Origin of the sequence: Delftia sp. HK171 (assembly GCF_001886655.1) — a bacterium.
In the GTDB taxonomy this organism is placed as follows: Bacteria; Pseudomonadota; Gammaproteobacteria; order Burkholderiales; family Burkholderiaceae_C; genus Comamonas; species Comamonas acidovorans.
Genome location: NZ_CP018101.1, coordinates 1,140,248 through 1,194,695, shown reverse-complemented (window position 1 = coordinate 1,194,695; position 54,448 = coordinate 1,140,248). Strand labels below are relative to the sequence as shown.

Sequence of the window (54,448 nt, the reverse complement as noted above, 5' to 3'; positions counted from 1 at the left end):
CCACATCGTCGGGAATGCTCATCACGCCGCGCAGCGCCAGGCGCGGCAGCTGCACGATGGCAGCGGCCAGCTCCAGCGCCTGCTGCGGCGCCACGCCGGCCTTGGTCTCGCCGCCATCCACGTTCAGCTGGATGCAGACCTGCAGCGGCGCCAGGCCCTCGGGGCGCTGGGCCGACAGGCGCTCGGCGATCTTCAGGCGGTCCACGGTCTGGGCCCAGTCGAAATGCTCGGCCACCAGGCGCGTCTTGTTGCTCTGGATGGGGCCTATGCAATGCCATTGCAGGGCCTCGCCACCCGGCAGGCCCATGGCGCGCACGGCGGCGATCTTGTCCACGCCCTCCTGGATGTAGTTCTCGCCGAAGCTGCGCTCGCCGGCCAGCACGGCCTCGCGCACGGCGTCGGCGCCGAAGGTCTTGGAGACGGACAGCAATTGCACCGAGCCGGAGGCCCTGCCCGCCTGCGCGCAGGCCGAGGCAATCCGTTCGTGAATCTGTTGAAGCTTGTTTTCAATCGTCGTCATAATTGCCGCCAGCGTACCAAACGAGGGAGCGAACTCCGTGGACATCACCCAATTGCTGGCATTCAGCGTCAAGAACAAGGCCTCCGACCTGCACCTGTCCGCGGGGCTGCCGCCGATGATCCGTGTGCACGGCGATGTGCGCCGCATCAATGTCGATCCGCTGGACCACAAGACGGTCCACGCCATGGTCTACGACATCATGAGCGACTCCCAGCGCAAGGCCTACGAGGAGTTCCTGGAGGTGGACTTCTCGTTCGAGATCGAGGGGCTGGCGCGCTTCCGTGTCAACGCCTTCAACCAGTACCGGGGCGCGGCCGCCGTCTTCCGGACCATTCCCAGCAAGATCCTGACGCTGGAGCAGCTCAACGCGCCGCGCATCTTCGGCGACCTGGCCCTGAAGCCGCGCGGCCTGGTGCTGGTGACCGGCCCCACGGGCTCGGGCAAGTCCACCACGCTGGCCGGCATGGTCAACCACCTCAACGAGACCGAGTACGGGCACATCCTGACGGTGGAGGACCCCATCGAATTCGTGCACGACTCCAAGAAGTGCCTGATCAACCAGCGTGAAGTCGGGCCGATGACGCAGTCGTTCTCGGCCGCCCTGCGCTCGGCGCTGCGCGAGGACCCGGACGCCATCCTGGTGGGCGAAATGCGTGACCTGGAAACCATCCGCCTGGCCATGACCGCGGCCGAGACGGGCCACCTGGTCTTCGGCACCCTGCACACCTCCAGCGCCGCCAAGACCATCGACCGCATCATCGACGTCTTCCCCGCCGAGGAAAAGGAGATGGTGCGCGCCATGCTCTCCGAATCGCTGCAGGCCGTGATCTCGCAGACGCTGTGCAAGACCAAGGACGGCCAGGGCCGCATCGCGGCCCACGAAATCATGCTGGGCACCAGCGCCATCCGCAACCTGATCCGCGAGGCCAAGGTGGCCCAGATGTACTCCACCATCCAGACGAGTCAGAATGTGGGCATGCAGACGCTGGACCAGAACCTGACCGATCTGGTGCGGCGCAACCTGATCAGCCCTGCGGAAGCCCGCGCCAAGGCCAAGATACCGGACAACTTCCCGGGCTGACCGCCACCCGCCCAGCCTCTCGCCACGCGCCATGAAAAGCATTTTCCGCAAGCTGCGAAGCGGCCAGGAGCCTTCGGCCCCGGCCTCCGAGTCGGCCTTCTTCACGACCACGCTGGCGGCGCATGGCTTCATGGACCCGCACACTCCTCCCGTTCCCTGGGAGGCGCGCGCCATCGAGGTCGGGGCCACGCGGCTGCCGCGCGGCGGCGGGGGCCAGCTGGAGCAGCTGTGGTCGCGCGACCGCTACCTGGGCCAGCTGGATGCGGCCAGCCTGCAGCGGCTGAGCGAATATTTCATCTACGCGGCCGTGGCACCGCAACGCGACGTGATCCGCCAGGAGGAGAACGGCAGCTTCATGGCCGTGGTGCTGTCCGGCCAGATCGCCGTGGAGCGCCAGCAGCCCTGGGGCGAGCGCATGCGCTTGGCGCAGACGCGGCCCGGCGACATCCTGGGCGAGATGTCGCTGCTGGACGGCGGGCCGCGCTTTTCCAGCTGCACCACGCTGACCGACTGCGAGATCGGCGTGCTCAGCGCCGAGGCGCTGGACGAGATGATGGCCAAGGACGCCGCGCTGGCCGCCAAGCTGATGGCGCTGCTGGCGCGCAAGCTCTCGTTCCGGCTGCGCGCCATCAGCGTGCGCCTGGGCGAAGAGCAGCACACATAGACAGTGAGTGAGTGAGTTGAATATGAGGACGCCTGGCCCCTGCGGGCCGGACCGGCCTACCTGCAAATAACAAAACAACCTGCGCGCCACAACGGCGCGCAATGCCCGGGGGAATACGGCAATGGAAAGAGATCAGGCCACCAAGTTCATCAACGACCTGCTCAAGCTCATGGTCAGCCGCAACGGCAGCGACTTGTTCATCACGGCGGAATTCCCGCCGGCGATCAAGATCGACGGGCGCATCACCAAGGTGTCGCCGCAGCCGCTGTCGCCCGTGCACACGCTGACGCTGGCGCGCTCGGTCATGAGCGACAAGCAGATCGCCGATTTCGAGCGCACCAAGGAGTGCAACTTCGCCATCTCGCCGCCGGGCATAGGGCGCTTTCGCGTCAACGCCTTCATCCAGCAGGGCCGCGTGGGCATGGTGATGCGGACGATTCCGCTGGCCCTGCCCACCATCGACAGCCTGGGCGTGCCCCAGGTGCTCAAGGAGGTGGCCATGACCAAGCGCGGCCTGTGCATCCTGGTCGGCGCCACGGGCTCGGGCAAATCCACCACGCTGGCCGCCATGGTGGACTGGCGCAACGAGAGCTCCTACGGCCACATCGTGACCATCGAGGACCCCATCGAATTCGTGCACCCGCACAAGAACTGCGTGGTCACGCAGCGCGAAGTGGGCCTGGACACGGACAGCTGGGACGCGGCTCTCAAGAACTCCCTGCGCCAGGCGCCCGACGTGATCCTGATGGGCGAAATCCGCGACCGCGAGACCATGGAGCACGCCATCGCCTTCTCGGAAACCGGCCACCTGTGCCTGGCCACGCTGCACGCCAACAGCGCCAACCAGGCGCTGGACCGCATCGTCAACTTCTTCCCCGAAGACCGCCGCCCACAGCTGTTGATGGACCTGTCGCTGAACCTGCGCGCCATGGTCTCCCAGCGCCTGCTGCCCAAGCAGGACAGCAAGGGCCGCGTGGCCGCCATCGAGGTGATGCTCAACTCGCCGCTGATCTCCGACCTGATCTTCAAGGGCGAGGTCACCGAGATCAAGGAGATCATGAAAAAGAGCCGCAACCTGGGCATGCAGACCTTCGACCAGGCGCTGTTCGACCTGTTCGAGTCCAACCTGGTCACCTACGAGGATGCACTGCGCAATGCCGACTCGGTCAACGACCTGCGGCTGCAGATCAAGCTGGGCAGCCAGCGCGCCAAGTCGCTGGACCTGGCGGCGGGCACCGAGCATTTCGCCATCGTCTGAGGGGCGTGCCATGCACGCCCTGACCGCGCCTTCAGTGCGCTGAGCCGGCATGCCGGCTCCTTCCAGGGCCGCGCCGGACGCGGCCCTGCGCCACCCGCCTCCCACCACCTCTCAGGATTGCTTCCATGTCCGACTCCTCCATCGCCGCCCGCAGCTATGCGGACACCGCCCCTCTTTCCGTGGCCTTCCTCGGGCTGGGCGTCATGGGCTACCCCATGGCCGGCCACCTGGCCACGGCGGGCCACCGCGTCACGGTCTACAACCGCACGCCGGCCAAGGCCCGCGCCTGGTGCGAGGAGTTCAACGGCGGCCATGCGGCCACGCCGCGCGAGGCCGTGGCCGGCGCCGACATCGTGTTCAGCTGCGTGGGCAATGACGATGACCTGCGCTCGGTCGTGCTGGGGCCGGACGGCGCCTTCGCGGGCATGCGCCGCGGCGCCATCTTCGCCGACCACACGACGGCATCGGCCGAAGTCGCGCGCGAGCTGCATGCGGCCGGGCTGGAGCTGGGCCTGCAGTTCATCGACGCACCCGTCTCGGGCGGCCAGGCCGGCGCCCAGAACGGCCAGCTCACCGTGATGTGCGGCGGCGACCAGGCCGCCTTCGCCACCATGCAGCCCGTGGCCATGGCCTTCTCGCGCGCCTGCACGCTGATGGGCGACAGCGGTGCCGGCCAGCTCACCAAGATGGTCAACCAGATCTGCATCGCGGGCCTGGTCCAGGGCCTGTCCGAGGCCATCGCCTTCGGCCAGCGCGCGGGACTGGACATTCCCAGCGTGCTCGATGTCATCGGCAAGGGCGCCGCCCAGAGCTGGCAGATGGACAACCGTGGCCGCACCATGGCCGAAGGCAAGTTCGACTTCGGCTTTGCCGTGGACTGGATGCGCAAGGACCTGGGCCTGGTGCTGGCCGAAGCCCAGCGCAACGGCGCGCGCCTGCCCGTCACGGCCCTGGTGGACCAGTTCTATGCCGATGTGCAGCAGATGGGCGGCAGGCGCTGGGATACCTCCAGCCTCATCAAGAGGCTCACCCCCTGAGCGGCTTACGCCGCTTCCCCCTCTCTACTTGCTTCGCAAGGGAGGGGGACGACACCATCGCTGCGGGGCGGCCCTTGCTTGGTGTCCCTGGCTTTAGGCCCTGCCAGATTCAAGTGCTATGCCCTGAGGAACGAGATCTTCCTATGTCCAAAACAAAAAGCCGGAACATGTTCCGGCTTTTGCTTTCAGGCGGCGGTGATCACTTCACCGGGGTGGCGGTGGCGCCTGCGGGGGTGGACAGGCTGCTTTCCGAGAGGCTGGTGGGAGCGCTGGCTGCGGCGGCCTTGCCGGAGTCGTCGGTGACCACGGGGGCAGACTGGGGCTGCATGCGGGCCAGTTCGTCCTCGGAGATGACTTCCACCACGCGCACGACCTTGGTCACGTCGTTGATGCCGCGTGCAATCTCGGCACCGCGCTTGGCTTCGCGCGGGGTGACGATGCCCATCAGGAAGACGACCTTGTTCTCGGTCACGACCTTGAAGGCCGAGGCCTGGATGTCCTTGGCGTCCAGCAGGCTGGCCTTGACCTGGGTGGTGATCAGCGTGTCCTTCGAGCGCTGGCTCAGCGTGGAGGTGAAGGGAGCCACCACCACTTCGTTGAAGACATTGCGCACCGTGGGCTGCTCGCGCACGAGCTTCTCGATGGTCTGGCGGTCGGCCTCGTTGCCGGCCTCGCCGGTCAGCAGCACCTGGCGGTTGTAGCTGGTGACGTTGACATGGGCCTTGTCGCCCAGCACTTCGGCGATGCGGTTGTTGGCGCGCAGCTCGATGCCCTGGTCTTCCACCTGGGTGCCGGTGGTGCGGCGGTCCGCCACCGACATGCCGGCCATCACGGCGCTGCCGCCCACCAGGGCGACGCAGCCCGACAGGGCGGCGCCCAGGGACGCGACGGCGAGCACACCGCAGGCGGCGCGGGACCAACGGAACTTCATAGAGGCATCTCCTGTTCACCAAGTAACTGGGCATCCACGCCGTCGCACAGGCAGTGCAGCACCAGCGTATGGGTTTCGCGCACGCGCGCCGCACGGTCGTGCGGCACGCAGATCAGAACATCGGTCTCGCGCACGCGGCCGGCCAGGGAGCCGCCCGTGCGGCCGGTCAGCACCACGGCCATCATGTCGCGCTCATGGGCGGCATCCAGGGCCTCCAGCACGGCCACGTCGTTGCCCGTGGCGGACAGCACCAGCAGCAGGTCGCCGGGCTGGCCCAGGGCGCGTATCTGGCGCGCCAGGTACTGGGTGGCGTTGCCGCCCGAGCCCGTGGCGCCCACGGTGCCCAGCAGGCCGCCGTCGGAGACCAGGGCCACGGCCGCCAGCTCGGGCCGGTCGCGTTCGAAGCCGGCCACGCACAGGGCGGCGAAGAGTTGGGCATCGCTGGCAGAGGCGCCCGCGCCGCAGGCCAGAACCTTGCCGCCACTGGTCACGCAGGCCAGCATGGCCTGCACTGCCGCCGCAATGGGCTGGCTCAGCGCCTGGGCGGCCTGGTATTTCAGGTCGGCGCTGTCGATGAAATGCTGTTGGATACGTTGCTCAAGCATGGAGGCCCGATGATAACTGCCGCCCTTGAAGTCTTTCGTAGCCAGGCGTTATTTGTGCTGCAGCGGTAACGGATCAGGCGCCTTCGGCGTCAAAGGCGGCCTGCAGCCACTGCACGGAGGGCCCGGCGCCGGGCTCGACCAGCACCACGTCGAAGCGGCATGGCGGCGGCGCGGACCAGCGCATCAGGTAGTGGCGCGCCGCAAATACGATGCGCCGCTGCTTGGTGGCACCGATGCTGGCGCCGGCACCGCCGAAGGCGCGCGTGCCGCGGCTGCGCACCTCGACGAAGACCACGGTGCCGTCGCGCGCCTGCACGATGAGGTCGATCTCGCCGCCGCCGCGGCCCGGCGTCCGATAATTGCGCTCGACCAGACGCAGGCCGGCCGCCTGCAGATGGGCCAGCGCCGCATCCTCGGCCTGCTGGCCCCGATGCCGGGTCGTGAGGGCAGACGGCCCCGCGCCTGCCGGCTTTTTCGCAAGGAAACCCATTGACTACCTCTTTCGCCACCGCGCTGGGCGCAGCCAAGGATGCTGCGGCATCCCAGCATTATCCGCAGGGCGCCCTCTACGTGGTGGCCACTCCCATCGGCAACCTGGCCGACATCAGCCTGCGCGCCCTGCATGTGCTGCAGCTGGTGGACTGCGTGGCCTGCGAGGACACGCGCCACACGCAGGGCCTGCTGCGCTCCTATGGACTGGACCGGCCCGGCAGCCAGCTGCTGGCCGTGCACCAGCACAACGAGGCCGAGGCGGCCCAGCAGATCGTGGCGCGGCTGCAGCAGGGCCAGCGCATCGCCTATGTCAGCGATGCGGGCACGCCCGGCGTCAGCGACCCCGGCGCACGCCTGTGCGCAGCCGTGCAGGCCGCGGGCCTGCGCTGCATTCCGCTGCCCGGCGCCAGCAGCATCACGGCCGCCATCAGCGTGGCCGGCGCGGTCACGCCTTCGCAGGGCGAGGGAGGTTTCGTCTTCGCAGGCTTTCTGCCCACCAAGTCGGCCGAGCGCCTGGCCGCCGTGCAGCAACTGGCCCTGCAGCCGCGCTGCACCGTGCTGCTGGAGGCGCCCCACCGCATTGCCGACCTGGCCGCCGCCCTGGCCACGCTGGGCGAGCGCCCGGTGACGCTGGCACGCGAGATCACCAAGCAGTTCGAGGACATTGCCACCATGCCCGCCAGCGCGCTGCCGGCCTGGCTGCAGGCCGTGCCCCAGCGCAGCAAGGGCGAATTCGCCGTGGTGCTGCACCCGGTGGCCCTGGGTGGCGATGAGGCCGACGGCGAAGCGCTGCGCGTGCTGCGCCTGCTGCTGGCCGAGCTGCCCACCAAGACCGCCGTGCGCCTGGCCGCCGAGATCACGGGCGCACCGCGCAACCGCCTCTATGACGCCGCGCTGGCTATCAAGCAGGCCGCCGAGGAGGACGGCGACGCGGATTGATCAGGCATACGCGAGGCCGGTGGCCACGCCACCGAACAGGTCGCCTTCGACCTGCGGCACGCCGGGGAAGGCCTCGCGCAGCGCATCGCGCAGCGTGCGCAGGGCCGATGAGCCGCCCGTGAGGTAGATGGCGTCCAGCGCCTGGGGCGCCACGCCGGCCAGGCGCAGGCAGTCCTGGGCGCAGGCCACGACCTGTTGCAGCGGGCCTTGCAGCTGCTCGTGCAGCACCTCGGGCGAGATGGCGGCGGACAGGCCCGATTCCAGCCAGCCCAGCTCGATGGCCGCTTCGGCATGGCGCGTGGAGGCCTCGATCTTGGCCTGCTCCACCACGGCGGCCAGGCGGTGGCCTTCGCGCAGTTCCAGCACTTCCATCAGGCGCTTGTGCAGGCGCTGGTCGCTGTAGTCGGTGCGCAGGTTGCGCGCCTCGGCCAGGGCCTTGGGCGAGTACAGCCACTGGATCAGGTGCCAGGTCGAGAGGTCGAAGAACACGCGGCTGGGCATTTCGCGGCCGCTGGGGCCGATGTGCCGGTAGCCCAGCAGCGGCATGAGCTGGGCCAGGTTGAGCCGGTGGTCGAAGTCCGTGCCGCCGATGTGCACGCCGCTGGTGGCCAGGATGTCGTCGCGGCGGTCGCTGCGGCCGGCCTGCTCGGGGCCCAGGCGCACGACGGTGAAGTCGGAGGTACCGCCGCCGATGTCCACCACCAGCACCACGGATTCCTGCGTGAGGCGCTGCTCGTAGTCCAGCGCGGCGGCAATGGGCTCCATCTGGAAATCCACTTCGCCCAGGCCTGCGGCGCGCGCGGCATCGGCCAGGGCCTGCTGCGCCTGGCGGTCGCGCTCGGGATGGTCGTCCACGAAATGCACGGGCCGGCCCAGCACCACGCGCTCGGGCAGGCGGCCGTCCAGCGAGGCACGCGCCCGGTCGGCCACGCGGCGCAGGAACAGGCCGATGATGTCCTGGTAGCTCACGAACTGGTCGTGCACCGCCGTCTTTTCCTGCAGCAGCGCACTGCCCAGCAGGCTTTTGAGGGAGCGCATGAGCCGGCCCGGCTCGCCGTCCAGGTACTGGGCCATGGCGTCGCGCCCGAAATGGGTGCTGTGCTCGTCCGTATGGAAGAACAGCGCCGTGGGCATGCCGCAGGCATCGCCCTCCAGCGGCAGCAGGCGTGCGGTCTGGCCGGGGGCGCGCCAGGCCATGGCGGAGTTGGAGGTACCGAAATCTATGCCCAGCGTGGCAGGAGTGGAAGCAGTCGTCATGGCAAGCAGCGCCGCGCCGCGGCGCCCCTCAAGGGAGGCCGCGGCTGCAACGAAAACGCCCACCGGGGTGGGCATGGGTGTCAGCGGGGCGCCATTCTAGCGCCCACGCATTTCGCCTAGGCGGCGGCGGTTTCCCTGGCCGGGGAAACCTGGGCCAGCACGATGCGCGCGCCATGCGTGGCGGTCTCGTCCAGCGCCAGCGCAGACGCGGGCTGGCGTACCTGCAGCTCGATGGCATAAGGGCCTTCACCGCGCGTGGCCAGACGGTGGCCCAGGGTGCCCGTGGCAACGCCCTGGGCGGGCGCAGCCAGCACCAGCGCAGTGGCGCCCAGCCTCAGCGATGCGCGGTAGGCGCTGCCGTCGTCCGACAGCCGGGCCTCGCCAATATCGGCGCCCTCGCCCAGCAGCGCGCGCCAGCGTGCCAGGCTGGCGCGCAGGTCATGCACGGCCACGTACAGCCGGGCCACGCCGGTGGCGCCGTTGGGGTGCACGCGCGCCTCCCCTTCGGGCACGCGCAGGGCGCGCGGCGTGAGGTCGCCGCAGAGAAAGGGCAGGTCCTGGCTGCGGGCGCGTGCATTGCGCCAGCGCAGCTGCGCGCCGTCGGGGCGCAGGCGGCCGCCTTCGTAGGGCGCCTCGTAGTCCAGGCCGCGCGCCTGGGCGGCGGCAACCACGGCGCTGGTCTCGGTGGGCAGCAGCGCGAAATCGACAATGCCCTCGCCATGGCGCTGCAGCTGCTGCCACCAGCGTTCCTCGGGCGCGGGTGCGCGCCAGGCGATGAGTTCGAAATAGGCGCCGTCGGCAAACACCACCAGGGCGTTATGCGTGGAGCGGCCCGGGTGCTCGCCGCCGCGCAGCACGTTGAAGCCCAGCGCGGTGTAGTCGGCAATGGTGCGTTCCAGGTCCTGGACCGCGATGACGATGTGGTCGAGTGGCAGGGTCATGGCAGGGGTGCTTTCCGCACGGTGTTCAGGCTGCCAGGCGCGCGGCGGCGCTGGAGTCGGTGTGGCGCACTTCGGCGCGGATGTTCTGCGGATTGCGCAGCAGGTTGAGGATGGGGCAGGTGCGCTCCACGGCCTCGAACAGCGCATCGATCTCGGCGCGGCTGGCGGGCGAGTCGATGTGCACGGTGTAGCCGATCTCATGCGGCCAGATGGGCGTGGCCTCGTGGCCGGGCTTGCCGCCGCGCGGGTCGATGATGCCCGTGACCTCGACCTCCAGGCTCTCCACGGGCACCTGGCGCTCGGCCGCCTGGATCAGAAAGATGTGGGTCACGCAGGTGCCCAGCACGCCCAGCTGCAGCTCGGGCGAGCTGGGGCCGAGGTTGTAGCCCGCGAAGTCGGGCGGGCTGTCGCTGATGACCTGGTGCTCGCGGATGCGCAGGCGGCGCACGCCGCTGCGGCCCTCGGCGCGCACATGGGCCTTGAGGTGGGCGGGCTGGGCCGTGCCGGCCGCGACGGCGGCGCTGCGGGCGAGCACGGCGGCGCGCTTTTCGGCAAGGTATTCGTTGAGATGGCTCATGGACGGGCTTTCGGTGAAGGAAGTACCAGCCCATTGTTGGGACCGCCGCATGCGCGGCAAACAAACGAATCCGTCTGCGCTTATGCACTGGGCAGATATGCGGGCGCCCCATCCCTTAGTCGTTTTCCAAATAACGATGCAACTCGATATATGAGCGCAAATATTTGGCATCGATAGCATGAAAAACATGGAGCCGGTCCTGTGGCCGGCAGTCTTGTTTTTCAGCGCCCCAGCGGCGGCGAGGTACGAACGTGTTTTCCCAATCGAAGGCGGGTCAGGTGGCATGGAAGGCCGCGATAGCGGTATTGGCGGGCAGCAGCCTGCTGCTGGCGGCGTGCTCCAGGCAGGCCGATACGGCCCAGGCGGGCGCGGCTGCTGGCCCCGTGGAAGGCGGCACCCTGGTCTACCTGGAGCAGCAGGCCCATACCAACCTCTATCCGCCGGCCGGGGGCTTCTATCCCAACGGCGGCGTGCTCAACCAGATCACCGACAAGCTGACCTACCAGGACCCGAAGACGCTGGAGATCCAGCCCTGGATCGCCGAGTCCTGGACCGTGAATGCCGACGCCACCGAGTACAGCTTCAAGCTGCGGCCCGGCGTCACCTTCTCCGACGGCACGCCGCTGGACGCGGCGGCCGTGGCGCGCAACTTCGACACCTATGGCCTGGGCAACAAGGCGCTCAAGCAGCCGGTGTCCGAGGTGATCAACAACTACGAGCGCAGCGAGGTGGTCGACCCACTGACGGTGAAGTTCTTCTTCAGGAAGCCTTCGCCGGGCTTTCTGCAGGGCACTTCGGTGATCGGCTCGGGCCTGGTCTCGCCGGCCACGCTGGACCGCCCCTTCGAGGAGCTGGGCGACGCCACGCGCATCATCGGCTCCGGCCCCTTCGTGGTGGCCAGCGAGACGCTGGGCAAGGAGCTGGTGCTCAAGGTGCGCAAGGACTATGCCTGGGGCCCCGCCAAGCTGGCCCACCAGGGCCGCGCGCGGCTGGACGAGGTGAAGTTCATCGTCACGCCCGAGGACAGCGTGCGCATCGGCGCGCTGCTGGCCGGCCAGGCCGGGCTGATCCGCCAGATCCAGGCCTACGACGAAAAGCGCGTCGAGGACCAGAAGTTCAGCATCTACGCCCCGCCCACGCGCGGCGTGAACAACAGCGTGGCCATCCGCCCGGACAACGCCCTGGTGGCCGATCTCAAGGTGCGCAAGGCCCTGCTGCACGGCACCAATGCCAAGGAGATCGTGGAGACGCTGTTTTCGCCGCGCTATCCGCAGGCGCGCTCGGTGATTGCCTCCACGGCGGCCGGCTTCGTGGACCTGTCGGCCAAGCTGGCCTATGACGAGGCCAAGGCGAAACAGCTGCTGGACGAGGCCGGCTGGACGCCGGGCGCCAACGGCCTGCGCCAGAAGGACGGCCGCGATTTCGTGCTGTCCACCTACGAGTCCCTGCCCCAGCCGCAGAACAAGGAGACGCTGCAGCTCGTGGCCCAGCAGTGGGCGCGCATCGGCGTCAAGCTCAACGTGCTGTCGGGCGACGCGGGCAGCCGCGCCGTGGACACGCTGGACCCCGACAAGACCGGCGTGCTGCCCGGCATGGTGGGCCGCGCCGATCCCGACGTGATCAAGAGCAACTACTACCCGACCAACCGCAACGTGCTGCTGCAAAAGGGCGGCGTGAGCCAGAAGGTGAAATCCTTCGAGGACACCAAGCTCAACGGCCTGTTCGACGCCATCGCGGCCGAGACCGATGCCGCCAGGCGCCTGGCGCTGGCCGGCGAGGTGCAGAACTACCTGATCGACCAAGCCTATGTGATCCCCATCTTCGAGGAACCCCAGGCCTTTGCGGGCGCGGGCTGGGTGCGCGACGTGGGCTTCGAGGCCGTGGGCCGGCCCAGCTTCTACAGCACCTGGCTGGCCAGGCGCTGACCGGAACGCTCCCAGAGGAACCGCTCCCATGCCGCGCCGCTATCTGCTCAGCCGCATCGCACAGGCCGCCCTGGTGCTGTGGGCGGCCTTCACGGTCTCGTTCATCCTGCTGCAGCTGCTGCCGGGCGATGCCGTGCTGATCAAGTTCCTGAACCCCGAGCTGGGCCTGGGCCCACAGGAGATCGCCGACATCCGCGCCGCCTACGGCTCGGACCAGCCCGTGTGGCAGCAGTACCTGCACACGCTGGGCCAGTTCCTCACGGGCCATTTCGGCTATTCGCTGCAGGCCGGCGTGCCGGTGAGCCAGGGCCTGGCCACCAGCCTGCCGCCCACGATCAAGCTCGCGGCCCTGGGCTTTGCCGCAGCCGCGCTGCTGGCCGTGGCGCTGGCGGCGGCTGCCAGCCTGGCGCCCTTTGCCTGGCTGCGCAACGCGCTGTATTCGCTGCCTTCGGTCTTTGTCTCGGTGCCCGTGTTCTGGCTGGGGATCATGCTGATCCAGGTGGTGTCGTTCCGCCTGGGCTGGATCGCCGTGATCAATCCCGGCCCCTGGGAAGGACTGGTGCTGCCCACGCTGACCCTGGCCGTACCGATCTCGGCGCCGCTGGCCCAGGTGCTGCTGCGCAATATCGACGCCGTGCTGGCCCAGCCCTTCGTGGCCGTGGCACGGGCCAAGGGCGCCTCGCGCCGCTGGGTGCTGCTGCGCCATGTGGCACGCAATGCCCTGCTGCCCACGCTGACCATTGCCGGCGTGCTGTTCGGCGAGCTGCTGGCCGGCGCCGTGGTGACGGAGGCCGTGTTCGGCCTCAATGGCCTGGGCACGCTGACCCAGCAGGCCGTGGGCAACCAGGACACGGCCGTGCTCCAGGCCGTGGTGGTCGTCTCGGCCGCCGCCTTCGTACTCATCAACCTCGCCGTGGATCTGCTGTACCCGCTGCTTGATCCGCGCCTGCGCCATTCCGTGGAGAACCGGCCATGAACACTGCCGTCTCAAGCGCTCTTTCCCCGGCCCTGGATGCCCAGGCCGCGCCCGCCACTCCTACTCCCATTCCCACGGCGCTGCCAGCGTCGTCCCTGGCCCCTGCGCCAGCCGCCCCGCGCCGCAGCTTCGCCTTGCCGGCCCGCCTGCAATCCCTGAAATGCCTGCCGCCCACGCTGGCCCTGGCCTGGCTGGTGATCGCCGTGGCCGCGCTGTGGGCGCTGGCGCCCGGCTGGTTTGCCCACCAGAACCCGATCGCGGGCCAGGCCGGCCAGCAGTTGCTGGCGCCCAGCGCCGCGCACTGGCTGGGCACGGACGCGCTGGGACGCGACCTGTGGGCGCGCGTGGTGCATGGCGCCGTGCATTCGCTGTCGGGCGCCTTCGTGGCCGTGGGCGTGGGCCTGGCCGTGGGCACGCTGATCGGCCTGCTGGCCGGGGCCACGGGCGGGCGCACGGAAGATGCGCTGATGCGCCTGGTCGATGTGCTGCTGGCCGTGCCTTCGCTGCTGCTGTCGCTGACCATCATCATCGTGCTGGGCTTTGGCACCATCAACGCGGCCATTGCCGTGGGCGTGGTCTCGGTGGCCAGCTTCGCGCGCCTGGTGCGCTCGGAGGTGGTGCGCGTGCGCCGCTCCGACTATGTGGAGGCCGCCTTTGGCAGCGGCGGGCGCTTTGCCGCCGTGCTGTGGCGCCATGTGCTGCCCAATTCGCTGACCTCGGTCATCGCCATGGCGGCGCTGCAGTTCGGCTCGGCGATCCTTGCGATTTCCACGCTGGGTTTTCTGGGCTACGGCGCGCCGCCGCCCACGCCCGAATGGGGGCTGCTGATCGCCGAGGGCCGCAACTACATCGCCACCGCCTGGTGGCTGACCACGGCGCCGGGCCTGATCGTGGTGGCCGTGGTGCTGGCAGCCAACCGCATCGCCACGGCCTTCGCACGGAGGCCTGCATGAGCGCCGCCATCGAGGAACGCATCCACGCCGCACCAGCGGTGGCAACGACCGCCCCCGTGCTCGAAGTGCAGGACCTGGCAGTGGCCTACCGCGATGCCGCAGGCCAGGCGCAGCGCGTGGTGCACGGCGTGTCGTTTTCCGTGGCGCCGGGCGAGGTGGTGGCCCTGGTCGGCGAATCGGGCTCGGGCAAGACCACCACGGCCCAGGCCGTGATCGGCCTTTTGGCCGACAACGGCCACCGCGAGCACGGCAGCATCCGCCTGCAGGGCACCGAGGTCTCGGGCTGGCCGGCCGCACGCTGGAACGCCATCCGCGGCCGCGTGGTCAGCCTGGTGCCGCAGGACCCCACCATGTCGCTGAACCCCGTGCGCACGGTGGGCGACCAGGTGGGCGAGATCCTGCGCATCCACGGCCTGCGCGACCGCACGGCCGTGCAGGCGCGCGTGCTGGAGCTGCTGGCCCGCGTGGGGCTGTCCCAGCCCGCGCTGCGCGCACGCCAGTATCCGCACGAACTGTCGGGCGGCATGCGCCAGCGCGTGCTGATCGCCATCGCCATCGCGCTGCGGCCCGCCCTCATCATTGCCGACGAGCCCACCAGCGCGCTGGACGTGACCGTGCAGCGGCGCATCCTGGACCTGATCGACGCGCTGCGCCGCGAGACCGGCACGGCCGTGCTGCTGGTCACGCATGACCTGGGCGTGGCGGCCGACCGCTCGCACCGCCTGGTCGTCATGCAGGGCGGCCGCATCCAGGAGCAGGGCCCCACGCTGGAGCTGCTGCGCAATCCGCAAAGCGCCTATACGCGGCGGCTGCTGGCCGATGCGCCTTCGCTGGCGCCCGCGCCGCGCCGCACGCCCAGGCCCGCCACGGCCGATGACTGGGCCATCGAGGTCGAGGACCTGGTGCACGAGTTCGCGGCCCCCGGCCATGCCTCCGCCCACGGGCGCGGCATCTTCCGCGCCGTGGACGGCGTGTCGCTGCGCGTGCGCCGGGGCAGCACGCATGCCATCGTGGGCGAGTCGGGCTCGGGCAAGACCACCACCATCCGCGCCATCGTGGGCCTGGGCCGGCCCACGGCGGGCCGCATCCGCATCGAAGGCACCGAGGTCACGGGCCTGCGCGGCGAGGCCCTGCGCCAGCTGCGCCGCCGCGTGCAGCTGGTCTACCAGAACCCGTTCAGTTCTCTGGATCCGCGCCAGAGCGTGTTCGACATCATCGAGGAACCCCTGCTGAACTTCGACCCGCTGCCGGCCGATGAGCGCCGCCGGCGCGTGCACGACATGCTGGAGCGCGTGGGCCTGCCGGCCGCCGTGCTGCAGCGGCGCCCGCATGCGCTGTCGGGCGGCCAGCGCCAGCGAGTGGCGATTGCGCGCGCCCTGGTGCTGCAGCCGCAGGTGCTGGTGCTGGACGAGGCCGTATCGGCCCTGGACGTGACGGTGCAGGCCCAGATCCTCGCCCTGCTCGCCCAGCTGCAGCAGGACCTGGGGCTGACCTATCTCTTCATCTCGCACGACCTTGCCGTGGTGCGCCAGATTGCCGACACGGTGTCGGTGCTGCGCGCGGGCCGGGTGGTGGACGCGGGCAGCGTGGAGGAGGTGTTCCAGCGCCCCACCAGCGACTACACGCGTGAACTCATGGACGCCATTCCCGGCAAAAGGAGCATTGATTTTGTCCCTCATACCGCCTGACACACACGCTGGCGCCGTCCCCCGCAGCGGCCCGCGCCTGGGCTTCTTCAGCCGCCTGCTCGACGACGCGCCGGCCGGCGAGCGCTACCGCCTGGTGGCCGAGCAGATCGCCCATGCCGAGGCCCACGGCTTCGACTCGGCCTGGGTGGCCCAGCACCATTTCCATGAAAGCGAGGGCGGCCTGCCCTCGCCCTTCGTCTTCCTGGCCCATGTGGCGGCGCGCACGCGGCGCATCCGCATCGGCACGGGCGTGATCACGCTGCCGCTGGAAAACGCGCTGCGCGTGGCCGAGGACGCGGCCGTGCTGGACCTGCTGACCGGCGGCCGCCTGGAAGTGGGCCTGGGCACGGGCGGCACGGCCGAATCCTTCGAGGCCTTTGGCGTGCAGGGCGCCGAGCGCGGCGCCGTCTTCGCGCGCAACTTCGGCGTGCTGCAGGATGCCTGGGCCGGGCGCGCGCTGGCCGGTGGCGTGCACCTGTACCCGGCCGCGCCGCAGCTGCTGGAGCGCGTCTGGCAGGCCACGTTCTCGGCCGAGGGCGGCGCGCGGGCCGGTGCCAATGGCGACGGCCTGATGCTGTCGCGCACCCAGCCACGGCCCGAAGGCGCGCCGCAGGCCACGCTGTCCGAGATCCAGAACCCCATCATCGACGCCTACCTCGCCCGCCTGCCCGCAGGGCGGGCGCCGCGCATCCTGGGCTCGCGCACGCTGTTCGTGGCCGACCGCCGAGACGATGCGCTGCGCTGGGCCGAGGCCGGCCTGCGCCGCGTGGCCCTGCGCCATGCGGCCCAGCCCTCGCAATGGGCGGCCCGCGTCGATCCGCAGGCGCCGCTGGCCGATCTCATCGCCGCCTACGACGTGCATGTGGGCACGCCCGACGAGGTCATCGCCTCGCTGCGCGCCGACACGGCGCTGGCGCGCGTGAGCGACATCGTCTTCCAGGTGCATTCCATCGATCCGCCGCATGCAGCCATCCTGCGCTCCATCGAACTGACGGCCGCCCATGTGGCACCGGCCCTGGGCTGGCGCCGTGCCGATGAGTCCACATCCACGTCCACCCCAGCGCCCTCTTCCCTCCCCGCAGTCCGGGCCGGACTGCTGCAAGCCGCATGACCATGAACACCACCGCAACGCCCCGCTTTCCCGGCGACGTGATCGACCACCTCGCCGACATCACCCCCGGCAGCGCCCTGGACCGCGTGCGCCGCCACCGCACCGAGGCACGCACGCAGGCCCAGCAAAGCTTTGCCTCCCTGTTCACGCCCGCCGAGCCCGTGCCCGGCACGGTCTCGCTGCGCGAGCGGCGGGCCCTGGCCGCCTTCACGGCCGGGCTGCATGGCGAGCCGCGCAGCGCCGTCTTCTATACACGCGCGCTGGCCGCCGAGGATGCGGAACTGGCCGCCGTGGTGGCGTCCGAAGTGGTGCGTGGCCGCGCCCAGAGCCTGCAGGCCGGCAGCGGCCCGCACGGCCCCTACGGCAGCTCCCCGGCAGGCCCGCTGAGCCGCGAGGACCAGCCGGGCCCCGCCTATGCCGTGGACCCGGCCCACGCCGCACTGCTGGGCCCGCGCCTGGCCGCGGCGCTGGCCCATGCCCACCTGCTGGCCTACCACCCGCGCGACGCCAGCGCCGGGGCCCTGCAGGCGCTGCAACAGGCGGGCTGGAGCGAGACGGACATCGTCATCCTGTCCCAGCTGGCGTCCTTCCTGTCCTTCCAGATCCGCGTGGTGGCGGGGTTGCGCGTGCTGGCTGCACGCCCCGCGCCCCAGGCAACCCATCAACCCACCACCCTGCAAGCCCAGCCATGACCTCAACGAACTCCGCCGCTCCCCAGGTCTTCACCCAGGAACAGCTCGACTGGCTGCCATGGATTGAGCCGCTGGAAGAAAGCGAGCTGACCGAACGCCACCATGCAGGCCTGGTCGATGCCTCACGCGCGCAGTCGCCCTACTTCCGCCTGCTGGCGCGCGACCCCGACACGCTGGGCGCGCGCACGCGCACCGACAAGGACATCTTCTACAACCCCGACGCCGGCCTGCCGCGTGCCGAGCGCGAGCTGGCCGCTGCGGCCACCTCGCGCGCCAATGGCTGCATCTACTGCGCCTCGGTCCATGCGCGCTTTGCCACGCACTTCTCGCGCAGGGGTGGCGACGTGCAGCGCCTGCTCGACGAAGGCCCGGGCACGGACCTGGGGCCGCGCTGGAATGCCATCGTCACGGCGGCCGTGGCGCTGACCCAGACGCCGCCTGCGCTGGAGCCCGCCCACATCGATGCGCTGCGCACCGCAGGCCTGGACGATGCCGCCATCTCCGATGTGCTGCACGGCACGGCCTTCTTCAACTGGGCCAACCGGCTCATGCTGTCGCTGGGCGAGCCACGGACCACGGCTTGAGGGCGCCCGCCCTCACCACAGGCCCAGCAGCTTCCACCAGACACTGCCGACCACGGCAAAGATCAGCAGCTCGATCAGGCACATGGCAGCCCCCACGCGCCACCAGTTGCCCAGCGTGACATAGCCGCTGCCGAAGATGATGGGCGAAGTGCCGGTGGCGTAGTGGGTCAGCGTCATCATGATGGCCGAGCCGGCCGTCATCATCAGCATGAAGGGCACGACATAGTCGGCCGGAATCAGCTGCGCACCCACGGTCAGGAAGGCCAGCATCATCGCGCTGATGTGGGCCGTGGTGCTGGCGAACAGGTAGTGCGAGAACACGAACACGCCCACCAGGATGGCCGCCACCGGCAGCCAGTCCAGGCCGCTGGCGACGATGGCGTTCTTCATGCCCACGGCAAACCAGGACACCACGCCGAGCTTGTTGAGCTGCTCGGCCAGCATGACCAGGGCGCCGAACCACACCAGGGTGTCCCAGGCGCTTTTCTCGGACAGCACGTCATCCCAGTCGATGGTGCCCGTGATGATCAGCACGAACAGGCCCAGGAAGGCGACCACGGTGGGGTCCAGCACGAAGGCCGGGCCGAACAGCATCTGCGGCACGTTGGCCCACAGCAGCAGCATCAGGCCGAAGGTGCCCAGCATCACGCGCTCCTTGCCCGACAGCGGCCCCATGCGCGCCATCTCGCTGCGCGCGTACTCCACGGCATTGGGCGTGGCCTTGAGCTCGGGCGGCGACAGCAGGTAGATCACCAGCGGCATCAGCAGCAGGCACAGCAGGCCCGGCAGCAGCATGTACAGCGCCCAGGTGGTCCAGCTCAGGTGCAGGGCCTGGCCCGTGGCCTTGGCCACGAAATCCACCACCAGCGGGTTGGGCGCGGTGGCGGTCAGGAACATGGCCGAGGTGATGGGATTGGCGTGGTAGTTGACCAGGGCCAGGTAGGTGCCCACCTTGCCCTGCGTGCCCTTGGCCGGGTCCGACTCGAAGGCATTGGCGATGGACTTCATGATCGGGTGCACGATGCCGCCGCCGCGCGCCGTGTTGCTGGGCGTGAACGGAGCCAGCACCAGCTCGCAGATCGCCAGGCCGTAGCCGATGCCGATGGTGCGCTTGCCCAGCAGGGCGATGAACATCAGGCCGATGCGGCTGCCCAGCCCCGTCTTCTTGAGGCCGCGCGAGATCAGGATGGCCACCACGATCAGCCAGATCAGCGGGCTGGAAAAGCTGCTCAGCGCATCGGTGATGGCACCCTTGGACGAGCCGGACGTGACCTGGGACAGCGAGACGATGACGATGGCCATCAAGGCCATCACGCCAATGGGCATGACCTTGAGGATGATGGCCACGATGGTGGTCAGGAAAATGGCGACCAGCTGCCAGCCCTTGGGCGTCAGCCCCTCGGGCACGGGCATCAGCAGCAGGCCGAACAGCACGGCGGTGGCAATCAGTGCCGGCACCAGCCGGAACGGCACGGCCGCCTTGAAATAGCGGAACAGCGAGGCGATCTTCTCGAGCATGTGGATCCTTTGCGTTGCCGGAGCGGCGCCGAGAGAGCATGGCCTGCCGGGAGCAAAAGCCCACCAGCCTGCACGGGCACTGGCGGCCGCGCCGCATGACTGACATCATGATGCAGTGCAGCATGAGCCCGGCTTCCAGCGGGCGCCTGCGCCACCGAAGTTTGACAGGCATCAAGGCCGGGCCAGTAAACCTGGCGACCCAGGCCACCGAGCCCCGCTCACATGACAGCATCCCCAGACCGGGTGCCTTTCGCCCCGGTGTACCCATGCAGTGAAAAAAGGAGAAAAGCCGACATGCCAGCCAACCGATTCTTGCCCGAGGAATGGGAATGCCGGCTCCAGGAAATCGACCTGGAGATCGCCCGCCACGCCGTCATATGCAAGATCCCGCTGCTGCAGGCCGGTGTGGTGGAGCGCGTGCTGGCCAATGACGCCAGCGTCTGCGGCGCCGAGCACGAGGCCGCATTCAAGACCCTGCGCGGCCTTCTGTACATGCACTACACCGAGCTGCTGCACATCAGCGAAGTGCTCAGCCCCGAGGTCGCCCAGGAAATCGCCCACCGCGTGCGCCTGCGGCTAGGCCAGCGCATCGGCAACCAGCTGGGCGGCTGATGCCGGGCTGTCTGCCTGGCCTTTGCCCTGGCGCGAGGGCATGAAAAAAGGGCTACGACAGTTGTCGTAGCCCTTTTCAATTTGGTTGCGCGAGAAGGATTTGAACCTCCGACCTTTGGGTTATGAGCCCAACGAGCTACCAGACTGCTCCATCGCGCGGTATTCCAAAATTATAGCAGATTATTCAGCTGCCTTGGCTTCGGCGGCGCCTTCTTCAGCGCGCTCGACCAGTTCCACGAAGGCCATGGGGGCGTTGTCGCCCACGCGGAAGCCCATCTTCAGGATACGGGTGTAGCCACCAGGACGCTTTGCGAAGCGGGGGCCCAGCTCGTTGAAGAGCTTGGTCACGCTGTCGCGGTCGCGCAGGCGGTCGAATGCCAGACGGCGGTTGGCAACGGTGTCGACCTTGGCCAGGGTGATCATGGGCTCGATCACGCGGCGCAGTTCCTTGGCCTTGGGAACGGTGGTCTTGATGGCTTCGTGCTCGATGAGCGAATTCATCATGTTCTTCAGCATCGCCAGGCGGTGCGAAGAGGTGCGATTGAGTTTGCGGAGGCCGTGACCGTGACGCATGGTGCTTTATTCCTAAAATATGTAATTAGGGCTTGCGCAAACAAGGATGCAAGCCTGGACCCGTTACCGGATCTGCAGCTTGCCTCAACCGAATTTGCGCAAGTTGTTGATTAATTCGTGCAGCCGTATCAGGTACTGCCCGAGGCACTGAGGCTCTCCAAAAAGGAGAGCCTGCAATTATAGTGCTTAGCGCTTTTCCAGGCCAGCAGGCGGCCAGTTCTCGAGCTTCATGCCCAGCGTCAGACCGCGGGAAGCCAGGACTTCCTTGATCTCGTTGAGCGACTTGCGACCCAGGTTGGGGGTCTTGAGCAGCTCGTTTTCGGTACGCTGGATCAGGTCGCCGATGTAGTAGATGTTCTCTGCCTTGAGGCAGTTGGCCGAACGCACGGTGAGTTCCAGCTCGTCCACGGGACGCAGCAAGATGGGATCAAAGGCGGTTGCGGCACCACGGCCACCGGCCGGAGCATCGAAGACGCTGGCGATATCGCCGCCGTCCAGCTGAGCGAACACGGCGAGCTGTTCCACCAGAATCTTGGCGGAGGCGCGCACGGCGTCCTCGGCAGTGATCGCACCATTGGTTTCGATCTCCACCACCAGCTTGTCGAGGTCGGTGCGTTGTTCAACGCGGGCCGATTCGACGGCGTAGCTCACGCGCTTGACTGGCGAGAACGAAGCGTCCAGCACAATGCGGCCGATCGACTTCGTGGACTCGTCGCCATAGCGGCGCACGTTGCCGGGCACATAGCCGCGGCCCTTCTCCACCTTGATCTGCATGTCCAGCTTGCCGCCTTGCGACAGGTTGGCGATGACATGATCAGGGTTGATGATTTCCACGTCGTGGGGCGTCTGGATGTCGCGCGCCGTCACGACGCCTTCGCCATCCTTGCGCAGCGAGAGCGTGACCTCATCGCGGTTGTGCAGCTTGAACACCACACCCTTGAGGTTCAGCAGGATGTTGACCACATCTTCCTGGACACCGTCGATGGACGAGTACTCGTGCAACACACCAGCAATCGTCACTTCCGTCGCTGCGTAACCCACCATGGAGGAGAGCAGGACACGGCGCAGGGCGTTGCCCAGCGTATGGCCGTAGCCACGCTCAAACGGCTCCAGAACAACTTTGGCGCGATTGTGGCCAAGCTGCTCGACATTGATCGTCTTGGGCTTCAGCAAATTGGTTTGCATGCAGACTTCCTCTCAATACCCCCGGCTCGTTACACCGGTAAGGCTGGTGAAGCACCCCAGCGCGATGCCTCGCGGCTGGGGGACGGTTTTACAGAAATGTCGCTGCGCGGAATTAACGCGAGTACAACTCAACGATCAGGGATTCGTTGATGTCTGCACCGAACTCGTCGCGGTCAGGCGACTTCTTGAACGTGCCTTCAGCCTTGTCGGCAGACACTTCCACCCATGCGGGGAAACCGACTTGACCAGCCAGTTGCAGGGCTTCGACGATACGAGCCTGCTTCTTGGACTTTTCACGCACGGCGACCACGTCACCCACCTTCACCATGTAGGAAGGGATGTTGACGGATTGGCCGTTGACCGTGATGGCCTTGTGCGAAACCAGCTGACGCGCTTCCGAGCGGGTCGAGCCGAAGCCCATGCGGTACACCACGTTGTCCAGACGCGACTCCAGCAGCGACAGCAGATTGGCACCGGTGTTGCCCTTCTTCTTGTCGGCGGCTTCGAAGTAGCGGCGGAATTGCTTTTCCAGCACGCCGTACATGCGCTTGACCTTCTGCTTTTCACGCAGCTGCAGGCCGAAGTCGGAAGTACGCTGACCGGAAGTGCGGCCGTGCTGGCCGGGCTTGGTGTCGAACTTGGACTTGTCGGCGATCGAGCGACGTGCGCTCTTCAGGAACAGGTCAGTGCCTTCACGGCGGGAGAGTTTGGCCTTGGGGCCGATATAGCGTGCCACTTGATTTCCTTTGTGTCATCTGCCGTGCACAAGCACGGGAGCCGCCCGCGATGTTACACATCTGGGCGGCGGTGGGCTTGGTGAAAAAGCTTAGATACGACGGCGCTTTTGAGGGCGGCAGCCGTTGTGGGGAACCGGCGTCACGTCCGCGATGGAAGTGATGCGGATGCCCAGGGCGCCCAGGGCGCGAACCGAGGATTCACGGCCAGGACCGGGACCCTTGATTTCGACGTCCAGGTTCTTGATGCCCTGTTCGATGGCAGCACGACCAGCCACTTCCGAAGCCACCTGGGCAGCGAAGGGAGTCGACTTGCGCGAACCCTTGAAGCCCTGGCCACCCGACGAGGCCCACGACAGAGCGTTGCCTTGGCGGTCGGTGATGGTGATGATCGTGTTGTTGAACGAAGCGTGCACGTGGGCAATGCCGTCCGAAATGTTCTTACGGACTTTCTTGCGAACGCGCTGTGCAGCGTTGTTTGCGGGAGACTTAGCCATAGTGATCTTTCAATCTCTTTATTTCTTCAAAGCCGCGGCACCCTTGCGCGGACCCTTGCGGGTACGTGCATTCGTGCGGGTACGTTGACCACGCATGGGCAGGCCACGACGATGACGGAAACCGCGATAGCAACCGATGTCCATCAAACGCTTGATGTTCATCGTTGTTTCGCGACGCAGATCACCTTCCAGAGTCAGGGAAGTCAGCTGATCACGGATCTTTTCCAGATCACCGTCAGTCAGTTCCTTGATTTTCTTGGAATATGCGATGCCAGCGGCTTCGCAGATCTTGCGTGCAGTGGTGCGACCGATCCCATAGATAGCGGTCAGGCCGATTTCAGCGTGCTGATGCGGCGGGATGTTAATGCCAGCGATACGTGCCATTATTCGTCCTCAAACTTTCCTATCAACCCTGGCGCTGCTTGTGGCGCTGGTCCGTGCAGATCACTCGCACCACACCTTTGCGGCGGATGATCTTGCAGTTACGGCAGATTTTTTTGACCGAAGCCGAAACTCTCATTTCATTCTCCTAAAACTCTACATCCGTTACGGCCTATCGACCGGGAAACATGCCCGCGATGGATAGATCGAGTGGGCGTCTACTAACTCTTACTGGACCCGCCGGCACCGCCGGCCAGGCCCATCACTTAGTTCAATTGCCAAGTGTCGCTTTGAAGTTCGCCTTTTTGAGGAGCGATTCGTACTGTTGCGACATCATGTAGTTCTGCACCTGGGCCATGAAGTCCATGGTCACCACCACAATAATCAGCAGTGATGTGCCACCGAAGTAGAACGGAACGTTGTACTTCAGGATCAGGAACTCGGGCAACAAGCACACGAATGTGATGTACACCGCGCCAGCCAGGGTCAGGCGAACCAGGATCTTGTCAATGTAGCGGGCCGTCTGGTCACCGGGACGGATCCCGGGGATGAAGGCACCACTCTTCTTCAGGTTGTCGGCGGTTTCCCGGCTGTTGAACACCAGGGCCGTGTAGAAGAAGCAGAAGAAGATGATGGCAGTGGCGTAGAGCATCACATAGATCGGCTGACCGGGGGTCAGCGTGCTAGCAATGTCCTTCAGCCAGCGCATGGATTCCCCTGCACTGAACCAGTTCACAACGGTCGCCGGCAGCAAGATGATCGAGGAAGCGAAGATGGGAGGAATGACCCCCGCCATGTTCAGCTTCAGCGGCAAGTGCGAAGACTGGCCACCATACACCTTGTTACCCACCTGACGACGCGCATAGTTCACCAGGATCTTGCGTTGTCCCCGCTCGACAAACACGACGAAGTACGTCACGGCTGCCACCACGAGAACGATGAAGATCGCGGCCAGGATGCTCATGGCACCGGTGCGCACCAGCTCCAGCAGACCACCGATGGAGCTCGGCAGACCTGCGGCGATACCTCCAAAGATGAGGATCGAGATGCCGTTGCCCAGACCACGTTCCGTGATCTGTTCACCGAGCCACATCAGGAACATGGTGCCGGCCGTCAGGCTGACCACCGCCGTGAGGCGGAAGCCGAAGCCAGGGCTCAGAACCAGACCTGCGGAGCTTTCCAGAGCCACGGCAATTCCCAGGGACTGAAAAATCGCCAGGCCCAAAGTGCCGTAGCGGGTGTACTGGGTGATCTTGCGACGACCCGATTCACCTTCCTTTTTCAGCTGCTCGAATGTAGGGACCACATAGGTCATGAGCTGCATGATGATCGATGCCGAGATGTACGGCATGATCCCCAGTGCGAACACCGTGAAGCGCGAGAGCGCCCCACCCGAGAACATGTTGAACAGATTGAGAATGCCGCCCTGCTGGCCATTGAACAGCTGCTGCAGCTGCGCTGGATCGATGCCCGGCACGGGGATATGAGCCCCGATCCGGTAAACGACCAGCGCGAGCAACAGAAAAACCAGACGGCGGCGAAGATCGCCGAATTTTCCGGTTTTTGCAATTTGAGCTGCGCTAGTAGCCACGGATGTCTTCTTTCAGATCATTAATCAGGCGATGCTGCCACCGGCAGCTTCGATGGCAGCCTTGGCGCCGGCGGTAGCGCCGATGCCGTTGAGCTTGACAGCCTTGCTGATTTCACCGCTCTTGATGATCTTGACCACCTTTGCGATTTCACCAACCAGACCGGCTTGCTTCAGAGCTGCCAGATCGACTTCGGCCAGGCCCAGCTGTTCCAGAGCGGACAGGGTCACTTCTGCATTGAACTTCAGCAGATGCGACTTGAAGCCACGCTTGGGCAGACGGCGCTGCAGAGGCATTTGACCGCCTTCGAAGCCCACCTTGTGGTAGCCACCCGAACGCGACTTCTGACCCTTGTGACCACGGCCGGCAGTCTTGCCCAGGCCGGAGCCGATGCCGCGACCGACACGGCGCTTGGCGTGCTTGGAGCCCTCTGCAGGCTTGATGCTATTGAGTTCCATCATCAATCCTTTCAGAGAACTTTGACCAGGTAGCTGATCTTGTTGATCATGCCGCGCACGGCAGGCGTGTCCTGCAGTTCGCTGATGCTGTTCAGCTTGCGCAGGCCCAGGCCACGGACGGTGGCGCGGTGCGATTCCTTGGTGCCAATGGGGCTGCGCACCAGTTGCACCTTCACGGTTTGTTGCGTTGTCATGTGATTGACTCCGATCAGGCGGTGAAGATGTCTTCAACCGACTTGCCGCGCTTGGCTGCCACTTCCGAAGGGGTCGTGGAGTGCTTCAGAGCGTCAAAAGTCGCGCGGACCATGTTGTAGGGATTCGACGAACCATGGCTCTTGGCCACGATGTCGGTGATGCCCAGCACTTCGAAAACGGCGCGCATCGGGCCGCCGGCGATGATGCCGGTACCCTTGGGAGCGGGGTTCAGCATCACGGATGCTGCGCCATGCTGACCCATCACGGTGTGATGGATCGTGCCGTGCTTCAAAGACACCTTGATCATGTTGCGACGGGATTCTTCCATCGCCTTTTGCACGGCTGCAGGCACTTCTTTCGACTTGCCCTTGCCCATGCCAACGCGGCCATCACCATCGCCAACCACGGTCAGTGCAGCGAAGCCGAGGATACGACCGCCCTTCACAACCTTGGTGACGCGGTTCACCGCGATCATTTTTTCGCGCAGACCGTCGTCACGACCTTCGTCTTGCACCTTGGGAGAAAACTTTGCCATTTCTATCCGCTCCGCTTAGAACTGCAGGCCGGCTTCACGAGCGGCTTCTGCCAAAGCCTTCACGCGGCCGTGGTATGCGAAACCAGCGCGATCGAAAGCCACTTTCTCCACGCCGGCAGCCTTCGCCTTCTCGGCAATGCGCTTGCCAATCAGCGTAGCGGCAGCCACGTTGCCACCCTTGCCGATGGCGCCCAGTTGGGTGCGCACTTCGGCTTCGGCGGTGGAGGCCGAAGCCAGCACCTTGGTGCCGTCTTCCGACACCACGCTTGCGTAGATGTGGAGGTTCGTACGGTTCACGCTCAGACGTGCCACGCCTTGCTGTGCAATGCGGATGCGGGTCTGGCGGGCACGACGGAGACGCTGCTCTTTCTTGGTCAACATAATGCAGCTCCTTACTTCTTCTTGGTCTCTTTGATCACGACCTTCTCATCCGAGTAACGGATGCCCTTGCCCTTGTAGGGCTCGGGAGGACGAACGGCACGGATCTCAGCAGCCATTTGGCCAACGGCCTGGCGGTCAGCACCCTTGACCAAGATTTCGGTCGGTGTGGGGGTGGTGACAGTGATGCCGGCCGGCATTTCGAAGTTCACCGGGTGCGAAAAGCCGATCGCCAGGTTCAGCTTGGAGCCCGAGGCCGAAGCCTTGAAACCCACGCCAACCAGCGACAGCTTCTTCTCGAAGCCCTTGCTCACGCCCACCACCATGTTGTTCACCAGCTGACGCATGGTGCCGCTCATGGCGTTGGCTTCGCGCGAGTCATTGACGGGCTCGAAAGACAGCTTGCCTTCGTTGTTGGAGATCTTCACCAGAACGTTCTGGGCTTGCGACAGCGTGCCGCCGGTGCCCTTCACATTGATCTGGTCGTCTTTGATGGACACATCCACGCCTGCGGGGATGGCCACGGGAGTCTTTGCTACGCGAGACATTTCAGTATTTCTCCTTAATGTCCGTTAGGCCACGTAGCACAGCACTTCGCCGCCCACGCCAGTGGCGCGTGCCTTGCGATCCGTCATCACGCCCTTGGGAGTGGTGACGATGGCAACGCCCATACCGTTCATGACCTGGGGGATTGCGTCACGGCCCTTGTACACGCGCAGGCCGGGACGGCTCACGCGCTCGATGCGCTCGATCACCGGACGGCCGGCGTAGTACTTCAGGGTAATTTCGAGTTCGGACTTGCCAGCGTCGGTCTTCACTTGGAAGCCGTCGATGTAGCCTTCATCCTTCAGCACCTGGGCGATGGCAACCTTGACCTTGGAGGAAGGAGCCGTCACGGTGGTCTTGGAGACCATTTGTGCATTGCGGATGCGGGTCAGCAAGTCAGCGATGGGATCACTCATGCTCATGTTTAATCTCTCCTGCTTGCTTACCAGCTGGCCTTGGTGACACCGGGGATGTCGCCAGCGAAGGCCAGTTCACGGATCTTGGCGCGGCCCAGACCGAATTGACGGAAGGTGCCACGGGGACGACCCGTGATCTCGCAGCGGTTGCGCTGGCGAGTGGGGTTCGCGTTACGGGGCAGCTTCTGCAGGCCCAGGCGAGCGGCGTCGCGCTCTTCGTCGCTGCGCTTTGCGTCAGCGGCGATTGCCTTCAGTTCTGCGTATTTGGCAGCGTACTTGGCTGCCAGCTTTTCGCGCTTGAGTTCGCGCTGGATCAATGCAACTTTAGCCATGCGCCACCTCAGTTCTTGAAGGGGAAACGGAAAGCGGCGAGCAGTGCCTTGCACTCATCGTCGGTCCGAGCTGTCGTCGTGATGCTGATGTTCAGACCACGCAGAGCGTCCACCTTGTCGTACTCGATTTCGGGGAAGATGATCTGTTCCTTGACGCCGACGTTGTAGTTGCCGCGACCGTCGAAAGAACGGCCGGAGATACCACGGAAGTCACGCACGCGGGGCAGAGCCACGGTGACGAAACGGTCCAGGAATTCATACATCTGAACGCCACGCAGGGTCACCATGCAGCCAATGGCCTGGCCTTCACGGATCTTGAAGCCGGCGATAGCCTTCTTGGCCTTGGTCACCACGGGCTTCTGACCAGCAATCTTGGTCAGGTCAGCCACGGCGTTGTCCATCACCTTCTTGTCGGCCACGGCTTCGCTCACACCCATGTTCAGGGTGATCTTGGTCAGACGGGGCACTTCCATGGAGGAGGTGTAGCCGAACTTTTCCTTGAGTTCAGCCGCGATCTTTTCGCGATACAGTTTTTGCAGTCGTGCCATGTGTTACCCCTTAGGCCGCCTTGATTTCGGCGCCGCTGGACTTGAACACGCGAACGCGTGTGCCGTCGGCCTGCACCTTGATGCCCACGCGATCAGCCTTGCCGGTCGCTGCATTGAAGATGGCCACGTTGGATTGGTGGATAGGCATGGCCTTTTCCACGATACCGCCGGTGGTGCCCTTCATGGGGTTCGGCTTGACGTGCTTCTTCACCATGTTGATGCCATCGATCAACAGGTGGGAGTCGTCCTTGCGAGCCGAGACCACGCCTTGCTTGCCCTTGTCACGGCCGGTCAGCACGATGATTTGGTCGCCCTTGCGAATCTTGTTCATGGTGCTTCCTTTAGAGAACTTCAGGTGCCAGGGACACGATCTTCATGAACTTTTCGTTGCGCAGTTCACGAGTCACGGGGCCAAAGATGCGGGTGCCGATAGGCTCCAGCTTGGCGTTCAGCAGAACGGCGGCGTTGCCGTCGAACTTGACGAGCGAGCCATCAGCACGGCGAATACCCTTCGCCGTACGCACCACGACCGCGCTGTAGACCTCGCCTTTTTTGACGCGTCCACGCGGTGCAGCTTCCTTGATGGTCACCTTGATGATGTCACCAACACTCGCATAGCGACGATGAGAACCGCCCAGCACTTTGATGCACTGAACAGACTTCGCGCCGGTGTTGTCGGCAACCTCTAACCGAGATTCTGTTTGGATCATTTCAATATTCCCAACTTGCTCCAGCAAACACTCGACAGCCCCAGAGTCTTCTCAAGGGCCGCGAGCAGCCAGTCAGTCTTGGGCCCGTCGTCCACGCCGAAAACCATTTCTCGGCGCTTCCACTGGGCAGATAACTTCACGATTTTCACGTGAAGCATGGGATTGTCCCAGAAATTCCTTTGCGCGTCAAACCCTTAGCTGCCTTTTCCACCCCTGGCCGGCAGCGTTGCGCAACCCCCACAAGAGCGCTATCAACCCAGGAGCAAGCTGGGCCTGCCGATGGCCGCAAACCATCGGAAACGCCCATAAAAAAGCCGAGCCTGGCGGGCTCGGCAAAGGGTGGCAGACTCAACGCAATCGTCTGCTGCGGGCTGGCCGCGCGTACTACGGCGGCGCAGACATCGCAGCGGCTTGGGGCCACCGCGTTGGGCTCGGGCACGGCCCTGGCCCTGCGGAAAACGGACTTTCAAGCGCTTTCTTCATCATTCCCCCTCCCTCGTCAGCCTTGTGCTGGCTGCTGTTCGCTGGCACCGTTACGAGATGCCATGGGCAGCATTCTGATTCATAAAAACAATCAAAGATAGATATCCATCAATTTTGACAATCTTTCCTTGGCTTGCATACGCCTCCAAAAGCAAAACGCCCTGCAGTGCAGGGCGTTTTGCTTGAGAGGGACTTCAGCCGCAATCAGGCCGGCAGGTACTGGGCCGCCAGCGGCATGAAGTCCGCCAGGCCGGCGTCCTGCCCCAGCTCCTCCTGGAGGATGGCTGCCACGCGCGGCGCCACCTCGGCGGCCTTGCGCGCATCGAGGAACAGCAGGCGGCTGCGGCGCGCCAGCACGTCTTCCACGGTGCGCGCGTACTCGAAGCGCGCGGCAAAGCGCACCATGGCTTCGTTCAGGCCGTCTGCCAGCCATTCGTCGTTGCCCGGCAACGCCTCCACCGCCGAGGCTTCCGTGCCATAGGAGTGCAGGCCCTGGACCTGGTTCATGCGGTGGTGCACGGCGGACTCGGCCGGGGCGCCGGCCAGCGGCAGGCGGGCCGTGACGCCGCCGGGGCGGTGCGGCAGGCGGCCGATGGCAAAGCATTCGGAGAGCACGTCTTCGGCCATGGCACGGTAGGTGGTCCATTTGCCGCCCGTGACGGTGACCAGGCCGGTGCGGCTGGACATGACCGTGTGCTCGCGGCTGATCTTCTTGGTGTTCTCGCCGTCATCGTCCTGGGGCTTGACCAGCGGGCGCAGGCCGACCCACATGCTGCGCACGTCGGCCAGCGTGGGCTGGCGCGTGAGGTAGCGTCCGGCCTCGGTGAGGATGAAGTCCAGCTCCTCGGGGAACGGCAGGGGCTCGCGTGCCAGGTCGTTGCGCGGGGTGTCGGTGGTGCCCAGGATGACCTTGCCCAGCCAGGGCACGGCAAAGAGCACGCGGCCATCGGCCGTCTTGGGCACGAGCAGGGCGTGGTCGCTGGGCAGGAAGTCGCGGTCCACCACCACGTGCACGCCCTGGCTGGGCGCGACCATGGGCTTGACGGGACGGCCCTGGGCCTCGGCGTCCTGCTGGCGGAACAGGTCCACCCAGGGGCCGGTGGCGTTGACCACGCACTTGGCGCGCAGCGTGAAGCGCCGGCCCGATTCCGTGTCTTCGCAGACCAGGCCGGCGACCTTGCCGCCTTCATGCAGCAGTTCAAGCGCGGGGCAGTAGTTGACCAGCAGCGCGCCCTTGGCGGCGGCCGTGCGTGCCAGCGCCAGCGCCAGGCGGGCATCGTCGAACTGGCCGTCCCAGTATTTGACGCCGCCCTTGAGGCCTTGCTGGCGCACGGTGGGCAAACACTTGACGGTGCTGGAGCGCGAGAGGAATTCGGTGGCGCCCAGGCCTGCCTTGCCGGCCAGCGCGTCATACATCTTGAGGCCGATGCCGTAGAACGGCGTGTCCAGCAGCTTGTAGGACGGCATGACAAAGGCCAGCGGCTGCGCCAGGTGGGGTGCGTTGTGCAGCAGCGTGGTGCGCTCATGCAGCGCTTCGCGCACCAGGGCGATGTTGCCCTGGGCCAGGTAACGCACGCCACCATGGACCAGCTTGGTTGCACGCGAGGACGTGCCCTTGGCAAAGTCATGCGACTCCACCAGCACGACCTTGAACCCGCGCGCCGCCGCGTCCAGGGCCACGCCCAGGCCGGTGGCACCGCCGCCGATGATGGCCAGATCGTAGGTTTCAGGCTGGGCCAGGCGTTCCAGCAGGGCGGCGCGGCCGGTGGGCAGAGGGGAAGCAGCGAGGGACATGGATCTTCGACGAAGGAATGTGGGGCAAGTTAACAGGGCGCCATGTAGCCGCCATGTCAGCACCCGGGACGCCACGCCTGCGCCCAATGCGAAGGGGACGGAATCGGGTTTCCGCTATTTTCGCTCGTTTTTGTATTTTTTTCTTCGCTATCTTTCGTTTCGTGTTTTGGCGACCCAGGACGCCCAACGATGGACTTTGGTGCCAGCGCAGGGTATTGCGCCCAAAGCCGACGCGGCCCAACTCAGGGACGCCGAGCAAGAGCCGCCTCGCGGCGAGGGCGTCGTCCCCCTCCCTTGCGAAGCAAGTAGAGAGGGGGAAGGCGCGCAAGCGCCTCAGGGGGTGCTAACGCACCTTGCCGTTTTTCCAGGCATTGAGCAGCGTGTCATACGCAATCGTCTCGCCCTTGGGCTTTTCATTGGCCAGCTTCTTCCACGGCGCCTGCTTGTCGCTGAGCCACTTGGCCGGGTCGCCCTTGGGGTTGAGCTTGGGCGCGCAGTGCGCCATGCCGGCACGCTGCAGGCGGGACATGACCTGGTCCATTTCCTCGGCCAGGTTGTCCATGGCGCCCTGGGGCGTCTTCTCGCCGGTGACGGCCTGGGCCACGTTCTTCCACCACAGCTGGGCCAGCTTGGGGTAGTCGGGCACGTTGTTGCCGGTGGGCGTCCAGGCCACGCGGGCGGGGCTGCGGTAGAACTCGACCAGGCCGCCGAGCTTGGGCGCCATGTCCGTCATGGCCTTGGAGCGGATGTCGCTTTCGCGGATGGGCGTCAGGCCGACGATGGTCTTCTTGAGGCTGGTGGTCTTGGCGGTGACGAACTGCGCGTAGAGCCAGGCGGCGGCCGTGCGGTTGGCGTCATGGTCCTTGAAGAAGGTCCAGCTGCCCACGTCCTGGTAGCCGTTTTGCATGCCGTCCTTCCAGTACGGGCCGTTGGGGCCGGGCGCCATGCGCCATTTGGGCGTGCCGTCGGCATTGACCACGGGCAGGCCGGGCTTGGTCATGTCGGCCGTGAAGGCGGTGTACCAGAAGATCTGCTGCGCGATATGGCCCTGGGCCGGCACGGGGCCGGACTCGCCGAAGGTCATGCCCATGGCTTCCTTGGGCGCGTATTTCTTCATCCAGTCCACGTACTTGGTGAGCGCGAACACGGCGGCCGGCGAGTTGGTGGCGCCCCCGCGCGAGACCGATGCGCCCACGGGCGTGCACTTGTCGTCGGCCACGCGGATGCCCCATTCATCGACGGGCATGCCGTTGGGAATGCCCTTGTCGGCCGCGCCGGCCATGGACAGCCAGGCATCGGTGAAGCGCCAGCCCAGCGACGGGTCCTTCTTGCCGTAGTCCATGTGGCCGTAGATGGGCTTGCCGTCGATCTGCTTGACGTCGTTGGTGAAGAACTCGGCGATGTCCTCGTAGGCGCTCCAGTTCAGCGGCACGCCCAGCTCGTAGCCGTACTTGGCCTTGAACTTGTCCTTGAGGTCCTTGCGCTCGAAGAGGTCGGCGCGGAACCAGTAGAGGTTGGCGAACTGCTGGTCTGGCAGCTGGTAGAGCTTGCCGTCGGGCGCGGTGGTGAAGCTGGTGCCGATGAAGTCCTTGATGTCCAGGCCCGGATTGGTGAAGTCCTTGCCGGCGCCGGCCATGTAGTCGGTCAGGCTCATGATGCGGCCGTAGCGGTAGTGCGTGCCGATCAGGTCGGAGTCGGAGATCCAGCCGTCATAGATGGACTTGCCCGACTGCATCGAGGTCTGCAGCTTCTCGACCACGTCGCCTTCCTGGATCAGGTCGTGCTTGACGGTGATGCCCGTGATCTCGGTGAAGGCCTTGGCCAGCGTCTTGCTCTCGTACTCGTGCGTGGTGATGGTCTCGGAGACCACGGCGATCTCCTTGACGCCCTTGGCCTGCAGCTTCTTGGCCGCCTCGATGAACCACTTCATCTCGGCCATCTGCTGGTCCTTGGACAGCGTGCTGGGCTGGAACTCCGCGTCGATCCACTTCTTGGCTTCCGCCTCTCCGGCCCAGGACGCCTGCCCCGCCGCCAGCAGGGCCGCCGCGAGGGCGATGGTATGAAGTCGTTGTTTCATCTGCCGTCTCCTAGATTCTTGCTGTCTCCCCGACATGCACATGCACCAGCGGGCCCCGGGGGAGCTTCGGGCCCGGCTGTCGATAAATGGAATGAAGTGATCAGCCTTTGCGCATCACGACGGCCAGCACGAGCATGGACAGCACCAGGCTGATCCACACCGAAGGCTCGGCCTCCAGCGAGAACCACTGCACCATCCTCTCGCCCAGGCCCACCCAGGCCAGATTGACATAGGCCGCCAGCAGCAACCCGATGAACAGCCGGTCCCCGCGCGTCGTCGCCATCGGCAGCCAGCCCTTGCGCATCACGGTCGGGCTGCGCAGCTCCCACAGCGTCATGCCCACCAGCATCAGCACGATGCAACTGAAGAACACCGCCACCGGCAGCGTCCAGGCCATCCAGGAAAACATTGACGAGTCCTTTCAGAAATCCAGCATCAATACCGCAGCTTTTCGAAACCGGCAGAGCCCAGCCCAGGGACACCGAGGAAGGGCCTACGCCGGCCGCGCCGCCCCGCCCCGAGGGTGTCGTCCCCCTCCCCCGCGCAAGCGGGTAGAGAGGGGGAAGCGGCGTAAGCCGCTCAGGGGGTGCCTCAAACCCTCCCCATTGCGAACCCCTTGGCGATGTAATGCCGCACGAACCAGATCACGATGGCGCCCGGCACGATGGTCAGCACGCCGGCCGCCGCCAGCGTCGCCCAGTCCATGCCCGAGGCCGAGACGGTGCGCGTCATGGTCGCCACGATGGGCTTGGCGTTCACGCTGGTCAGCGTGCGCGCCAGCAGCAGCTCCACCCAGCTGAACATGAAGCAGAAGAAGGCCGCCACGCCCACGCCGGCCTTGATCAGCGGCAGGAAGATGGTGAGGAAAAAGCGCGGGAAGGAGTAGCCGTCGATATAGGCCGTCTCGTCGATCTCGCGCGGGATGCCGCTCATGAAGCCCTCCAGGATCCAGACGGCCAGCGGCACGTTGAACAGCAGGTGGGCCAGGGCCACGGCGATGTGCGTGTCCATCAGGCCCACCGTGGTGTAGAGCTGGAAGAAGGGCAGCAGGAAGACGGCCGGCGGCGTCATGCGGTTGGTCAGCAGCCAGAAGAACACATGCTTGTCGCCCAGGAACTGGTAGCGCGAGAACGCATAGGCCGCCGGCAGCGCCACCGTGAGCGAGATCACGGTGTTGATGGCCACGTAGATCAGGCTGTTGATGTAGCCCGAGTACCAGGAGGCGTCGGTGAAGATGGTTTGGTAGTTGGCCCAGGTGAAATGCTGGGGCCACAGCGAGAAGCTCGACAGGATCTCCTCGTTGGTCTTGAAGCTCATGTTGACCATCCAGTAGATGGGCAGCACGGCGAACAGCAGGTAGGCGACGAGGAACAGCGTGCGCTTGTGGAAACGACGGTCTTCAGTCATGTCCGGCCTCCCGCAGGGCCGCCCCAAGGGAGGCCGAGCCCCCTCGGGGGCAGTGAACGAAGGGAGCGTGGGGGTCATTCTCTTGCCCCTTCCTTGTCTGCCGTGCCCACGCGCTGCATCCAGTTGTAGAGGATGAAGCACAGCAGCAGGATGATGAGGAAATAGATCAGCGAGAAGGCAGCCGCCGGCCCGAGGTCGAACTGGCCCACGGCCTTTTGCGTCAGGTACTGCGACAGGAAGGTGGTCGCATTGCCGGGCCCGCCGCCCGTGAGCACGAAGGGCTCGGTGTAGATCATGAAGCTGTCCATGAAGCGCAGCAGCACGGCGATCATCAGCACGCCGCGCATCTTGGGCAGCTGGATGTAGCGGAACACCGCGAACTTGCTGGCACCGTCGATGCGCGCGGCCTGGTAGTAGGCGTCGGGAATGGAGCGCAGGCCCGCGTAGCACAGCAGGGCCACCAGCGGCGTCCAGTGCCAGACATCCATGACCAGCACGGTGAGCCAGGCATGGGTGGCATTGCCCGTGTAGTTGTAGTCCACGCCCAGCGCGTTGAGCGCCGCGCCCAGCAGGCCGATATCGGCGCGGCCGTAGATCTGCCAGATGGTGCCGACCACGTTCCACGGAATCAGCAGCGACAGCGAGACCACGACCAGCACGGCCGAGGCCTTCCAGCCCTGGGCCGGCATGGACAGGGCCAGCGCAATACCCAGCGGGATCTCCACCAGCAGCACGGCCAGCGAAAAACCGATCTGGCGCAGCAGGGCCGAGTGCAGTTCCTCGTCGCGCATGACCTGGGCAAACCACTCCGTGCCCACGAACACGCGCCGGTCGGGACTGATGATGTCCTGCACCGAGTAGTTCACCACCGTCATCAGCGGGATGATGGCCGAGAAGGCCACGCAGATGATGACCGGCAGGATCAGCAGCCAGGCTTTCTGGTTGACGGGCTTGACGGTCTGGCTCATGCCTGCAGCTCCTCGTTGACGTAGTAGCAGGTGTGGGGGCCCTGCAATTGCACCCAGACGGTCTCGCCCACGGCCGGCAGCGCGGCATCGGCGCCGCAGCGCAGCTTGAGCAGCCGCTCGCCCAGGCGCGCCACCAGCAACTGGTGCGTGCCCACGTCCTGCACGCGCTCCACCGTGCAGGCCACGGCGCCGGGCGCGTCGGCCGAGGCCAGTGCCAGGTACTCAGGGCGTATGCCCAGGCTCAGGGGCAGGCCGGGCGCAACGCCGGCCAGCGCTTCGGGCAGGGGCAGGTACTGGCCCTCGGCCAGCAGCCGGCCGCCGTCCTGCTGCAGCGGCACGAAGTTCATGCCCGGCGAGCCGATGAAGTGGCCGACGAAGGCGTGGCTGGGCCGCTCGAAAAGCTGGGCGGGCGTGCCCACCTGCACGGCGCGCCCGCGCGTCATGACCACAACGTGCTCGGCAAAGGTCAGGGCCTCCACCTGGTCGTGCGTCACATAGATCAGCGTGAGCCGCAGTTCATGGTGGATCTGCTTGAGCTTGCGGCGCAGCTGCCACTTGAGCTGGGGGTCGATCACCGTGAGTGGCTCGTCGAACAGCACGGCCGACACATCGGGCCGCACCAGGCCCCGGCCCAGCGAGATCTTCTGCTTGGCATCGGCCGACAGGCCGGCCGCGCGCTGGTCGAGCTGGCCGCTCATCTCCAGCATCTCGGCGATCTGGCCGACCCGCGCGCGGATGCGCTCCTCGGGCATGCGGCGGTTCTTCAGCGGAAAGGCCAGGTTCTCGGCCACGGTCATGGTGTCGTAGATCACCGGGAACTGGAACACCTGGGCGATGTTGCGTTCCTGGGGCGTGGCGCGCGTCATGTCGCGGCCGTCGAACAGCACCTTGCCCTGCGAGGGGACCAGCAGGCCCGACATGATGTTGAGCATGGTGGTCTTGCCGCAGCCCGAGGGACCCAGCAGCGCGTAGGCGCCGCCGTCCTCGAAGACCATGCTCAGCGGCAGCAGCGCATAGTCGCTGTCCTGCTGCGGGTTCGGCTTGTAGGAGTGGGCCAGATCGAGTTCTATGCGGGCCATCTCATCGTCCTCCGGGCCGCGCCGGCGCCAGCAGCAGCGCGCCGTCCGTGCCGAACACGTAGGCATGGGCCGGATCCAGGTGCAGCGGGACCGCGCTGCCCAGGTCCAGATGGTGCACGCCCGTGACCTGAGCCACCAGCTCGCCCCAGGGCGTGGTGGCATGCACGAAGGTGTCGGAGCCCGAAATCTCGGCCAGCTCCACCACACCCTGCAGTGCCAGATCGCCGGGTCGGGACTGCAGGCGCAGGGCGCTGGCGCGCAGGCCCAGGGTCAGTGGGCCGGACACGGCCAGGTCCGCAGGCAGCGCCACGGGCAGCCGCGCGCCGCCCGGCAGTTGCAGCCCGCCCTCCACGGCACTGGCCGCGATCAGGTTCATGGGCGGATCGCTGAAGGCGCGCGCCACGCGCAGCGAATTCGGCTGATGGAAGACCTCGGCCGTGGGGCCGTACTGCAGCAGTTCGCCCTCATGCAGCACAGCCGTGTAGCCACCCAGCAGCAGGGCCTCGCCGGGCTCGGTGGTGGCATAGACCACGGTGGAGTCGCCTGTGGCGAACAGTTGGGTCAGTTCCTCGCGCAGTTCCTCGCGCAGCTTGTAGTCGAGGTTGACCAGGGGCTCGTCCAGCAGCATCAGCGGAGCGCCCTTGGCCAGGGCGCGCGCCAGCGCCACGCGCTGCTGCTGGCCGCCCGACAGCTCGGCCGGGTAGCGGTCCAGGAACATCTCGATGTGCAACCGCTCGGCCAGGGCGCGCACGCGCTGCGCCACGTCGCGGTCGCCGCGCAGCTTGAGCGGCGAGGCGATGTTGTCCGCCACCGTGAGCGAGGGATAGTTGATGAATTGCTGGTAGACCATGGCCACGTTGCGCTCGCGCACGGGCATGCCGGTCACATCGACGCCATCGGCGCGCACACGGCCTTCGGTGGGCACGTCCAGGCCGGCCATGATGCGCATCAGGCTGGTCTTGCCGGCCTGCGTGGCACCCAGCAGCACGGTCACCGCGCCACTTTCCAGTTCAAGGTGCATGGGGTGCAGCCAGGTCTGGCCGCCCACGCGTTTGCTGATTCTCTCCAACACCAGTTCCACGACCGCCCTCACTGACGAGGCCGCCTCGGGGGCAGCGATTGAACAAGGAGAAACATCTCGCTCAAGGCGGCGATTGCGCGCCATCCGAAAGCAAGAACGTGATCATTTTTGTTCTTTCCAGATCGCAGCCCATCAACACATACCCTAGGTGCTGTTCTTTTTTCTTCGTTTTAAAGTTCCCCAACCCACGGCCGGCCAGGGGCAAATGCGCTATAAACCGGTCGCCCCGCCTTGTTTGCCTGAGAACGCACCAGATCTGGAATCGCCGCCGTGAACACCAATCCCCGACAACTACAGCTGCTCGACGAAGTGCGCAGCCGCCAGTCCACTTCGGTGGAGCAGCTGGCCGAGATCCTGGGCGTGACCCTGCAGACCGTGCGCCGCGACATACAGAAGCTGGCCGATGCGGGCCTGATGGTGCGCTTTCACGGCGGCGTGCGCGTGCCCAGCGCCACGGTGGAGAACCTGGGCCACACCCAGCGCCAGGTGCTGCATGCCGAAGGCAAGTCGCGCATTGCGCGTGCCGTGGCCGAGGCCATTCCCAACGGCTGCTCGCTGATCCTGAACATCGGCACCACCACCGAGGCCGTGGCCCAGGCCCTGCTCAAGCACCGGGGCCTGCGCGTGATCACCAACAACCTCAACGTGGCGGCCATCCTCAGCTCCAACGCGGACTGCGAAGTCATCGTGGCCGGCGGCGTGGTGCGCACACGCGACCGGGGCATCGTGGGCGAGGCGGCCGTGGACTTCATCCGCCAGTTCAAGGTGGACATCGCCCTGATCGGCATCTCGGCCATCGAGCCCGATGGCAGCCTGCGCGACTTCGATATGCGCGAAGTCAAGGTGGCCCAGACCATCATTGCCCAGTCGCGCGAGGTCTGGCTGGCCGCAGACCACAGCAAGTTCCACCGCCAGGCCATGGTGGAGCTGGCACGCCTGGACCAGATTGACCGCCTGTTCACCGATACCGCGCCCCCCGCCCCGTTCGATGCCCTTCTGCGCGAAGCAGAAGTGCAATGCGTGGTGGCGCAATAAGTTTTCCGCAGCCGCTGCGCCACCGCCCGCACAGGACACGCGCACCGGCCCTGCTTTTCCTGGATACCGCACCATGACCTATCTGCTTGCCCTGGACCAGGGCACTTCCAGCTCGCGCAGCATCGTCTTCGACACCCAGGGCCGCATCGTGGCCTCGGCCCAGCTGGAGCTGCCGCAGATCTATCCCCAGCCCGGCTGGGTCGAGCACGATCCGCGCGAGATCTGGCGCACCCAGCTGGCCACGGCGCGCGAGGCCCTGGCCAAGGCCGGGCTGGCGGCAGCCGACATCCGTGCCCTGGGCATCACCAACCAGCGCGAGACCACCGTGGTCTGGAACCGCGCCACGGGCCAGCCCATACACCACGCCATCGTCTGGCAGGACCGCCGCGCCGAGCCGCTGTGCGCCCAGCTGCGCGAGGCCGGCCATGCCGACACCATCCAGCGCAAGACCGGCCTGCTGATCGACGCCTATTTCTCGGGCACCAAGCTGCGCTGGATCCTGGACAACGTCAACGGCGCACGCGCCGCCGCCGAGCGCGGCGAACTGGCCTTCGGCACCGTGGACAGCTGGCTGATCTGGCAGCTCACGGGCGGGCGCCGCCATGTGACCGACGTCTCCAACGCCAGCCGCACCATGCTGTTCAACGTCCACACCAACCAGTGGGACGACGATCTGCTGGCGCTGCTGGAGATTCCGCGCGCGCTGATGCCCGAGGTGCTGCCTTCCGCCGCCGATTTCGGCCGCACGGCAGCCGAGGTGCTGGGCGGCGAGATCGCCATCGGCGGTGTGGCCGGCGACCAGCAAAGCGCTCTCTTCGGCCAGGCCTGCTTTTCGGCCGGCATGGCCAAGAACACCTATGGCACGGGCTGCTTCATGCTCATGCACACGGGCGGCGTGTTCCAGACCTCCGCCAACGGCCTGCTGACCACCGCTGCGGCACAGCCCACCGCTGCGCCGGCCTATGCGCTGGAAGGCAGCGTCTTCGTGGGCGGCGCCGTGGTCCAGTGGCTGCGCGACGGGCTGCGCGCCATCGAGCACAGCGGCCAGGTGCAGCAACTGGCCGAGAGCGTGCCCGATTCGGGCGGCGTGATGATGGTGCCGGCCTTCACCGGACTGGGCGCACCGTACTGGAAGCCCGATGCGCGCGGCACCATCACGGGCCTGACGCGCGGCACCACCATCGCCCACATCGCGCGGGCCGCGCTTGAATCCATTGCCTTCCAGAGCGCCGCCCTGCTGCTGGCCATGAGCCGCGACGCGGTGGCCAGCGGCGGCGCGCCGGTCAGCGAACTGCGCGTGGACGGCGGCGCCTGCGTCAACAACCTGCTCATGCAGTTCCAGGCCGACCTGCTGGGCATTCCCGTCGTGCGCCCGGCCTGCGTGGAGACCACGGCCCTGGGCGCTGCCTACCTGGCGGGCCTGTCCTCGGGCGTGTACCAGAGCACCGAGGAACTGTCGGCGCTGTGGAAGGCCGAGCGCCGCTTCGTGCCCACGCTGGACAAGCACCGCGCCGACGAGCTGATGGCGCGCTGGGAGCATGCGGTGGCCCAGACAGCGCTGGCGGCCTGACAACGGGCTCACGGCCTTGTTCAAGGCGGCCAGCCTGGTGCTTTCCGGCCTGCTGCTGGCCGGCTGCGCCGCGCCGCCCCAGGCCCTGCCGGCCCCGCAGCCCACGGCATGCGCGCGCCTGCAATGGCTGGGCAGCACCACGATTGCGCGCGAGGAGCCCATCCATGGCGCCACCACCGGCGGCATCTCGGGACTGGACTACGACGCCCGGCACGGCGACTACGTGGCCATCAGCGATGACCGCTCGGCGCACGGCCCCGCGCGCTGGATGCGCCTGCGCATAGAGCAGTTGGACGCCGGCCAGCGCGCCGGCCCCAACCCCTGGCAGGCGCAGGTCACCGAAGTGCATCCGCTACTGGATGCCGAGGGCCGCTGGCTGCGCCCGCGCCATGCCGCGCCCGCCACCCAGCCCGTGCCCGACCCCGAAGCCATCCGCCTGCTGCCGGACGGCGGCCTGCTGTGGACCGATGAAGGCGACCCGGGCCGGGGCTTTGGCACCTCGCTGGTGAGGACCGACGCCACGGGCCGCCAGATCGCGCGGTGGTTCTACGCATTCAAGGACGAGGCCGGCGTGCCGGGCCTGCGCTCGAATTTCGGCTTCGAAGGGCTGGCCGTCACGCCGGACGGCCAACAGGCCTGGCTGGCCCTGGAGGCGCCGCTGCGCCAGGACGGCCCGCGCGCCAGCGCCGCCACGGCAGGCTCGCCCGTGCGCATCAGCCTGGTCAGCCTGGACGACGGCCGGCTGCTGCGCCAGATCGCCTACCAGCCCGATGCCGTGCCGGCCGCCAGCTGGGCCCTGCCCCAGCGCGAGGTCAACGGCATCAGCGAGATCCTGCTGGACGGCCCCGGCCACCTGCTGGTGCTGGAGCGCTCCTACAGTCCAGGCCACGGCTTTGGCGCGCGGCTGTACCGCATCGACCTGCAAGCGCCCGATACGCTGGCCATGGACAGCTTCATGCGCAACCCGCCGCAGGTGGCAGCCAAGCAGCTGATTGCCGACCTGTCCACGGTTCAGCCCGGCCGGCTGGACAACATGGAAGCCATGTCCTGGGGCCCGCCGCTGCCCGATGGCACGCGCGTGCTGGTGTTCGCCAGTGACGACAACTTCAACCCGGCGCAGGCCAACCAGATCCTGATCACCGCCTACCGGCCCTCGCCGCCCTGCGCACCCTGAAGGCGCTTCAGGGCGTGGCCTGCACCTGCTCCTGCGGCAGGTAGATGCGCGTCAGCCCGCGCGCAATGGCCTCCACGATCTGCTCGCGCCGCAGGCCGATGTGCTCGGCCATCAGGCGTTCGCTGGCTTGGGCGTCGCGCGCGCGCAGGGCCCGCAGGATTTCCAGGTGCTCGTGCTGGGTGGAGTCCCGGCCCACGCTCTCCATGTCGATCCAGCGGATGAAGCGGATGCGCTCGTTCAGGCTCGCCAGCATGCGCCGCAGCTCGGCGTTGCCGGCCATGTCGGCAATGCGCAGGTGGAATCCCTCGTCCAGGTCCACCAGCTGCCGGATCGGCGTGTCGGAGGCCACGCGCTGGCTCTGCTCCAGGTAGGCCAGGGCCTCGTCGAGCTGGGCATCGGTGGCGCGCTCCACGGCCAGCCGCACGCATTCGCGCTCCACGGCCACGCGGGCCTCGTACAGGTCCAGCGACTCCTTCACGTCCAGCTCGCGCCGCATGTAGCCGCGGCTGGCCGGCAGCAAAAAGCCATCGGCCACCAGCCGCGTCAGTGCCTCGCGCACGGGCGTGCGGCTCACGCCCAGGCGCAGGGCCAGTTCGCTCTCGCTCAGGCGCTCGCCTGGCTTGAATTCGTAGGAGATGGCCATGTCACGCAGCGTGCTGTAGACGCTGGAGCCCCGTTCATGGCGGATGTTGGAGATTTTCATGGCGCCATTGTGCCCTTTGGCGCTGCGCATTCTTTTAAGTATACTGAAATGGATTCTTAAAAATCCCGTCACCCAACCTGCCTGGAGACTCCCGACATGACCACCGCTTTCAATGGCGCCGACGCCATGGTCCGCATGCTGCAGCTCAATGGCGTCAAGCACATCTTCGGCCTGTGCGGCGACACCAGCCTGCCCTTCTACGACGCCATGGCGCGGCTGGACCACGGCATGGACCACATCCTCACGCGGGACGAGCGCAGCGCCGGCTACATGGCCGACGCCTATGCGCGCGTCACCGGCAAGGTGGGCGTGTGCGAAGGCCCCAGCGGCGGCGGCGCCACCTACCTGCTGCCCGGCCTGGCCGAGGCCAATGAGTCCTCGGTGCCCGTGCTGGGCATCACCTCGGACGTTTCCGTGGGCGCGCGCGGCAAGTTCCCGCTGACCGAACTCGACCAGCAGGCGCTGTACAGGCCCCTGACCAAGTGGAATACCACCATCGACCGCGTGGACCAGATTCCGCACGCCGTGCGCAGCGCCTTTCGCGCCATGACCACGGGCCGGCCCGGCGCCACCCATATCTGCCTGCCCTATGACGTGCAAAAGCACACGCTGGATCCGGCCGATGTCTGGGCCCAGCCAGGGCATGACCACTATCCGGCCTACCGGTCCGCGCCCGATCCGGCGGCCGTGGCCGAGGCTGCCGACCGCCTGGTGGCGGCCCGCTGCCCCGTGCTGATCTGCGGCGGCGGCGTGCTCATCGCAGGCGCCAGCGCCGCACTGGATGCGCTGGCCACCTTGCTCAATGCGCCCGTGTGCTCCAGCGTCAGCGGCCAGGGCAGCCTGGCGGGCAGCCATCCGCTCAATGCCGGCGTGGTGGGCACCAATGGCGGCGTCGAGGCCACGCGCGCCGTGGTGGCGCAGGCGGACCTGGTGATGTTCATCGGCGCCCGGGCCGGCTCCACCACCACCGAGCACTGGCAGATGCCCTCGCGCAAGGTGACGATCGTCCACCTGGACGTGGACGCCATGACCATAGGCACCAACTACCGCACCGACGTGGCCCTGGTGGGCGACGCCCTGCTGGGCCTGCAGGCGCTGCACGCGGCCGTGCAGCAGCGCATCGCCCGCCGCCCCGCCGATGCCGCAGACGGCGCCGCGCTGGCGGCCACCGCGCGCGCCGCCAAGCAGGCCTTCTTCGCGCCGCTGGCCGCCTCGCTGGAGCGCCCCATCAAGCCCGAGCGCGTGGTGGACACGCTCAACCGTCTGCTGCCCGCGCGCGCCATCGTGGTGGCCGACCCCGGCACGCCCTGCCCCTACTTCACGGCCTATTTCGACGCGCCCCAGGCCGGCCGGCACTTCATCACCAACCGCGCGCACGGGGCGCTGGGCTTTGCCATGTCCGCCGGCTTTGGCGCCGCCATCGGCCAGCCCGATTCCGTGGTGGTCGCGGTCATGGGCGACGGCAGCTTCGGCTTCACCTGTGGCGAGCTGGAAACCATCGTGCGCCGCAACGTGCCGCTGAAGATGATCGTGTTCTCCAACAGCGTGTTCGGCTGGATCAAGGCCAGCCAGAAGTCCGGCTACGATGAACGCTACTTTTCAGTCGACTTCAACCGCACCCACCATGCCCGCGTGGCCGAGGCCTTCGGCGTCAAGGCCTGGCAGGTGCATGACCCGGCAGATCTCGAAGCCGCGCTCAAGGCCGCGCTGATGCACGACGGCCCGGCGCTGGTGGATGTGATCTCGCAAGAGCTCCAGGACACGGCCGTGCCGGTGAGCCAGTGGATGGGTTGACGCCAGCCCCACGCACAGATTCCCGATTTCCTGCCCGCCAATGCGCTTGAAAAGGAGCCTTCCCATGCCCCATCCACCCTCACGCCGCCAGCTGCTGCTGGCCACGGCCGCCGCATGCCTGCTGGGGCCGGCCGGCACGGCATCCGCGCAGGGCGCCGCCCCGCTCAAGCTGGTCATCACCTTCCCGCCGGGGGGCAGCACCGACATCGCCGCCCGCATACTGCAGCCGCGCCTGGGCGAGGTGGCCGGGCGCCCGGTGATCGTGGAGAACCGCCCCGGCGCCGCCAGCCAGATCGCCACCCAGTACGTGGCCAAGTCCGCCCCGGACGGCAACACCCTGCTGTTCAGCTTCGACACCCATGCCATCAATCCCATCGCCAAGTCCCGGCTGCCCTACGACACCTTCAAGGACTTCACGGGCGTGTCGCTGGCGCTGCGCTTCCCGCTGGTGATCGGCGCCTCGGCCTCGGTGCCCGCCAGGGACCTGGCCGGCTTCCTGGAGCTGGCGCGCCGCAACCCGGGCAAATACAGCTACGCATCGACCGGCCTGGGGTCCATGAACCACCTGGTGATGGAGGACATCAAGCGCCGCTCGGGCACCTACGTGCTGCACGTGCCCTACGGCGGCGGCGGCCCGGCCGTGCAGGCCGTGCTCGGCAATGTGTCCGACCTCACCCTGCTCAGCTATGCGGCGCTGCGCGGCCAGATTTCGGCGGGCAAGATCAAGCCGCTGGCCGTGACCGGCCTCAAGCGCCTGCCCGAGCTGCCCGACGTGCCCACCGTGGCCGAGTCAGGCTTCCCGGGCTTCGAGGCCTACTCGTGGATCGGCGTTTTCGCACCTTCCGCCACGCCGGCAGCCACGGTGCACAAGCTCACCGAAGACTTCCAGGCCACGCTGAACACGCCCGACATCCGCAGCAAGCTCATGCAGTCGGGCTTTGAAGTCATGGCCACGGACGGACCCGCCCTCGACCGCTGGGTGCGCCAGGAATATGAGCGCTGGGGCCGCTTCGTGCGCGACAACAAGGTCCAGCTCGAAGACTGAGAATCCGGACGGCACCCCTTACACCACACAGGAGCATTCATGGCACTTCCGCTGGACCACATCGTCATCGCCGTGCAGGACCTCGATGCCGCCGTGGCGGACTACCGCGCGCTGGGCTTCCAGGTCGCCATCGGCGGCCGCCATCCGGGCCGCACCTCGCACAACGCACTGGTCGTGTTTGCCGACGGCGCCTACCTGGAGATCATTGCCTGGACCGCCCCGGCGCCCGAAGAGCGCTGGTACCGCACGCTGCGCGACCATGGCGAGGGGCTGGTGGACTTCGCCCTGCTGCCCCAAAGCACCGCCCAGGCCCTGGCCGAGGCGCGCGGGCGGGGGCTGGATACCCTGGTCGGCCCCGTGGACGGAGGCCGCGTGCGCCCCGATGGCGCGCAACTGCTGTGGCAGACGGCGCGCCACGCCACGCCCGACCTGCCCTTCCTGTGCGGCGACGTCACGCCGCGCGCCCTGCGCGTGCCCGAGGGCAGCGTGCGCGAGCATCCCAACGGCGCGCTGGGCGTGGCCTCGCTGACCGTCGCCGTGCACGATCTGGACGCCAGCCTGGACCGCTACCGGGCGCTGCTGGGCCCAGTGCCGCTGCAGAGGCTGGACGACCAGGGCGCGCGGCTGGCATTGTCGGGGTTCGATCTGCTGCTGCAAGGCGCGCGGGCACTGGCGGCCTCCGACGCACTACGCCAGCGCCTTGCCACGCGCGGAGAGGGCCCTTGCGCGCTCACCCTGCGCCAGCGGCCCGGCGCCCCGGCACAGCCCCTGGACCTGGCCGCCAGCCATGGCGTGGACATGCGCTGGCACGGTGGGAACACGCTCTAAACTCTTCGTTTTCCTTCTCCACCGCCACCAGCATGAACACCGTTTCCACAGCCTCCCCTGTCATCGCCTTCATCGGTGGCGGCAACATGGCCAGCGCCATCATCGGCGGACTGATCGGCCAGGGCCAATCCGCAGACCGCATCGTCGTCGTCGAACCCTTCGAGGCTGCGCGCGACGCGCTGCGCACGAACTTCGGCATCACGGCGCATGCCGATGCCGCGGCCGCCGCCAGCGCGCTGGACGGTGCCGGCATCGTGGTCTGGGCCGTCAAGCCCCAGACCTTCAAGGAAGCCGCCCAGGCCGTGGCGCCGCACACCGCCCAGGCCCTGCACCTGAGCGTTGCCGCCGGCATTCCCACGGACTCCATCGCCCAGTGGCTGGGCACGGGCCGCATCGTGCGCGCCATGCCCAACACGCCAGCCCTGGTGGGCAAGGGCATGACGGGCCTGTTCGCATGCGCCCAGGTCGATGCCGCAGGCAAGAGCGCCATCGAGCAGGTCGTTGCCACCACGGGCCAGTTCCTCTGGGTCGACCAGGAAGCGCACCTGGACGCCGTGACCGCACTGTCGGGCTCGGGCCCGGCCTATGTCTTCCTGTTCCTCGAAGCCATGACACAGGCCGGCGTGGACATGGGCCTCACGGCCGAGCAGTCCTACCGCCTGGGCGTGGCCACCTTCCAGGGCGCATCGGAACTGGCCGCCCGCTCCACCGAAAGCGCCGACGTGCTGCGCCAGCGCGTGACCAGCAAGGGCGGCACCACCCACGCCGCCATCACCCACATGCAGGCGCAACAGGTGCCCGAGCATTTCGTGGCCGCCATGCGGGCAGCGGAAACACGGGCCAAGGAGCTGGCCGCCGAATTCGGCCGCTGAGCCCGGCGCAGCGCGCCCCAGGCTCCATGCAAAAGGGAGGCACCGGCCTCCCTTGTTTTTTCAGCGCGGATCCCTCAGCGCAGCGCAAACCCCAGCGCCACGCCCGCGAACAGGCTGGCACCGATCCAGTGGCTCTTGCTGAAGGCGACGAAGCAGCCCTCGCGCGTGCGGTGGCGGATCAGGGTGAAGTGCCAGATCACCTGGGCCGCAGCCACGGCCAGGCCCAGCCAGAAAGGCCAGGCCAGGCCATAGGGCGCCAGCGCCCAGACGGTGAGCAGGCCGCAGAGCACGAAAAAGCCCATGACGGCCACCACGTCGAAGCGGCCCAGGGTGATGGCCGAGGTCTTCATGCCGATCCTGAGGTCGTCGTCGCGGTCCACCATGGCGTATTCGGTGTCATAGGCCAGCACCAGAAACATGTTGGCGAGCCACAGAATCCAGGCCGTGGCCGGCACCTGGCCCTGCACGGCGGCGAAGGCGATGACGATGCCGAAGTTGAAGGCAATGCCCAGGAAAGCCTGGGGCATGGCGAAGAAGCGCTTGGTGAACGGGTAGAGGATGGTGAACAGCACGGCGGGCACGGACCAGGCCACGGCCTCCCAGCGCGTGGTCAGCACCAGGCCCAGCGAGACCAGGGCCAGGGCTGCGCCCAGCAGGGCGGCCTCCTTGACCGAGACCTGCCCCGAGGTGATGGGCCGCTGCGTGGTGCGCTTGACGTGGCGGTCGAAATCGCGGTCGGCAATGTCGTTGATGCAGCAGCCGGCGCTGCGCATCAGCACCGTGCCCAGCACGAAGACCACCAGCAGATGCCAACCCGGAAACCCGCCCGCTGCCACCCACAGTGCGGCCAGCGTGGGCCAGACCAGGACCAGCCAGCCGGCCGGCCGGTTGAAGCGGACCAGGTCCAGATAGAGCGACAGTTTGCTGCGCCGGGGCGCAGGCATGGGCGTAGAGGAGGAGGTGGGCATAGCGTCTGGGCGCCGATGGCGGCCGTGGGCCGGCCATCGCACGCATCACATTCGAAAATGCCCGCATTGTCGCCGCTGGGCGGGCAGGCTCGGCGGCGCGCCTCAGCAGCGCCTGCCGGCAACGCGGGTTTGCGCCCACTCCACGGCACAGATCACCAGCGCCATCCAGGCCAGGCCCAGCAGCCAGCCGGCCAGCACATCGCTGGCATAGTGCACGCGCAGCACCACGCGGCTGGCGCCCACGCCCAGGGCGACAGCCAGGGCCGCCAGGCCCACGGGCCAGCGCCAGGCCGGGCGCAGGTACGGCAGCAGCAGCCAGGCCAGCATCAGGTAGAGCACGAAGGTGCCCGCGCTGTGGCCGCTGGGGAAGCTGAAGCCGCCTTCAGGCACCCAGCCACCCACGGGGCGCGGACGGCCCACGCTGGTCTTGATGGCGCGTATCCACAGGCCCACGCCAGCCGTGGCCACCACCCAGGCGGCCGCATGCAGCCAGTCGCGCCGCCACAGCAGCAGCGCCAGCACGGCGGCCGACAGCGACACCATCCAGGCCACATTGCCCAGTTGGGTGAAGGCGACCACGGGGCGCACCCAGGCATCGGTGGCATGGCCGGCCAGCCACAGGTGCAGGGCCTCGTCGAGCACCGGCCAGTCGGTGCAGGTGGCGCAGCCTGCGGGCTGGGCCAGGCCCAGCATGTCGCGCACCATCACGGCCAGTGCCAGCAAGGCCAGCACGCCGGCGGCAGCCAGGCCCAGCCATGCGGCCCGCGGCATGGGCAGGCCTGCGTGGCGCAGCCGGGCCGTGGCAGGCAGGCGCAGATAGAAAAAAAGGCCGCCCAGGGCGGCCAGTACCAGGCACAGGCCGCCCGTGGCGGCGTGTGCGTCAATCCAGGTCCAGAGCATGCGGTGGCATCACTCCCAGGCCAGGGTGGGTACGCGGGAAGACTGGGGTTTGCGCAGCATCAGTCTTCGAGCAGGGCGCGCAGCATCCAGGCGGTCTGCTCGTGGACGGTCAGGCGCTGGGTCAGCAGGTCGGCCGTGGGTTCGTCGCTGGCCTTGTCGGCCAGGGGGAACAGGCTGCGCGCCGTGCGGGCCACGGCCTCGTGGCCGGCAACCAGGATGCGCACCATCTCCAGGGCCTTGGGCGGATCGTGGGGCACGTCGGCCAGGCTGGTGAGCTTGCCGAAGTCGGCATAGGAGCCCGGCGCGAAATGGCCCAGCGCACGGATGCGCTCGGCGATGGGGTCGACGGCGTTCCACAGCTCCGTGTACTGCCCCATGAACATGGTGTGCAGCGTGTTGAACATCGGGCCGGTGACGTTCCAGTGGAAATTGTGCGTGGTCAGATACAGCGTGTAGGTGTCGGCCAGCAGGGCCGACAGGCCCTTGGCGATGGCCGCGCGGTCCTTGTCGCTGATGCCGATATGGATGGCGGAGGAGCGCACGGACGCCGGTGCCACGTCGGCCAGTGCGGCCTTTGCAGGCTGCACTGCCTTGTCGGCCTGCACGGCCTCTGGCTTCTTTGCACCGGACTTGTCTTTGCTGGCATTTTTGGCCATGGGATCCCTTTCAGCTTCGTACAAACGGAAGATGCTCCCGGCAGGTCGCCCGGGAGCCAGTTGCAACGATAACGCAAGCGCAGCGGCCCCACAGGCCCGGAGCGCGCGCCGGTGCGGTCATCAGGACAGGCGTTTGACGCCGGGCAAGGCGCAGGCGTAGACCGCGTTGCGCAGGGCGGCGATGGCCTCGTAGCGCGTGAAGCTGCGGCGCCAGGCCAGGACTACGCGGCGTGTCGGCGGGGCCGAGCCGTCGTCCTCGAGGATGGGCAGGTAGCGGATGTGCGGCTCGTCGGTCTTGCGGCGGCGCGCCGTGGTCTCCAGCGCGTCGGCGGGCACGGACAGGCGCGGCACCAGGGTCACGCCCATGCCGGCGGCCACCATGTGCTTGATGGTCTCCAGCGACGATCCTTCGAAGGTGCGGCGAATGCCTTCGGCATTGCTGGCATAGCGTGCGAACTCGGGGCAGACCTGGAGCACATGGTCGCGGAAGCAGTGGCCCGAGCCCAGCAGCAGCATGGTCTCGTTCTTGAGATCGCTGGTGGAGACATGGTCCTTCTGGGCCAGCGCATGGGTGCTGGGAACGGCGGCCATGAAGGGCTCGTCGTACAGCGGAGCCAGCGCCAGGCCGGTGTCGGGGAAGGGCTCGGCGACGATGGCGCAGTCGATCTCGCCGGTGCGCAGCATCTCCAGCAGCTTGATGGTGTAGTTCTCCTGCAGCATCAGCGGCATCTGCGGCGTGCGCATGATGGAGTTGCGCACCAGGTCCGGCAGCAGGTAGGGGCCGATGGTGTAGATCACACCCAGGGTGAGCACGCCGGACAGCGGGTCCTTGCCGCGCTTGGCGATTTCCTTGATCTCGGCGGCCTGCTCCAGCACGCTTTGCGCCTGACGGATGATCTCCTCGCCCAGCGACGTGACCGACACTTCGCCGGCACTGCGCTCGAAGAGCTTGACATCGAGCTCCTCCTCCAGCTTCTTGATCGCCACGGACAACGTGGGCTGGGACACATAACAGGCTTCGGCGGCGCGGCCAAAATGCTTTTCACGTGCCACGGCCACGATGTATTTGAGTTCGGTAAGTGTCATTGGCGAGCTGTGTCTGGGAGGGAGCCTCGGAAAATACGATGGTCTTACACCAAGAACCTGTGCCGGAACCTTTGTGCAATCAGGCCTTGCGGCCCGCTTGCCAGGGTGCTCCCCTCAAAAGTTCCTGCACAGGTTCTAGGATTTGTCCTAATTCGATTGTGCCAGTCCTCGTCCGCGCATGACCACTGCGCGCTCCCCGACCCGCCGGCTTTTTGTATTTATCCACCTAGTGCAACGGCCGGCGCATCCGGTCGCGTTGCTGCATGAGCTGGTCCATGCCTATCAATGCAGCCAGGCCTATGGCCACGATCACGGTAAAGACCGGAAGGTCCAGGGCGCTGATCACGGCAAAGCCTTGCGGCCTAGCATAACGCTGTGTCTCTGAAATGCATACGAAGTCCGCTGCGGCCATGCCGGTGTAGTGCATGGAACAGACCGCCGCGCCCATGACGGCGGCGGCCAGCGCACGCATGCCCGGCGAGCTGGTGCGAAACGACAGCCACAGCGCGGTGCTGGCCGCGGCCACGGCGATGCCCACGGACAGCAGCACGGTGGGAACGGACCAGACGATGAAGCCCGGAAAGCGCATGCCATACATGCCCAGGTAATGCATGAAGGCCACGCCCAGGCCCAGCAGGGTGCCCGCGCCCAGCACGCGCGCCCCGCTTTCGGGCCGCCGCGCGACAAAGGCCAGCGCCACCGAGGTGGCGGCAACGGCGGCGCACAGGGACAGCAGGGTTTCGACCATGGAGTAGCCCGAACCCATGCCCAGGTTCAGCGCCAGCATGCCCGTGAAATGCATGGACCACACGCCGATGCCGCCCAGCGCCGTGCCCGCCGCCAGCAGGTTCAGCCAGCTGATGCCCTCGCGTCCCCGGATGCGCTGCGCCGCAGTCAGGGCCACGAAGGAGCCCAATACGGCAATGCCATAGGACAGGACCACCAGGCCCATGCGCCAGGAGGTCTCGACGATCTCATTCGCTTGAACGGCTTCATTCATGTTGGCAGCTCCTCATTCGCAGAAAAATGGGACAACACAAGAGTGATCGCGGCCGTCCTCCCCGTGGGGGAGGCTTGGCAGGCCATCCCCTCCCGGATGGAGCTACCCTGTTTTTTGTGACTCAATGTACCAAAAGGTCACAAATATTCAATGCCGTAACGGGACGGTGCTGTCACCGCCAGGACGGCATGAAGCGCTCCATTTCGATGGCTACAACGCGCGTGGAAACCACGTCTGGCGCGGGCTGCAGGCCTGCGGAAGATGCCGCTGCCAGGCAGCGCCTGGACACGTAAAAATACGTAACACAACCACCCGGCAGGAATGGAACGAACCGATCAGGCCTTGAGGAATTCGGCCTTGCCGCCCAGCCAGCGGCCCACATGGCGCTGGGCCAGTTGCGGGTGCTGCTCCAGCATGCGCGGCGCCAGCTCGCGGGCCCAGTCGAGCAGCATCAGGTCCTGCTCCAGGTCGGCGAAGCGCAGCATGGGAGCGCCGGACTGGCGCGCGCCCAGGAATTCCCCGGGGCCGCGAATTTCCAGGTCACGCCGCGCGATCTCGAAGCCGTCATTGGTCTCGGCCATGGCACGCAGCCGGTCCTTGGCCGTCTCGCCCAGGCGCCCGCTGTCTCCCACCGAATACAGCAGCACGCAGGCCGAGGCCGCCGCGCCCCGCCCCACGCGCCCGCGCAACTGGTGCAGCTGCGACAGGCCGAAGCGCTCCGCATGCTCGATGACCATGAGCGAGGCGTTGGGCACGTCCACGCCCACTTCGATCACCGTGGTGGAGACCAGCACGCCCATGACCCCGGCGGAGAACAGCTCCATCACGGCCTTCTTCTCGGCCGTGGGCATGCGCGAGTGCAGCAGGCCGACCATGACGCCGGGCAGCATCTCGCTCAGATAGGCATGGGTGGCCGTGGCGTTGGACAGGTCCAGCGCCTCGCTTTCCTCGATCAGCGGGCAGACCCAGTAGACCTGGCGTCCTTCCGCGACCTGGGCGCCTATGCGCTCGATGACCTCGTCCTTGCGGCTGTCGGCAATGAGCTTGGTGACGATGGGCGTGCGGCCCGGCGGCAGCTCGTCGATGGTGGACACATCCAGGTCGGCGTAGTAGCTCATGGCCAGGGTGCGCGGGATGGGCGTGGCGCTCATCATCAGCAGATGGGGCTCCATGCCCGAGGCCGCGAGCTTCTGGCGCAGCGCCAGCCGCTGGGCCACGCCGAAGCGGTGCTGCTCGTCGATGACGGCCAGCGCCAGGTTCTTGAACTGCACCTGGTCCTGGATGACGGCGTGCGTGCCCACGACCAGGGCCGCCTCGCCGCTGTGGACCAGCTCCAGCATGGCGGCGCGTTCCTTCTTCTTCTGCGCGCCGGCCAGCCAGGCCACGCGCTTGCCCAGCGGGGCCAGCAGCGGCTCCAGCCAGCCGACCAGCTTGCCGAAATGCTGCTCGGCCAGGATTTCGGTGGGCGCCATCAGCGCGCACTGCCAGCCGGCCTCGATGCAGGCCACGGCCGACAGCGCCGCCACCACGGTCTTGCCCGATCCCACATCGCCCTGCAGCAGCCGGTGCATGGGCATGCGGCGCTCCATGTCGGCAAGGATCTCGGCCACCACGCGCTGCTGGGCGCCGGTCAGGCCAAAGGGCAATTGGTCCAGGAACTGGCGCGCCAGGCCCTGGGCGCTGTCCATGGGCTGGGCGCGCAGCACGGGCGCCCTGAGCCGCGCGCGTTCGCGCTTGGCCTCGTATTGGGACAGTTGCTGGGCCAGCAGCTCCTCGGCCTTCAGGCGCTGCCAGGCCGGGTGCGAATGGTCTTCCAGCGTGGCCAGGGCCACATCGGGCGTGGGGTGGTGCAGGAACTGCAGCGCATCGCGCAGGCTGAACAGCGGCGGCAGCCCGCCGTTGCCATGGAACTGCGCCACGGGCGGATGCTCGCCCTGGGGCAGGGTATCGGAGAGATCGGCGCGCAGCATGGCCGTGACCGCCGCGCGGCGGATGTAGGCCTGGGGCAGGCCCGCCACCGTGGGATAGACGGGCGTGAGCGCCGTGGGCAGGTCGCCGCCCGCCGCGCGAAACGCCGGGTGCAGCATCTGCCGGCCCCAGAAGCCGCCCTTGACCTCGCCGCGGATGCGCAGCCGCGCGCCCACGGACAGGGTTTTCTGGTGCGAGGGGTAGAAGCTGAAGAAGGTCAGCACGCACTCGGCCGTGCCATCGTCCACCGTGACCTTGAGCATGCGTCGCGGGCGCAGTTGCACCTCGCTGTGGGTCACCGTGGCCTCGATCTGCACCGTGTCGCCCTCGCGGGCATTGCGCAGCGCAGTGATGCGCGTCTCGTCCTCATAGCGCAGCGGCAGGTGCAGTGCCAGATCGATGTCGCGCACCAGGCCCATCTTCTGCAGCGCCTTCTGCGCGGCGCTGGCTGCGGGCTTGGCGGGCGCTGCGGGCTTGTCTCCTGCCTTGTCTCCTGCCTTGCCGCCCTTGCCTGCGGCCTTT

General features: G+C 67.0%; 60 protein-coding genes and 1 tRNA gene (2 of these 61 cut by a window edge). 20 read left to right on the top strand and 41 right to left on the bottom strand.

Going from position 1 to position 54,448, the window contains the following annotated elements; translation table 11 throughout:
- On the bottom strand, positions 1-520 hold the 5' portion of the coding sequence (locus BO996_RS05490; protein WP_071954210.1) for a YggS family pyridoxal phosphate-dependent enzyme. Its footprint begins 206 nt before the window's first position; only the first 520 of its 726 coding nucleotides appear in the window; it begins with the start codon at positions 518-520; its stop codon lies beyond the left edge, outside the window.
- Positions 521-557: 37 nt separating this feature from the next.
- On the opposite strand from BO996_RS05490, the gene BO996_RS05485 reads away from it, so the two are divergent.
- The 4 genes from BO996_RS05485 to BO996_RS05470 all read left to right on the top strand — a co-directional run bounded on the left by BO996_RS05485 (position 558) and on the right by BO996_RS05470 (position 4,560).
- On the top strand, positions 558-1,601 hold the full coding sequence (locus BO996_RS05485) for a type IV pilus twitching motility protein PilT (protein WP_012202999.1): 1,044 nt from the start codon (positions 558-560) through the stop codon (positions 1,599-1,601).
- Between the two features lie 31 nt (positions 1,602-1,632).
- Complete coding sequence (locus tag BO996_RS05480) at positions 1,633-2,265, top strand: cyclic nucleotide-binding domain-containing protein (protein WP_012202998.1); 633 nt, start codon at positions 1,633-1,635, stop codon at positions 2,263-2,265.
- A 121-nt stretch (positions 2,266-2,386) separates the two neighbouring features.
- Entirely contained in the window at positions 2,387-3,523 is a 1,137-nt protein-coding gene (locus BO996_RS05475) for a PilT/PilU family type 4a pilus ATPase (RefSeq protein ID WP_012202997.1), read from the top strand.
- 125 nt (positions 3,524-3,648) lie between these two features.
- Positions 3,649-4,560, top strand: a complete 912-nt coding sequence (locus BO996_RS05470; protein ID WP_013804430.1) for an NAD(P)-dependent oxidoreductase — start codon at positions 3,649-3,651, stop codon at positions 4,558-4,560.
- 199 nt (positions 4,561-4,759) lie between these two features.
- On the opposite strand, the gene BO996_RS05465 is transcribed toward BO996_RS05470, so the two are convergent.
- The 3 genes from BO996_RS05465 to BO996_RS05455 all read right to left on the bottom strand — a co-directional run bounded on the left by BO996_RS05465 (position 4,760) and on the right by BO996_RS05455 (position 6,586).
- Positions 4,760-5,491 carry a BON domain-containing protein gene (locus BO996_RS05465; protein WP_063327425.1) on the bottom strand — a complete coding sequence of 244 codons (732 nt, stop codon included), beginning with the start codon at positions 5,489-5,491 and terminating at the stop codon, positions 4,760-4,762.
- Positions 5,488-6,096, bottom strand: coding sequence for an SIS domain-containing protein (locus BO996_RS05460; protein ID WP_012202994.1), 609 nt, complete (start codon positions 6,094-6,096; stop codon positions 5,488-5,490). Before BO996_RS05460 ends, BO996_RS05465 begins: the two co-directional genes overlap by 4 nt.
- Positions 6,097-6,169: 73 nt before the next feature.
- Positions 6,170-6,586: a YraN family protein gene (locus tag BO996_RS05455; RefSeq protein WP_043820402.1), complete on the bottom strand. Its 417-nt coding sequence runs from the start codon at positions 6,584-6,586 to the stop codon at positions 6,170-6,172.
- Between BO996_RS05455 and rsmI the strand changes: the two genes are divergently transcribed.
- The gene (rsmI, locus tag BO996_RS05450; protein ID WP_013804433.1) at positions 6,586-7,527 is read left to right on the top strand and encodes a 16S rRNA (cytidine(1402)-2'-O)-methyltransferase; all 942 of its coding nucleotides are present in this window, start codon (positions 6,586-6,588) and stop codon (positions 7,525-7,527) included. The genes BO996_RS05455 and rsmI overlap by 1 nt on opposite strands.
- Here rsmI and BO996_RS05445 read toward each other — a convergent pair whose 3' ends face one another.
- From BO996_RS05445 to BO996_RS05435, 3 genes are all read right to left on the bottom strand, one after another.
- Positions 7,528-8,784 carry an Hsp70 family protein gene (locus BO996_RS05445; protein ID WP_071957032.1) on the bottom strand — a complete coding sequence of 419 codons (1,257 nt, stop codon included), beginning with the start codon at positions 8,782-8,784 and terminating at the stop codon, positions 7,528-7,530.
- Positions 8,785-8,900: 116 nt separating this feature from the next.
- On the bottom strand, positions 8,901-9,725 hold the full coding sequence (locus BO996_RS05440; protein ID WP_071954209.1) for a VOC family protein: 825 nt from the start codon (positions 9,723-9,725) through the stop codon (positions 8,901-8,903).
- Between the two features lie 25 nt (positions 9,726-9,750).
- A complete protein-coding gene (locus tag BO996_RS05435) occupies positions 9,751-10,302 on the bottom strand; it encodes an OsmC family protein (protein WP_013804436.1) in 552 nt (183 codons plus the stop codon).
- 251 nt (positions 10,303-10,553) lie between these two features.
- Here BO996_RS05435 and BO996_RS05430 point away from each other — a divergent pair, with 251 nt between their 5' ends.
- The 7 genes from BO996_RS05430 to BO996_RS05400 are packed head-to-tail and all read left to right on the top strand — an operon-like array spanning position 10,554 to position 18,231.
- Complete coding sequence (locus tag BO996_RS05430; RefSeq protein WP_071954208.1) at positions 10,554-12,227, top strand: TIGR04028 family ABC transporter substrate-binding protein; 1,674 nt, start codon at positions 10,554-10,556, stop codon at positions 12,225-12,227.
- 28 nt (positions 12,228-12,255) lie between these two features.
- A complete protein-coding gene (locus BO996_RS05425) occupies positions 12,256-13,203 on the top strand; it encodes an ABC transporter permease (protein ID WP_071954207.1) in 948 nt (315 codons plus the stop codon).
- Positions 13,200-14,156, top strand: a complete 957-nt coding sequence (locus BO996_RS05420; protein ID WP_071954206.1) for an ABC transporter permease — start codon at positions 13,200-13,202, stop codon at positions 14,154-14,156. Before BO996_RS05425 ends, BO996_RS05420 begins: the two co-directional genes overlap by 4 nt.
- Positions 14,153-15,844 (top strand): dipeptide ABC transporter ATP-binding protein, encoded by a 1,692-nt coding sequence (locus BO996_RS05415; RefSeq protein WP_071954205.1) that lies wholly within the window; start codon positions 14,153-14,155, stop codon positions 15,842-15,844. The genes BO996_RS05420 and BO996_RS05415 overlap by 4 nt, the downstream gene beginning before the upstream one ends.
- Positions 15,825-16,955, top strand: coding sequence for a putative FMN-dependent luciferase-like monooxygenase (locus tag BO996_RS05410; RefSeq protein WP_071954204.1), 1,131 nt, complete (start codon positions 15,825-15,827; stop codon positions 16,953-16,955). Before BO996_RS05415 ends, BO996_RS05410 begins: the two co-directional genes overlap by 20 nt.
- Positions 16,952-17,647: a CMD domain protein gene (locus tag BO996_RS05405; RefSeq protein ID WP_071954203.1), complete on the top strand. Its 696-nt coding sequence runs from the start codon at positions 16,952-16,954 to the stop codon at positions 17,645-17,647. Before BO996_RS05410 ends, BO996_RS05405 begins: the two co-directional genes overlap by 4 nt.
- Positions 17,644-18,231, top strand: coding sequence for an alkylhydroperoxidase domain protein (locus BO996_RS05400; RefSeq protein WP_013804442.1), 588 nt, complete (start codon positions 17,644-17,646; stop codon positions 18,229-18,231). Before BO996_RS05405 ends, BO996_RS05400 begins: the two co-directional genes overlap by 4 nt.
- Positions 18,232-18,243: 12 nt before the next feature.
- Here BO996_RS05400 and BO996_RS05395 read toward each other — a convergent pair whose 3' ends face one another.
- Positions 18,244-19,749 (bottom strand): DASS family sodium-coupled anion symporter, encoded by a 1,506-nt coding sequence (locus BO996_RS05395; protein WP_071954202.1) that lies wholly within the window; start codon positions 19,747-19,749, stop codon positions 18,244-18,246.
- 294 nt (positions 19,750-20,043) lie between these two features.
- On the opposite strand from BO996_RS05395, the gene BO996_RS05390 reads away from it, so the two are divergent.
- Positions 20,044-20,361 (top strand): hypothetical protein, encoded by a 318-nt coding sequence (locus BO996_RS05390; protein WP_012202980.1) that lies wholly within the window; start codon positions 20,044-20,046, stop codon positions 20,359-20,361.
- A gap of 82 nt (positions 20,362-20,443) precedes the next feature.
- Here the strand turns inward: BO996_RS05390 and BO996_RS05385 are convergent.
- The 26 genes from BO996_RS05385 to BO996_RS05265 form a co-directional block, all read right to left on the bottom strand.
- Positions 20,444-20,520 (bottom strand) — tRNA-Met (locus BO996_RS05385).
- A 21-nt stretch (positions 20,521-20,541) separates the two neighbouring features.
- Positions 20,542-20,934, bottom strand: a complete 393-nt coding sequence (gene rplQ / locus BO996_RS05380; RefSeq protein WP_012202979.1) for a 50S ribosomal protein L17 — start codon at positions 20,932-20,934, stop codon at positions 20,542-20,544.
- 186 nt (positions 20,935-21,120) lie between these two features.
- Positions 21,121-22,119, bottom strand: a complete 999-nt coding sequence (locus BO996_RS05375; protein WP_012202978.1) for a DNA-directed RNA polymerase subunit alpha — start codon at positions 22,117-22,119, stop codon at positions 21,121-21,123.
- 112 nt (positions 22,120-22,231) lie between these two features.
- Positions 22,232-22,855: a 30S ribosomal protein S4 gene (rpsD, locus tag BO996_RS05370; RefSeq protein WP_012202977.1), complete on the bottom strand. Its 624-nt coding sequence runs from the start codon at positions 22,853-22,855 to the stop codon at positions 22,232-22,234.
- 90 nt (positions 22,856-22,945) lie between these two features.
- Positions 22,946-23,350 carry a 30S ribosomal protein S11 gene (gene rpsK / locus BO996_RS05365; RefSeq protein WP_012202976.1) on the bottom strand — a complete coding sequence of 135 codons (405 nt, stop codon included), beginning with the start codon at positions 23,348-23,350 and terminating at the stop codon, positions 22,946-22,948.
- 18 nt (positions 23,351-23,368) lie between these two features.
- Positions 23,369-23,734, bottom strand: coding sequence for a 30S ribosomal protein S13 (rpsM, locus tag BO996_RS05360; protein ID WP_012202975.1), 366 nt, complete (start codon positions 23,732-23,734; stop codon positions 23,369-23,371).
- A gap of 22 nt (positions 23,735-23,756) precedes the next feature.
- The gene (rpmJ, locus tag BO996_RS05355; RefSeq protein ID WP_003050535.1) at positions 23,757-23,870 is read right to left on the bottom strand and encodes a 50S ribosomal protein L36; all 114 of its coding nucleotides are present in this window, start codon (positions 23,868-23,870) and stop codon (positions 23,757-23,759) included.
- Positions 23,871-24,002: 132 nt separating this feature from the next.
- Positions 24,003-25,322 (bottom strand): preprotein translocase subunit SecY, encoded by a 1,320-nt coding sequence (gene secY, locus BO996_RS05350; protein WP_012202974.1) that lies wholly within the window; start codon positions 25,320-25,322, stop codon positions 24,003-24,005.
- A 24-nt stretch (positions 25,323-25,346) separates the two neighbouring features.
- Positions 25,347-25,778: a 50S ribosomal protein L15 gene (gene rplO, locus BO996_RS05345; RefSeq protein ID WP_012202973.1), complete on the bottom strand. Its 432-nt coding sequence runs from the start codon at positions 25,776-25,778 to the stop codon at positions 25,347-25,349.
- 11 nt (positions 25,779-25,789) lie between these two features.
- Entirely contained in the window at positions 25,790-25,972 is a 183-nt protein-coding gene (gene rpmD / locus BO996_RS05340) for a 50S ribosomal protein L30 (protein ID WP_012202972.1), read from the bottom strand.
- A gap of 14 nt (positions 25,973-25,986) precedes the next feature.
- Positions 25,987-26,508, bottom strand: a complete 522-nt coding sequence (gene rpsE / locus BO996_RS05335; RefSeq protein ID WP_012202971.1) for a 30S ribosomal protein S5 — start codon at positions 26,506-26,508, stop codon at positions 25,987-25,989.
- A 15-nt stretch (positions 26,509-26,523) separates the two neighbouring features.
- On the bottom strand, positions 26,524-26,889 hold the full coding sequence (gene rplR / locus BO996_RS05330; protein WP_012202970.1) for a 50S ribosomal protein L18: 366 nt from the start codon (positions 26,887-26,889) through the stop codon (positions 26,524-26,526).
- An 11-nt stretch (positions 26,890-26,900) separates the two neighbouring features.
- Positions 26,901-27,434: a 50S ribosomal protein L6 gene (gene rplF, locus BO996_RS05325; RefSeq protein WP_013804444.1), complete on the bottom strand. Its 534-nt coding sequence runs from the start codon at positions 27,432-27,434 to the stop codon at positions 26,901-26,903.
- Between the two features lie 24 nt (positions 27,435-27,458).
- A complete protein-coding gene (rpsH, locus tag BO996_RS05320; protein WP_012202968.1) occupies positions 27,459-27,854 on the bottom strand; it encodes a 30S ribosomal protein S8 in 396 nt (131 codons plus the stop codon).
- 20 nt (positions 27,855-27,874) lie between these two features.
- A complete protein-coding gene (rpsN, locus tag BO996_RS05315; protein WP_012202967.1) occupies positions 27,875-28,180 on the bottom strand; it encodes a 30S ribosomal protein S14 in 306 nt (101 codons plus the stop codon).
- A gap of 8 nt (positions 28,181-28,188) precedes the next feature.
- Positions 28,189-28,728 carry a 50S ribosomal protein L5 gene (rplE, locus tag BO996_RS05310; RefSeq protein WP_012202966.1) on the bottom strand — a complete coding sequence of 180 codons (540 nt, stop codon included), beginning with the start codon at positions 28,726-28,728 and terminating at the stop codon, positions 28,189-28,191.
- A gap of 10 nt (positions 28,729-28,738) precedes the next feature.
- Positions 28,739-29,059 carry a 50S ribosomal protein L24 gene (rplX, locus tag BO996_RS05305; RefSeq protein WP_012202965.1) on the bottom strand — a complete coding sequence of 107 codons (321 nt, stop codon included), beginning with the start codon at positions 29,057-29,059 and terminating at the stop codon, positions 28,739-28,741.
- 10 nt (positions 29,060-29,069) lie between these two features.
- Positions 29,070-29,438 (bottom strand): 50S ribosomal protein L14, encoded by a 369-nt coding sequence (rplN, locus tag BO996_RS05300; RefSeq protein WP_012202964.1) that lies wholly within the window; start codon positions 29,436-29,438, stop codon positions 29,070-29,072.
- Positions 29,435-29,596 carry a hypothetical protein gene (locus tag BO996_RS29380; protein WP_013804445.1) on the bottom strand — a complete coding sequence of 54 codons (162 nt, stop codon included), beginning with the start codon at positions 29,594-29,596 and terminating at the stop codon, positions 29,435-29,437. The genes rplN and BO996_RS29380 overlap by 4 nt, the downstream gene beginning before the upstream one ends.
- A gap of 529 nt (positions 29,597-30,125) precedes the next feature.
- Positions 30,126-31,715, bottom strand: a complete 1,590-nt coding sequence (locus tag BO996_RS05295) for a glycerol-3-phosphate dehydrogenase/oxidase (RefSeq protein ID WP_012202963.1) — start codon at positions 31,713-31,715, stop codon at positions 30,126-30,128.
- A 343-nt stretch (positions 31,716-32,058) separates the two neighbouring features.
- Positions 32,059-33,792 carry an ABC transporter substrate-binding protein gene (locus tag BO996_RS05290; RefSeq protein WP_012202962.1) on the bottom strand — a complete coding sequence of 578 codons (1,734 nt, stop codon included), beginning with the start codon at positions 33,790-33,792 and terminating at the stop codon, positions 32,059-32,061.
- A gap of 100 nt (positions 33,793-33,892) precedes the next feature.
- Positions 33,893-34,201, bottom strand: coding sequence for a DUF2160 domain-containing protein (locus tag BO996_RS05285; protein WP_043820414.1), 309 nt, complete (start codon positions 34,199-34,201; stop codon positions 33,893-33,895).
- 182 nt (positions 34,202-34,383) lie between these two features.
- Positions 34,384-35,199, bottom strand: a complete 816-nt coding sequence (locus BO996_RS05280; protein ID WP_013804448.1) for a carbohydrate ABC transporter permease — start codon at positions 35,197-35,199, stop codon at positions 34,384-34,386.
- Between the two features lie 74 nt (positions 35,200-35,273).
- Complete coding sequence (locus BO996_RS05275) at positions 35,274-36,167, bottom strand: carbohydrate ABC transporter permease (RefSeq protein WP_012202959.1); 894 nt, start codon at positions 36,165-36,167, stop codon at positions 35,274-35,276.
- Entirely contained in the window at positions 36,164-37,246 is a 1,083-nt protein-coding gene (locus tag BO996_RS05270) for an ABC transporter ATP-binding protein (RefSeq protein WP_071954201.1), read from the bottom strand. The genes BO996_RS05275 and BO996_RS05270 overlap by 4 nt, the downstream gene beginning before the upstream one ends.
- Position 37,247: 1 nt before the next feature.
- On the bottom strand, positions 37,248-38,327 hold the full coding sequence (locus BO996_RS05265; protein ID WP_071954200.1) for an ABC transporter ATP-binding protein: 1,080 nt from the start codon (positions 38,325-38,327) through the stop codon (positions 37,248-37,250).
- A gap of 270 nt (positions 38,328-38,597) precedes the next feature.
- On the opposite strand from BO996_RS05265, the gene BO996_RS05260 reads away from it, so the two are divergent.
- The 3 genes from BO996_RS05260 (at position 38,598) to BO996_RS05250 (ending at position 42,106) form a co-directional block, all read left to right on the top strand.
- Complete coding sequence (locus BO996_RS05260; RefSeq protein WP_012202956.1) at positions 38,598-39,362, top strand: DeoR/GlpR family DNA-binding transcription regulator; 765 nt, start codon at positions 38,598-38,600, stop codon at positions 39,360-39,362.
- Between the two features lie 73 nt (positions 39,363-39,435).
- Positions 39,436-40,932 carry a glycerol kinase GlpK gene (gene glpK, locus BO996_RS05255; RefSeq protein WP_071954199.1) on the top strand — a complete coding sequence of 499 codons (1,497 nt, stop codon included), beginning with the start codon at positions 39,436-39,438 and terminating at the stop codon, positions 40,930-40,932.
- Positions 40,901-42,106 (top strand): esterase-like activity of phytase family protein, encoded by a 1,206-nt coding sequence (locus tag BO996_RS05250; protein WP_198041270.1) that lies wholly within the window; start codon positions 40,901-40,903, stop codon positions 42,104-42,106. The genes glpK and BO996_RS05250 overlap by 32 nt, the downstream gene beginning before the upstream one ends.
- A 7-nt stretch (positions 42,107-42,113) precedes the next feature.
- Here the strand turns inward: BO996_RS05250 and BO996_RS05245 are convergent, their stop codons facing one another.
- Entirely contained in the window at positions 42,114-42,809 is a 696-nt protein-coding gene (locus tag BO996_RS05245) for a GntR family transcriptional regulator (protein WP_071957030.1), read from the bottom strand.
- Positions 42,810-42,905: 96 nt separating this feature from the next.
- Between BO996_RS05245 and BO996_RS05240 the strand changes: the two genes are divergently transcribed.
- The 4 genes from BO996_RS05240 to proC all read left to right on the top strand — a co-directional run bounded on the left by BO996_RS05240 (position 42,906) and on the right by proC (position 47,348).
- The gene (locus BO996_RS05240) at positions 42,906-44,603 is read left to right on the top strand and encodes a thiamine pyrophosphate-binding protein (RefSeq protein WP_071954198.1); all 1,698 of its coding nucleotides are present in this window, start codon (positions 42,906-42,908) and stop codon (positions 44,601-44,603) included.
- Between the two features lie 64 nt (positions 44,604-44,667).
- On the top strand, positions 44,668-45,648 hold the full coding sequence (locus tag BO996_RS05235) for a tripartite tricarboxylate transporter substrate binding protein (RefSeq protein ID WP_034389944.1): 981 nt from the start codon (positions 44,668-44,670) through the stop codon (positions 45,646-45,648).
- Positions 45,649-45,687: 39 nt separating this feature from the next.
- Positions 45,688-46,476, top strand: coding sequence for a VOC family protein (locus tag BO996_RS05230; protein ID WP_071954197.1), 789 nt, complete (start codon positions 45,688-45,690; stop codon positions 46,474-46,476).
- Positions 46,477-46,508: 32 nt separating this feature from the next.
- On the top strand, positions 46,509-47,348 hold the full coding sequence (gene proC, locus BO996_RS05225) for a pyrroline-5-carboxylate reductase (RefSeq protein WP_071954196.1): 840 nt from the start codon (positions 46,509-46,511) through the stop codon (positions 47,346-47,348).
- 74 nt (positions 47,349-47,422) lie between these two features.
- Here proC and ubiA read toward each other — a convergent pair whose 3' ends face one another.
- From ubiA to recG, 6 genes are all read right to left on the bottom strand, one after another.
- Entirely contained in the window at positions 47,423-48,292 is an 870-nt protein-coding gene (gene ubiA / locus BO996_RS05220) for a 4-hydroxybenzoate octaprenyltransferase (protein WP_043783182.1), read from the bottom strand.
- Between the two features lie 126 nt (positions 48,293-48,418).
- Positions 48,419-49,216, bottom strand: a complete 798-nt coding sequence (locus BO996_RS05215; protein ID WP_012202947.1) for a phosphatase PAP2 family protein — start codon at positions 49,214-49,216, stop codon at positions 48,419-48,421.
- 59 nt (positions 49,217-49,275) lie between these two features.
- The gene (locus tag BO996_RS05210; RefSeq protein WP_034389936.1) at positions 49,276-49,872 is read right to left on the bottom strand and encodes a Dps family protein; all 597 of its coding nucleotides are present in this window, start codon (positions 49,870-49,872) and stop codon (positions 49,276-49,278) included.
- A 120-nt stretch (positions 49,873-49,992) separates the two neighbouring features.
- The gene (locus tag BO996_RS05205; protein ID WP_013804463.1) at positions 49,993-50,958 is read right to left on the bottom strand and encodes a LysR substrate-binding domain-containing protein; all 966 of its coding nucleotides are present in this window, start codon (positions 50,956-50,958) and stop codon (positions 49,993-49,995) included.
- Between the two features lie 226 nt (positions 50,959-51,184).
- On the bottom strand, positions 51,185-51,958 hold the full coding sequence (locus tag BO996_RS05200; RefSeq protein WP_071954195.1) for an MHYT domain-containing protein: 774 nt from the start codon (positions 51,956-51,958) through the stop codon (positions 51,185-51,187).
- Positions 51,959-52,293: 335 nt separating this feature from the next.
- On the bottom strand, positions 52,294-54,448 hold the 3' portion of the coding sequence (gene recG / locus BO996_RS05195; RefSeq protein ID WP_071954194.1) for an ATP-dependent DNA helicase RecG. The gene runs 80 nt beyond the window's last position; 2,155 of the gene's 2,235 nt are visible here — the last part of the coding sequence; its start codon lies beyond the right edge, outside the window — the gene reads right to left on this strand; the stop codon is at positions 52,294-52,296.

What these genes read in the sequence shown, in the direction of transcription:
- BO996_RS05470 (WP_013804430.1), top strand. Translation starts at nt 3,649, where the DNA reads ATGTCCGACTCCTCCATCGCCGCCCGCAGCTATGCGGACACCGCCCCT.
- BO996_RS05210 (WP_034389936.1), bottom strand. Translation starts at nt 49,872, where the DNA reads ATGGCCAAAAATGCCAGCAAAGACAAGTCCGGTGCAAAGAAGCCAGAG.
- glpK (WP_071954199.1), top strand. Translation starts at nt 39,436, where the DNA reads ATGACCTATCTGCTTGCCCTGGACCAGGGCACTTCCAGCTCGCGCAGC.
- rpmD (WP_012202972.1), bottom strand. Translation starts at nt 25,972, where the DNA reads ATGACAACGCAACAAACCGTGAAGGTGCAACTGGTGCGCAGCCCCATT.
- BO996_RS05415 (WP_071954205.1), top strand. Translation starts at nt 14,153, where the DNA reads ATGAGCGCCGCCATCGAGGAACGCATCCACGCCGCACCAGCGGTGGCA.
- rplQ (WP_012202979.1), bottom strand. Translation starts at nt 20,934, where the DNA reads ATGCGTCACGGTCACGGCCTCCGCAAACTCAATCGCACCTCTTCGCAC.
- BO996_RS05390 (WP_012202980.1), top strand. Translation starts at nt 20,044, where the DNA reads ATGCCAGCCAACCGATTCTTGCCCGAGGAATGGGAATGCCGGCTCCAG.
- BO996_RS05480 (WP_012202998.1), top strand. Translation starts at nt 1,633, where the DNA reads ATGAAAAGCATTTTCCGCAAGCTGCGAAGCGGCCAGGAGCCTTCGGCC.
- BO996_RS05440 (WP_071954209.1), bottom strand. Translation starts at nt 9,725, where the DNA reads ATGACCCTGCCACTCGACCACATCGTCATCGCGGTCCAGGACCTGGAA.
- BO996_RS05295 (WP_012202963.1), bottom strand. Translation starts at nt 31,715, where the DNA reads ATGTCCCTCGCTGCTTCCCCTCTGCCCACCGGCCGCGCCGCCCTGCTG.
- BO996_RS05400 (WP_013804442.1), top strand. Translation starts at nt 17,644, where the DNA reads ATGACCTCAACGAACTCCGCCGCTCCCCAGGTCTTCACCCAGGAACAG.
- rpsH (WP_012202968.1), bottom strand. Translation starts at nt 27,854, where the DNA reads ATGAGCATGAGTGATCCCATCGCTGACTTGCTGACCCGCATCCGCAAT.
- BO996_RS05445 (WP_071957032.1), bottom strand. Translation starts at nt 8,784, where the DNA reads ATGACGACTGCTTCCACTCCTGCCACGCTGGGCATAGATTTCGGTACC.
- BO996_RS05475 (WP_012202997.1), top strand. Translation starts at nt 2,387, where the DNA reads ATGGAAAGAGATCAGGCCACCAAGTTCATCAACGACCTGCTCAAGCTC.
- BO996_RS05455 (WP_043820402.1), bottom strand. Translation starts at nt 6,586, where the DNA reads ATGGGTTTCCTTGCGAAAAAGCCGGCAGGCGCGGGGCCGTCTGCCCTC.
- BO996_RS05245 (WP_071957030.1), bottom strand. Translation starts at nt 42,809, where the DNA reads ATGAAAATCTCCAACATCCGCCATGAACGGGGCTCCAGCGTCTACAGC.
- BO996_RS05235 (WP_034389944.1), top strand. Translation starts at nt 44,668, where the DNA reads ATGCCCCATCCACCCTCACGCCGCCAGCTGCTGCTGGCCACGGCCGCC.
- BO996_RS05405 (WP_071954203.1), top strand. Translation starts at nt 16,952, where the DNA reads ATGACCATGAACACCACCGCAACGCCCCGCTTTCCCGGCGACGTGATC.
- BO996_RS05270 (WP_071954201.1), bottom strand. Translation starts at nt 37,246, where the DNA reads ATGGCCCGCATAGAACTCGATCTGGCCCACTCCTACAAGCCGAACCCG.
- BO996_RS05240 (WP_071954198.1), top strand. Translation starts at nt 42,906, where the DNA reads ATGACCACCGCTTTCAATGGCGCCGACGCCATGGTCCGCATGCTGCAG.
- rpmJ (WP_003050535.1), bottom strand. Translation starts at nt 23,870, where the DNA reads ATGAGAGTTTCGGCTTCGGTCAAAAAAATCTGCCGTAACTGCAAGATC.
- BO996_RS05230 (WP_071954197.1), top strand. Translation starts at nt 45,688, where the DNA reads ATGGCACTTCCGCTGGACCACATCGTCATCGCCGTGCAGGACCTCGAT.
- BO996_RS05435 (WP_013804436.1), bottom strand. Translation starts at nt 10,302, where the DNA reads ATGAGCCATCTCAACGAATACCTTGCCGAAAAGCGCGCCGCCGTGCTC.
- rpsM (WP_012202975.1), bottom strand. Translation starts at nt 23,734, where the DNA reads ATGGCACGTATCGCTGGCATTAACATCCCGCCGCATCAGCACGCTGAA.
- BO996_RS05290 (WP_012202962.1), bottom strand. Translation starts at nt 33,792, where the DNA reads ATGAAACAACGACTTCATACCATCGCCCTCGCGGCGGCCCTGCTGGCG.
- BO996_RS05425 (WP_071954207.1), top strand. Translation starts at nt 12,256, where the DNA reads ATGCCGCGCCGCTATCTGCTCAGCCGCATCGCACAGGCCGCCCTGGTG.
- BO996_RS05420 (WP_071954206.1), top strand. Translation starts at nt 13,200, where the DNA reads ATGAACACTGCCGTCTCAAGCGCTCTTTCCCCGGCCCTGGATGCCCAG.
- rplX (WP_012202965.1), bottom strand. Translation starts at nt 29,059, where the DNA reads ATGAACAAGATTCGCAAGGGCGACCAAATCATCGTGCTGACCGGCCGT.
- BO996_RS05250 (WP_198041270.1), top strand. Translation starts at nt 40,901, where the DNA reads ATGCGGTGGCCCAGACAGCGCTGGCGGCCTGACAACGGGCTCACGGCC.
- rplR (WP_012202970.1), bottom strand. Translation starts at nt 26,889, where the DNA reads ATGTTGACCAAGAAAGAGCAGCGTCTCCGTCGTGCCCGCCAGACCCGC.
- rplE (WP_012202966.1), bottom strand. Translation starts at nt 28,728, where the DNA reads ATGGCACGACTGCAAAAACTGTATCGCGAAAAGATCGCGGCTGAACTC.
- rpsK (WP_012202976.1), bottom strand. Translation starts at nt 23,350, where the DNA reads ATGGCTAAGTCTCCCGCAAACAACGCTGCACAGCGCGTTCGCAAGAAA.
- BO996_RS05395 (WP_071954202.1), bottom strand. Translation starts at nt 19,749, where the DNA reads ATGCTCGAGAAGATCGCCTCGCTGTTCCGCTATTTCAAGGCGGCCGTG.
- BO996_RS05465 (WP_063327425.1), bottom strand. Translation starts at nt 5,491, where the DNA reads ATGAAGTTCCGTTGGTCCCGCGCCGCCTGCGGTGTGCTCGCCGTCGCG.
- BO996_RS05215 (WP_012202947.1), bottom strand. Translation starts at nt 49,216, where the DNA reads ATGCTCTGGACCTGGATTGACGCACACGCCGCCACGGGCGGCCTGTGC.
- BO996_RS05285 (WP_043820414.1), bottom strand. Translation starts at nt 34,201, where the DNA reads ATGTTTTCCTGGATGGCCTGGACGCTGCCGGTGGCGGTGTTCTTCAGT.
- ubiA (WP_043783182.1), bottom strand. Translation starts at nt 48,292, where the DNA reads ATGCCTGCGCCCCGGCGCAGCAAACTGTCGCTCTATCTGGACCTGGTC.
- BO996_RS05205 (WP_013804463.1), bottom strand. Translation starts at nt 50,958, where the DNA reads ATGACACTTACCGAACTCAAATACATCGTGGCCGTGGCACGTGAAAAG.
- rplN (WP_012202964.1), bottom strand. Translation starts at nt 29,438, where the DNA reads ATGATCCAAACAGAATCTCGGTTAGAGGTTGCCGACAACACCGGCGCG.
- rpsN (WP_012202967.1), bottom strand. Translation starts at nt 28,180, where the DNA reads ATGGCTAAAGTTGCATTGATCCAGCGCGAACTCAAGCGCGAAAAGCTG.
- proC (WP_071954196.1), top strand. Translation starts at nt 46,509, where the DNA reads ATGAACACCGTTTCCACAGCCTCCCCTGTCATCGCCTTCATCGGTGGC.
- rplF (WP_013804444.1), bottom strand. Translation starts at nt 27,434, where the DNA reads ATGTCTCGCGTAGCAAAGACTCCCGTGGCCATCCCCGCAGGCGTGGAT.
- rpsE (WP_012202971.1), bottom strand. Translation starts at nt 26,508, where the DNA reads ATGGCAAAGTTTTCTCCCAAGGTGCAAGACGAAGGTCGTGACGACGGT.
- BO996_RS05200 (WP_071954195.1), bottom strand. Translation starts at nt 51,958, where the DNA reads ATGAATGAAGCCGTTCAAGCGAATGAGATCGTCGAGACCTCCTGGCGC.
- rplO (WP_012202973.1), bottom strand. Translation starts at nt 25,778, where the DNA reads ATGGAACTCAATAGCATCAAGCCTGCAGAGGGCTCCAAGCACGCCAAG.
- BO996_RS05275 (WP_012202959.1), bottom strand. Translation starts at nt 36,167, where the DNA reads ATGAGCCAGACCGTCAAGCCCGTCAACCAGAAAGCCTGGCTGCTGATC.
- BO996_RS05375 (WP_012202978.1), bottom strand. Translation starts at nt 22,119, where the DNA reads ATGCAAACCAATTTGCTGAAGCCCAAGACGATCAATGTCGAGCAGCTT.
- BO996_RS05280 (WP_013804448.1), bottom strand. Translation starts at nt 35,199, where the DNA reads ATGACTGAAGACCGTCGTTTCCACAAGCGCACGCTGTTCCTCGTCGCC.
- BO996_RS29380 (WP_013804445.1), bottom strand. Translation starts at nt 29,596, where the DNA reads ATGCTTCACGTGAAAATCGTGAAGTTATCTGCCCAGTGGAAGCGCCGA.
- BO996_RS05460 (WP_012202994.1), bottom strand. Translation starts at nt 6,096, where the DNA reads ATGCTTGAGCAACGTATCCAACAGCATTTCATCGACAGCGCCGACCTG.